Here is a 57,671-nt window from a genome sequence, read left to right as displayed (position 1 = left end):
TTAATAGGGTCCTGCTCCGCAGGTATAAATCCCAATTTTATTTTATCTTCATCCGCAGCTTTTCTTAAATTGTTTTTCGTCTCCTGCTGAGTTGTCAGATCTTCTTCATGCTTCTTAAAGCTTTCAATAAATCTTAAGAATAATAATTTAATTCTGGCAAGAGTTTTTACAATGCTTCCGTCAATCATTAAGAATGCATCAAGCACGAACAAAAAGAAAAATACTACTGATGCCCCTACTCCTCCGAGTATCTTATAAAAAATTGTTGCCCATGTATCACCTGCTCCGCCGGCGTATTGTAAAAATCCTGTATTTGTTCCTGCTAAAATTTTTAATAATCCTGTTGATACACCAAGTATTACCATCATAAAAAATGCAAAAATACTGAACTGAATATATCTTCCCAATGGCTTTTTCCATAGAAGTGGAAAGCCGAGAGCAAATAAAATTACAGGAATAAATATTGAATAATAACCGAAGAAATCTTTTATGAAGAAAGCGGATACATATGCTCCGCCGATGCCGAGCCAGTTAAAGCACTGTTCGGGACTTTTGAAGTTAAATAATTTTCTGAACTCGAATGTATCTATTAATGTGGAATCTTTTGGTGAGAATGTTACAAGCGAAAGAAAAAGTAAAATACTGAGGACAATTAATAAAAATCCCAGCATCTGCTTTTTAGCGTCGGCAGAGATCTCAAAATCCTCTTTTTGAGTTTTAGAGCGTCGGGATTCTTTTGCTTTTATTTTCGCAGTGCGTGCCATAGTGATTATCTTTTATCCGTTCTTTATATCTTCTTAATACTTTTTATGCGACGTCTTTTGCAGTGCCGGCTTCCTCTTTATCGGTAGTCAGACTAAGCTTTTTCATCTGTGCTTTCTGGTTTGATTCACCTTCGAACTGTTCTTTTAATTTTATTATTCCGCCTTTAAGCATCGGAATACTTGGTATGCTGTCTATGGTAGAACAGAATTCTAAATCTTTTTCAAATCCAAGCTCGACTAAATATTTTCCATGCTCTGAAATCTTCATCATGTTCAAAACTTTCGTTGAAGAGATTTTGCTCTTCTCATATGCAAATGATTTAGCTAAAGTTAAAACTGCGTTTTCAGGGTCGCTTAAAAAATAATTTTCTTCGTGCTTATCGATAAGCTTATTTACAATCATTCCTGCGCAGACTGCATCTTCTATACAGAAGTTATTCAGTTTGCCTGAGCAGATTATTACGAAGTCTTCATTAAGTTCTTTCAGATACTCTACAACTGCTTTAAGATTTACAAAGCTTGCAATGATGCAGTTCTTCGAATACTTAGCTTTTGATATTGCAACTGTTCCGTTTGTTGTGGAGAACACAAGCGATTTATCTTTTATAACTTCAGGAGTATATTCCAGAGGAGAATTGCCAAGATTAAATCCTTCAATTATTTTTCCGCCTCGCTCTCCGCATAACAATGCGTTGGCAGAACCCTTTGCAACACGGACTGCAGTAGCTGCATTCTCAGTAGGAATTACTTCCTTCGCGCCGTTTACAAGTGCAGTGGGAATTGTAGAAGTTGCACGAAGCGCATCTATTATAATTACATTTTTACCTTTTAAAGTCAGCTCATCTGTAACCAGTGAATGAGTAAGATATACGGTTATATTTATCATGTACTAAGAACTTTCTGTTTTAATTAATTTAAAAATGGTGTCTTAACGATAGTTGCTTTTATTTTCTTATCGCGTATTAATATTTCTATTGGGGTTCCGATTTTGTTATGGCCTTCATTTATATATGCGAGGCCGATATTTTTTTGAAGCATAGGTGACATGCTTCCGCTTGTTACAACTCCGATTTTTTCATCGCCCGCATAAACTTCTGCTCCGTGCCTTGCAACCATTCTGTCATCAACTATAAATCCTACAAGTTTTTTCTTCAGTCCTTCGGCTTTGCATTTTTGCATAGCTTCGCGTCCATTGAATTCGCCTTTATCAAGTTTGGTAATCCATCCAAGTCCTGCTTCAAGCGGATTGTAATTTTCATCCATATCGTTTCCGTATAATCTGAACGCATATTCAAGTCTGAGTGTATCTCTTGCGCCCAAGCCGATAGGTTTTATATTAAACTCTTCACCGGCTTTGAAAATTTCATTCCATAATTTTTCCGATGTCGGAATATCTGTTTTTGAATAAATCTCAAAACAGATTTTTTCACCTGTATAACCTGTGTGAGAAATTATGCAGTCGATTCCTGCAATCTTTCCGAATTCAAAATTATAATATTCTATCTTTGATAAATCTGTATCTGTTAATTTCTGCAGTGTTGGTAAAGAGTTCTTTCCCTGTATTGCAAGAAGAGAAACTTCATCGGAAACATTTTTCAACTCAACATCTCCGAATGTATTCTTCGACATCCACTCTAGATCTTTTTCAATATTAGATGCATTGATAACGAGCATAAAATAATCTCCGCAGTGATAAACTAGCAGGTCGTCTATTACTCCGCCGTTCTCAAGACACATTGATGAATACTGAACTTTTCCTTTCTCAAGTTTCGATACATCATTGGTAGTTAACTTCTGAACAAACGCAAATGCATCTTTACCTCTTACTTCAACTTCACCCATGTGTGATACGTCGAATACTCCGACTGAATCACGCACTGCCTTATGCTCTGCAATAATACCTTCGTACTGAATCGGCATTTCATATCCTGCAAACTCAACAAGCTTTGCGCCAAGCTTCTTATGAATATTATTGAACGTGGTTTTTTTCAATTATCTATGAATTTAATTTTTATTTTAATTTCCAGGGAGGATTGACTCGATTTTCCCCCGCATAATACAAACAAAGAACATTGCCGTCAGGATCTTTTAAATGTGTCTCTCTCCATAGCCATTGCTTGTTTTCAAGCTCATCAGTGAATTCAAATCCTTTGGATTTTAACTCACTCACTTTTTCATCTAACTTTTCCGAACTATCGCACTCAAAATAAATTACTGTTCCTGAAAAGTGTTCATCTTTTTTGTGAATAGAAAATGTTGCTTCGTTTCCTTCAGCAACAAATCTTGCATAATGTTCGCTCTTTACTATCGGGACTAACCCTAATTTTTTATAAAACTCAAACGAGGCATCAAAATCATTTACTGAAATTGTGACCTGATTTAAATTCATTATAAATTTATTTAGCTGCGTTCAGTTTATCCCAGTCTTTAAGGAAATTTGAAAGCCCGATATCTGTTAAAGGATGTTTTGCAAGCTGTTCGATAACTTTGAACGGCATTGTTGCAATATCTGCACCGAGCATGCATGAATCAACAAAATGCAGCGGATGTCTTACTGATGCAACAAGAATTTTTGTTTGGTAATCATAGTTTCTGTAAATATTTACCATCTGTGCGATCAGTTCCATACCGTTTTGTGAAATGTCGTCTAATCTTCCTACGAAAGGACTAATGATATATGCGCCTGCTTTGGCAGCAAGAACTGCCTGCGAAGCCGAGAAGCACAACGTTACATTTGTTCTGATACCTTCATCAGCAAATGTGCGGACTGCTTTGAGACCTTCTTTTATTAATGGGACTTTAACTACAATATTCGGGTGGATTTTTGCGAGCTCTCTTCCTTCTTTAACAATTGCATCATATTCTGTTGAAACAACTTCAGCGGAAATATCACCGTTTACAATTTTACAGATCGATTCAAGCATCGATTTAAAATCTTTATGCCCTTCTTTTGCTACAAGAGATGGATTTGTGGTTACACCGTCAAGCAAACCCATGTCGTTTGCTTCTTTAATTTCATTTAGGTTTGCTGTATCTATGAAAATCTTCATAATTCGTAAATAATATGTTTAAAATAAATTTAGGAAAAATAGCTAAATTAAAGGTTTAATTAAATGGAAAATAAATGCATAAAATTTAAAATCCCATTCTGCAAAATAAAGATTAGTTTTATTTTCTTCCTGCCATATCAACAACTATCGGCGAGTAGAAAATTGCGTTAGAATCGTAACGATGTTCCAGCCAGTCCTGAAGCATTTCATCTGCTTCACGCGATGAAATCGCTCCCATTTTTGCCATTACATCAAAGTGTACTGAGAAAAACTTATGAGCCCATTCAAAAACGGCGCTTTCCTTATCCCCTGCAAGAACTGTAGGTTTGTAATCAGTCAATTTCAAACCAACTTTTTTATAAAGTTCGGGGATTTTCAAAGCAATATACGGGTCACCACCGCCCTTAAGCCAGTATTTTCTTACTGCTTCGGGGACTTCTTTAAATACTTCCGTCATCGGATGACGTGTAATGCCTTCGTAATTATAATCCTGCAAAGCGATGACTCCGCCGGGTTTCAATGCTTTGTATAATTTCGAGAGAAAAAGTTCCGGGTCAGGTACGAACGAAATAACCCAACGCGCAAAAATGAAATCATAATAATTTTCAGGAAGCTCGGCTTCTTCAACAATTGAATTGATGAACCTTACATTTGTGATTGAATTTTTTGAACAGTAATCTCTGAAATGGTTTAGATAAAGTTCTGAGGGTTCTAATGCAGTAACTTCGCCTTCCGGACCGACGTAGTTTAGTAAATCCATGCTGACAAATCCCGGACCTGAGCCAACATCAAGACACTTCATGCCATTTGACACACCACTGCGTGAAATAAAATCAGTTGTTACATTGCGCCATACTCCGTTCTGGAATTCAAGACGTTTTAATTCTTTAAGATTAACGCCTAAGATATACTCGGCGTTTTTTTCTTCACTCATTTTTTGAATTATAATTTAGAAACAGTGTAGTTAATTTAATGATGACAAAAGAGAAATGAAATAAGAAAAAGTAAAACGAAGAAAAAAAATGAAAACAGAAAAGAAAACCTCCGAAAAATCATCTAATAAATCACTAAAAAAATCATTAAAAAGAGCAGCAAAGAAATCCTGGAAAGAAAAATTAAACGATTCAAAGGACTTACCGCGAGTAATTAACTTAAATGCAGAGGCAGAAAAAAGATGGGGCGGCAAAACAATGGTAATCCCTGCGCCCATTGAAGTAGATGCAGTAATGAAAACTGTTAAGAAGGGAAAAGTTATTACGATAAATGATATACGCAAACAGCTTTCAGAGAAACACTCAACAGAAACTGCCTGCCCGATAACGACAGGAATATTCGCGTGGATTGCATCTCACGCTGCCGAAGAAGAGAGAAAAGGGGGAAAGAAAAAAATTACTCCTTACTGGCGCACGATAAAATCAACCGGTGAACTGAATGAAAAATATCCCGGAGGAATTTTAGCACACAAAAGAGCTCTGCAGGCAGAAGGACATGAGATTGTGAAAAAAGGAAAGAAGTATAAGGTGGTGAAGTGAATAGACTATAATACTTTAATATTAACCCCGCCGTGAATAACGGGGTTAATATTCCACAATTTAATTAATAAAAAAATTACCTAAGGTATAACATCTACAGGCGGCAGTTCTTTCTTTATTTTATTATTCCAGTTTCTGAAAAATGGAATACCTATTAATACCAAAGCAAGTCCGATACCTGCATCTCTTGGATTCTGAATAATTGTTACTATCACAAGTGTAGCGCAGAATAAAATAAATACTGCCGGCACTATGGGATAACCGACTGCTTTAAACGGCCTGTGCGCATCCTTCATTTTCTTTCTTAATACAAATACTCCCAGCGCGCCTGCGCCGTAAAAAATAAATGAAGCAAAGATAAGCATATCTGTAAGCTGGTCGAATGTTCCCGATAGAACAAGCAGACTTGACCACAATCCCTGCATCAATAATGAAGTGTAAGGAGTCCTGAATTTAGGATGTACATTTGCAGCCGATTTAAAGAATAAATTATCCTTTGCCATTGCGAAATAAATTCTTGATGAAGCAAGTATAGTCCCGTTAGTCGTTCCGAATGTAGAGACCATAATCAAAACGGAAATAAATAACGCTCCGTTATTACCCATGAATTTCCTCATAACTTCTACAGCTACAATTGTATTTTCTGTATTGGCAATTCCGAGAAGTTCATTCAAAGGAAGAACATATAAGTAAGCGTAATTTACGAGGAGGTAGATTGTTGTTACAAGTCCCACTCCGATAAATAATGAAAGCGGAATAGTTCTCTTCGGATTTTTAATTTCTCCTCCGAGGTATCCGATATTATTCCAACCGTCATATGCCCAGAATGCGCCAAGCATTGCTGCGAACATAGCACCGAAAAGTCCGAGTGAAGAATTGTATGTCGCTCCGGGAGCGGCAAACATCGGCTGCACATTTGATGCGCTTCCCCCGCTGATTGTCAGAGCAAGAATTATAATTGTAATGATTGCTAAAACTTTGAGAACTGTGAAAACATTATTGATGATACCTCCGAAAATTACTCCTAGATAATTTGCTCCTGTTAAAAATACAATCGTGCCTATTGTTAATAATTTTACTCCGAAGTTATCAAGCGGATTAAAAATCCCGAACAGAGTAAACTTTTCCGCAACATCACTTAAATGGAATAACGGAATTACGGAGTTAACCGACTCGGCAAACACATACGCAATAGAAGCTATCGAAGCAGTCTGAATAACTGAAAAGCATGACCATCCGTACATAAACGCAAAAAACTTTCCGTACATGTGCTTGAAGTAAACATATTGTCCCCCAGGCTCAGCAATGAGTCCCGCAATTTCCGCATTAGTAATTGAACCGAAGAGAGTGATTATACCTGCGATGAGCCATGCAATCAATATTAGACCGCTGGAGTGTAACTCGAGAGACATCGGCGCTGCTTTTTTAAAAACGCCGGAACCTATCATTGAACTTATTACTATTAATATGGCTGTGGTTAAGCCGAGACGCCTGAGTAGACCTGAGTGATGCTGGTCAGCATTATCCGGTAATGTTTCTTTCATTATGAAAGGTGCTTAAATTTTCAAATTAAAACTAACTAATAAAATTCATTTTACAACAAACGCTGTAATATAATAATAATGAATATGAAATATTAATTAATTTTAATTGAAGAACTTAAACGAACTTAAGGACTAATTGCAGAATTAATTAAAAAAGACTTTTGCTTCTTCGTATAATTCAGGTGGGACTGTTTTTAAAACTTTAATTGCATCAGCAATAGGAATATCAACTATCTCGCTTCCTCTTAACGCCGACATTCTTCCGAATTTTTTTTCTGTCACCATTTCAACTGCATGAATACCAAGTCTTGTACCAAGCATTCTGTCGTATGCAGTTGGCACTCCGCCTCTTTGTACATAGCCAAGGATTGTTGCGCGTGTTTCAAATCCGCTTTTCTCTTCGACAACTTCTGCAAGAAGATTACCTATACCGCCTAATCTTTTTCTGCCGAAGTCATCATATTTTATATTGCCTAATCTTTCTTTATCCATAGCAATCATTTCATCTGCTATATAATCTGCGCCTTCTGCAATGACAATAATTGAAAATAATTTTCCGCGGCTGTAACGTTTCATAATTATTTCAATTACTTCATTGATAGACATTTTGAATTCAGGCAGAAGAATAATATCTGCGCCGCCGGCAATTCCCGAGTGCAGCGCAATCCATCCTGCATGCCTTCCCATTACTTCAAGAATCATAATTCTGTGATGCGACTCTGCAGTTGTATGTAGTCTGTCAATTGCTTCTGTTGCAACAGTCACTGCTGTATCAAAGCCGAATGTTACATCTGTTCCTGATATATCGTTGTCGATTGTCTTCGGAACTCCGATAACATTTATACCAAGCTCATATGCCTGCTGAGCGATATGCATTGAGCCCTCACCGCCAATGGCGATGAGAGCATCAAATTCGTCTTTAGCAACTTTATGCAGCAGAGTTTCTTTGCCATGCTGCTGAGTGAAAGGATTAAATCTTGACGTCCCAAGTATCGTTCCGCCTCTGTTTATAATTCCTGCAATTCCTTTTGTATCAAGCTCTCTGTAATGTTCATCGAAGAGACCTTTCCACCCGTTATAAATTCCCATCGTAGTATAGTTATGCAATGAGGCTTTTCTCACGATAGCTCTTATCACTGCATTAAGTCCCGGGCAGTCACCGCCGCTTGTCAAAATTCCTATCTTCAATTTTCTTTCTGTTCTTTTATTGGTGGATCGTTTGTTAAATACTGAAATTTATCTATGAACTCTTCCGTCTTCATGTTTCCAATCAGTGCCAGTCTTGCAATATTTTTTACTTCTTCGAAATCATTATTTTCCATTCTTATCATATACTTTCTGGCAACTTTATATCCGTCAGAATCCACATCAACTTCCCTTGTCTGGATTTTATTATTATCTCCTATGATATCATGGAATTTTATAGGTATTAACTGTCCTTTATCAACAGTTACAATTGCTCCGCTGTTGCCGGATAATAAATAACGGACTGCTGCGTAACCTAAATCCTGAGTGTATTCACAGTCATAAGGAATCGGATCAGCGCATCTTAGTTCATAACCGATATCTTTATTTACAATTGTTGCATCGATGCCACGGGCTTTTAGTCTTCTCCTTACTTCTTCTTTCGTAACTTTACCGATATCTATTTCAGATAATCTTATGTTGCCGTGTGTATCCAGCTCAAGATTTACATAGGGATTTGATTTCAATTCCTCCAAATCAATCTTATGTATAATGCCTTCGGCCAGAATTGCAACGCCGTACGGATGTCCCGAAGCAAGTCTTTTTATAATTGAGACTTCAAGTATATCACAGATCGTGTTAAAGCTGACTTCCTGATTTCTGAATTCTTCTCCTATGATAGTAAGTGTAGCGCCTGCTGCTTTACCGATACCAAGAGCTAAGTGACCAGCTTTTCTTCCCATGGTAACAACGTAATACCAGCGCTTCGTTGTAGCTGCATCCATCATTAAAGACTGAACAATTTTCACTCCGTGATGTCTTGCAGTCTGATATCCGAATGTAGGCATGTTTCCCGGAAGAGGTAAATCGTTATCGATTGTTTTCGGAACGTGCGCAACTTCTATTTGTCCCTTTGTAAGCTCGTCAATTTTATATGCGCTTGTTGCAGTGTCGTCTCCGCCGATTGTTACTAAATAATCTACTGATAATTGTGTGAGCGCCTTGATGGTTGCTTCGAGTTTTTCCTTGCTTGACGCGGGATTTTCACGGGAAGTTCTTAAAATACTTCCGCCTGAAAAGTGAATGCGGGATACATCATCTATTCTTAGTTCTGTTACGTGAGTATGGTCACCTTTTGCAAGCCATTCGAAGCCGTCGTATACTCCTATTACATTAAGTCCTGAATTAATTGCTTCAATAGTAACTGAACGGATAACTCCGTTTATTCCCGGCGCAGGACCGCCGCCGACAACTATTGCTAAGTTCTTTTTGTGATATTGTGCATCTTTCATTGTAGTGTGGTTTAAAGCGTTTTCAATTCATGTTCCTTATTAAACTTTTTGCTTATGAGCATCATTGCCAGAAGATAAATTATTCCCGATAGAATAAACACAAATTTAAAGCCGATAGTCATGGCAAGTATCATTGCGCATACTGTGCCTATGACTGAAAAGAAACCGTTCACTCCCCATGCAAGAGGAATAAATTTTTTCTGCTCATCGTTTATCAATCCCAAGCCCGTGGGAAATGGCATACCCATAAAAAATCCTAATGGAAAAATAAGTATTACTGATATTATAATTCTGATTGACAGGTCATAGCTTGCAAACGCTTTGAATAAAATGGGATTTAATAATCCCAGCGCAACTGCATATACTGCTATAACTATGAAAATTGTTTTTTTGTTTGCGAATAATTTTGTTGAATAAAAACTTCCGATTCCCGAAGCAACTAACATTGTGGATACAACTGTAAGTAGAGTAAATACAGGCTGCCCGAGCAGAAGCGTAAATTTCTGTATCATACATATCTGAAGCATTATATAACCAAAACCAAGACATGCAAAGTAAATTAAAAATTTTCTGTCGAAAGGTTTTTCAGGCTGAATGTTTTTATCTTTAACGTTTACTTTCTTCTTGCTGAAAATTCTGAGCGGTAAAAGTATAAGCACGAACGAAACTAAAACTGTCTGCACTAAAATTGCAAGCAAAGTAGTTTCTGCAACAGGCTTATCTTTTAAAGCAAGGATTGCCTTATCATCCTGTGAAAATGTTTCTTTTATTCCGTCAAATGTTAAATTTGAGAAGCCGATATTTTTATCGAAGAAAGGTTTATCATCGGTTGCGGGAGTAATGTTCAGCTTGGCATTGCTAATCTCGTTATCAATATTGTCTGATTCAATTAACTGCTTATAATAGCCATCCTGTTTTGATACGGGGTCATAGTCTACATCAAGGCTCAGCTTTGCAGCTTCGTTTTTAATTTTTATTACTTCTTCAGGTGTAAATCCGTTCTTCTTGAACAACACACCTGCAAGAAAACTTTTTCCGGTTTCAAAATCATTCGGAGGTCTTCTGAATACAATTATATCGTTCTTACCGTTATCTTTACCGTCCGTAATTCCCGTTATAGATTTTTTCAGAGTGGTAATCAGCTTAGGCATCTGAGTTTCAGGTCTTGAAACATACAACACTCCGCTGTTACTTAAATGATTTATATACTCATCTACTGCTTCTTTGGTTAAAATATAATTTTCAACCATACTCATCGCTCCGCTTGATACAGCGGATGCTGAGATTGTATGTGCAGAAATTATTACGTCAAACTTATCTTTGCTGTTAGTGATTACATTTCTTGCATCATCTGTAATCAGATTCACTTTAGGATTATTTTTTACAAGCGGACCTGTCCAGTAAGACATCTTCTGAGAGATCAAATCGTTCAGTATTCCGTTTATCTCAACTGCCGTAACATTCTTTGCATTATTATATAAGCTCGATAAAATCTCTCCCCCGCCTGCAGAGCCGACTATAAACACATTGTTAACAGTATCCTTTGGAGCAAATGCAAGATTAGATGCATCTGCAGGTTTGCTCTCCAACGGGAATTTCTTAACGTTAGGTATATTAGTAGTTGCATTTCCGTCATCAATAATTGCAAGTGCGATATCATATCCGTCTTCCTGTGCTTCTTCTTCTTTCATTACATCTATTTTGGAAAAAATATTCCATCCAGAGAAAAGATTAAGGTCAGGTCTCTGTTTAATATAATTTCCGTAGATTTTATTTGGAGAAGAGTTAATCGGAAGGCTTGAGTTTACGTTCATTAAAAAAGTAAGGCTCAACGCTCCCAATACAAAAGCAATCATTGATAGTACTTTGTACTCTTTATAACTGAAAACTATTGCATTCACAAAAGCCAGAGCTGATATAATTACAATAGTTCCGTTACCGCCAAACATAGGAACAAAGATAACGAATGCAAAACATGCTGCACCTGCGCCGATTAAATCAAAGAAATATAATTTTGAAATTTGATTCTTAAAGTATGAAAGTAGGATTGAGATTATTAATCCTGAAAAGAAAAACGGAATAGTTATGAGTAAATAATATATCGGTAAATATAAGAACTGAATTTTATCAGTGAGTAAACTGAACGGATCAAACGGAATCTGATTTATAATTGCAAATGAAGCGAGTGTGGAAATACCGAACAGCATTGAAAGCCAGGTAAGCAGCTTATCGGTATTTATTTTTTTTATTTTCTCATTGACGGATAAAAATACTCCGCTTACACCAAAGCCAAGCAGCGCAACACTTATAACCATGAAGGCAAAGTGATACCAGAGCGAGACGGATAATATTCGGGTAAGAGTAAATTCTAATAGAAGAGTACTTAGTGCAGTGAGGAAAATTCCTGTGAAATATATTGATTTAAAACTGTTTTGCTTTGCCAAAAAAATGTATTTAATTCTGTTTGTTTCCGAACCATTTCAAAATCATATTTTTCAAATCTTCTGCTTTAAAAGGTTTTGTCAATACGTCATCCATACCGTCCTTATGAAATCCTTCGGGATTGAGCAATTGAATATTAGCAGTGATTGAAATTAGTACAGGTCGTTGCTCTCCAAACTTTTTATGTATTTCTTTTGCGCATGTTATTCCGTCCATCTCAGGCATCTGTATATCAAGTGTTACAAGCTCATAATTTTTTTTCTCAAGGTGTTCTAATGCAATCACACCGTTATCAGCCACATCAACTTCATATCCCATACTGTTGAAAATCTTCGCAATCAATTTTTGATTAATAAGATTATCTTCTGCAATTAATATATGAAGCGGAATTGAATGTCCTAATTTTGGCTGCTCTGCCGGTTTTTCTTGTTCAGTCATCGGGATTTTATAAGAAAAATGTTAGTTCTATAAAATACCCATTTTACAAAAATCTTTAAAGGGTATTATTAAGCTATTTAAAAGTGAAAACTTACTCCGCTGCCTTATAGATTTTCATCAGTTTCGTCAGTAAATCATCCATTTTATCAAGAGGGAGCATACTTTTAGCATCACTTAATGCTTTTGCAGGATTCGGATGTGTCTCAATAAAAAATCCCGCCACATTAACAGAAGCTGCGCATCTTGCAAGCGGCTCAATAAACTCCGGAAGTCCGCCTGTTACTCCCTTTTCATTGGAGGGCATCTGCACTGAATGCGTTGCATCGAAAATTACAGGATATCCAGTCTTCTTCATTATTACAAGTCCGCGCATATCTACAACTAAATTATTGTATCCGAACGTGCTCCCTCTTTCCGTCAGCATAATTTTATTATTTCCTGTTGCCTTCACCTTCTCTGCCTGATAGATCATATCCTGCGGAGCAAGGAACTGTCCCTTTTTTATATTAACAATTCTTCCCGTCTCTCCCGCCGCTTCAAGAAGCTCAGTCTGCCTGCAAAGGAATGCAGGAATTTGCAGAACGTCGGCTACTTCTGCTGCAATCTCAACATCTATTTCCGAGTGAACGTCGGTAATAATTGGAACGCTGAATTCTTTTTTTACTTCTGCCAGAATGCGAAGTGATTTATCTATTCCTATTGTTCTGAATGATTCAGATGAAGTTCTGTTAGCTTTTATATAGGAGGATTTGAATATAAAAGGAATCTTTAGTTTAGTGGTAATCTCTTTTAGTTTCTCGCAAGTTCTGAAAATATTACTTCTGCTCTCTACAACGCAGGGACCGGAAATTAAAAGAAAATTATTAAGATTTTTTAGCCCTAATTCTTTACTTAGATAATCGGGAAGCATAATTATTTTTTAGTGATTTGTTCAATTTTTTGTAAAATTTGTTCGTGAGTATATTCTTTCCTGTACATGCCTTTCTTCTCACGCTGTCTTAACGCTTCATAGACACAAATTGCGGCGGAGACGGAAACATTCAGCGATTGTATCATTCCATACATAGGAATAACAAAATTTTTATCTGATAATTGCACTGCTTCATCCGATACTCCTGCATGCTCATTGCCTACTACAATTGCACATTTTTCAGTAAGGTCTAAATCATATAATGAGACATTTTCAACTTCTTCAGATAAATGTGTGGTATAAATTTTAAAGCCCTGCTCCCTCAATACTTTAAAACATGCTTCAGCAGTAGAAAATTTCTCTGTTTTTACCCATTTTTTAGCGCTTGCAGAGGAAAATTTCCCGATTCTTGGGAATTTATTTGTATTATAGACTAAGTAAACTTTATCAACTCCGATTGATTCCACACTTCTGAAAATAGCGCTGACATTGTGGGGGTCATGGATATTTTCTAAAACAACCGTCAAATCTTCCTGCCTGTGACTTATTACTTTTGCTAACTTATTATATCTTTTTTCAGTCAATAGAAATTGCTATTTCAAGTTAAAAATTAAACAATTATGTTAGGTATTACAATTGAGTTATTTCCGCATATATAATCTGATGGAATTTTATTCCCAAAAATTCTATTTTCTATTAATATAAAAAATTAAATCATAGATGAAGAAATTAAGTGTTATTTTAGCCCTTGTTCTATTACCCCTATGTTTTACATCAGCAAATGCCTCAGATTCATTAACATCAAAAACAAAAGTTAAACCTAAAGTTGAAAAACCCAATCCCTGGGGACTCTCATTTACTTACTCTGAAAACGGATTCGGACCAACACTAAATCATTATTCAAGTTTAAACAGAAATACTCAGCTCATTGCAGGAATTTCTTTAATGAGCGTTTCTGATACACGTGAGTTTGAGCAGTACGATATTTACGGCCAGAAAAATACTCCAAATAAAGAGAACAGAATATTTTTAATTCCCGTCAACATCGGAATTAAAAAACAAATTTTCGGAGACGATATTGAAGGCAGCATAAGACCAATAGTAAACTTTGGTATTTCACCCTCGTTAGTTTTAACTAATCCATATTCAAGAGAGTACTTCAATGCAATGGGATATTTCCAGGCAGCATTTGCCATGGGCGGATATGCAGGCGCAGGTCTTGAATTCAGCGAGACACAATCCGTTGCATTCTCATTCAATGTAAATTACTCATACGTCACTCCAATAGGAAAAGATGTTAACAGCTTGTATGATAAAAATATAAGCAACCTTACAGGTTTTCAGATGACCTTCGGTGTAAAATTCTAAAATTTTCGGAATGAAAATCATTGCCATTGCAGGCAGTTTCAGGGAGAAATCCTACAACAAAATGGCTTTGAAATTTATGATACAAGGCGCTCGCGATGCGGGCGCTATTGTTGAAGAAATAGATTTGCGTGACTACCCGATGCCAATTTATGATGAAGATATTGATAAAGCGGGCAAACCTGAAAACGTTCTTATACTAAAAGAAAAAATTGCAGAGGCTAAGGGAATTTTAATCTGCACACCTGAATACAATCACTCTCTTCCCGGCGGATTCAAAAATGTTATTGACTGGCTCTCACGTTTTAAAGACCAGCCCTTCAAAGGAAAGTGGATTGCATTAGCGGGAGCTTCAACAAGTTTATGGGGCACAGTCCGTGCGCAGCTTGCATTCCTTCCGGTATTCCGTGTGCTTGCAGCACATGTTTTGCCAACACAGATTTATATTCCGCTTGCTCAGAATATTTTCAATGAAGACGGCAGCTGTAAAGATGAATCCACACAAAATAAACTCATCCTGCTCGGTAAAGAGCTTGCAGAAAAAATAAAACAGTAACCGGATTAATTTATACCTCTTAAATTTTTTCACATAAATAGTGAACTTTTTATTAAATGATTAAAAGAATTGAACTGATTCTTTCACCGAAGGAATCAACCGATGATAAATTCATCGAAGAGCTTGTAAGAAGCAAATTATCTCTAAAAAAAAGTGATACATTACACATTCAAAAAGACCGCAGTTCAATTGATGCGCGTTCAAGATATCCCCGAATAAATCTCCTTGTCAATGTTTATATAAATGAAGTCCCGAAAAAAACTCCTCCCGTTAAATCATCATACAAAAAAACTTCCGATAAAAAGAAAGTAATTATTGTGGGCGCAGGTCCTGCAGGATATTTCGCCGCGCTTGAGTTAATCGAACATGGAATCAAACCTGTTATTTTTGACAGAGGAAAAGATGTAAGGGAACGCAGAAAAGATTTAAGAGCCATACAGCAGTTCAGCATTGTAAATCCCGATTCAAATTATTGCTTTGGTGAAGGCGGCGCAGGAACATATTCCGACGGCAAGCTTTATACCCGCTCACATAAACGCGGAGACATTGATAAGGCGTTACGGATTTTAGTTGAGCATGGCGCAGATAAAAACATTTTAGTTGAGTCACATCCTCATATCGGTTCAAACAAATTGCCGGGAGTTGTGCAGAAGTTAAGAGATACAATTTTGGAATTCGGAGGAGAGATTCATTTTGATTCTAAAGTAACGGACTTCATAATTGATAATGAAGTGATGAAGGGTGTAATTGTAAATGATAAAGAAGAACATACAGCCGATGCAGTTATACTTGCAACGGGTCATTCTGCACGGGACATATTTTTTCTTTTGCAGAAAAGAAATGTATATCTGGAAGCAAAGCCGTATGCAATAGGAGTGAGGGCAGAGCATCCGCAGGAACTGATAGATGAAATTCAATACAAACAAAATCCACGCGATAAATATTTACCTGCATCAAGCTATAAACTTGTTACACAGACAGACGGCAGAGGAGTTTTTTCATTTTGCATGTGTCCGGGCGGACTGATTGTGCCTGCTGCAACAGCACCTAAAGAGTTAGTTGTTAACGGAATGTCCATGTCCCGCAGAGATTCAAAATTTGCGAACTCAGGAATTGTAGTTGCTCTGGAAACAGATGATTACAAAATTATTTTAGATGAGATAAAAAAAGAAAATCCAAACGAAGTGAAAAATTTAAAGGAAGAGTTCAGAGTAAACAATAATCTTGATGTGTTAAGCCCTGATTTTGACGGTTTGCTTATACAATCCTTAATAGAAAAAAGATTTTTTAATGCATCAGGAAAAGAAACTCAGGCTGCCCCCGCACAGAAGATAACAGATTTTGTAAAAGGGATAACATCTTTAGAATTAAATGACACTTCCTATATACCGGGAGTTTACTCTCATGATTTTGATTTATTGCTTCCGGAATTTTTTTCAATAAAATTAAAATCGGCTTTCGTGGATTACGGTAAAAAAATGAAAGGATATTTTTCAAATGAAGGAATGATGGTGGGGATTGAGTCACGTACAAGCTCGCCTGTAAAAATTCCGCGGAACAAAACTGATTATCAGCACATTAAAGTAAGTAGACTTTACCCCTGCGGTGAAGGTGCGGGATATGCCGGAGGAATTATTTCTGCCGCTCTGGACGGGCAGAATGTAGCTAAGGCAATCGCTGCAGCAACTTAAACTTTATTGTAATGAAAATCCTCATTGTTTTGTCTCTATTGTTTTCATTTCTAAGCTGGAATCTTTTCGCACAATCAAGTGCTTCAATCACAGATACATCACTTTCTACAAACACTCTTTACAAATCTAACAAATCAATTAAATCACTCACAAAAGATTCCACAGAACAAACTTCAGACAAAGATTCAGGAATGTTAATAGGTGCTGTGGTCGGCGGATGCAGCGGAATTTTAATAGGAGTTTTAGCAAGCAGTTTTTCATTGGAGCCGCACTCAGATACTAAAATTTCATTCCCTGCAGTACTAGTTGGAGGAGTAGCAGGGGCATTGGTAGGTGCAATTATTGGCGGCATTGCCTCCGAAAAATAAATCAGGCTCCGATATGAAAAAAATAATTTTATGTCTACTTATTATCTTTACTGCAAAAGTATTTTCTCAAACTGACAGTTCATATAAAACCGACAAAATCTTTTATATCTCTTATCTGAATTATAACAAAGAAATTGAAAAATTAGACGATGTGTGCCTTACCGATATTGATTCGATTTCTCTGACTTTTGAACAAATCATTTACGGTCAGAACTCAAACATGAATAAATATGTGAGCAAGAAAATTGTTTTTGACAGGATAGATAAGTTCGGATACAAGATAGGTCCTAGCAAAGGTTCAATTATAGGTACAAGCGCACTAATAGGATTTGGTCTCGGATTCGTTCTGGGCGCAATAGAAGGAAAATTTAATCCTGTAGGAGATGGAAGCAGAAAACCTGATTTTGCTGATCATGTGGGAACAGGATTTCTGTTCGGGACAGCACTTGCAATTCCAACTACTCTTATTGGTATTATAATCAGTATTCCCGTAAAGGAATATGAAACACTTGATATCTCTAAATACAACCGTCAAAAGAAATTTGAAATATTAAAAAGATTAATTCGAAACGGAGTAAAAAGAGAATGAGTGAGATTTTCTGAATTTTAAATATTACGCAATATAAATTTTTCTGTATTATAATTACTTCTTTTTAAAATTATTTTGCATTTACAATTTTACAACTGAATGCCATCTTGCAGCTTATTTAGTTAAAGGTGGCATATTTATTTATATAAAAATTTAGAATACAGATAATGATGAATCCCTTACACACAAAACAAATTGCTAACGAACTTTCCATAACACAGAAACAGGTGCTTGCAGTTGCGCAGTTATTAAACGAAGATGCAACTGTGCCGTTCATTGCACGATACAGAAAAGAAGTTACAGGCAGTCTTGATGAAGTTGTAATCGCAGCTGTAAGAGACAGAATTTCCCAGTTAGAAGAATTAGATAAACGCAGAGCTGCAATACTTAACTCGCTTGAAGAAAGAAAATTACTCACCGACGAATTAAAAGAAAAAATAGAAGCTGCAATAACTCTTACCGAGCTTGAAGATATTTATTTGCCCTACAGACCAAAGAGAAGAACGAAGGCTACGGTTGCAAAAGAAAAAGGACTGGAACCATTGGGTGAATCTATTTTCGCGCAGGGAGATATTGATATAATTGCCGAAGCGGAAAAATATATCGATGCAGAGAAAGGCGTTAACACAATCGAAGAAGCTTTGCAGGGCGCAAGAGATATTATAGCGGAGTGGGTAAGCGAAAATCAGGAAGCGCGCGAAAAGATGCGTGACCTTTATCAGAAAAAAGGCGTTTTCATTTCAAAAGTTGTTTCAGGAAAAGAAGAAGAAGGAATTAAGTATAAAGATTATTACGAATGGCGCGAGCCGATTTCATCAGCTCCTTCTCACAGAGTTCTAGCAATGAGACGCGGAGAGAACGAAGGATTTTTATCATTGAAGGCAGAGCCTGAAACGGAAGAAGCAATTAATTTAATGCAAAGTATTTTTGTAAAAGGAAATAATGATTCTGCTGCTCAGGTAAAGATTGCAATAGATGATTCGTATAAAAGACTGCTCGGTCCTTCAATGGAAACTGAAGCAAGAGTTATCAGCAAAGAGACTGCCGATAAAGAAGCGATTGCAGTATTCGCGGATAATTTACGTCAGCTTTTACTTGCTGCTCCATTGGGAGAAAAAAGAGTTTTGGCGATTGACCCGGGATTCAGAACAGGCTGCAAAGTCGTATGCCTTGATGAGAATGGAAAGCTTTTAAAGAACGATAATATTTATCCGACACAATCCGATGCGATGAAGAAACTTGCTGCGGAAAAATTAATAAAGCTTGCTGAAGAATATAAACCGGACGTAATTGCAATCGGCAACGGAACTGCAAGCAGAGAGACAGAAGCTTTTGTTAAGACAGTGGATTTCGGAAGAGATATTCCTACTATAATGGTAAACGAATCCGGAGCATCTATTTACTCTGCATCGGAAGTTGCGAGAGAGGAATTTCCCGATTACGATGTTACAGTAAGAGGCTCAGTTTCTATAGGAAGAAGACTTATGGACCCGCTTGCTGAGCTTGTGAAAATTGATGCGAAGTCGATCGGCGTAGGACAGTATCAGCATGATGTTGACCAGAAAGCACTGAAAGAAAAACTTGATGATGTTGTAATTAGCTGCGTGAATAAAGTTGGTGTTGAGTTAAACACTGCTAGCAAAGAGTTGTTGACATACGTTTCAGGACTCGGACCCAAGCTTGCAAAAAGTATTATAGATTATAGAAATGATAAAGGTGCGTTCAAATCACGCGATGAAGTTTTAAAAGTACCGAGACTCGGCAACAAAGCATTTGAGCAGGCAGCAGGATTTTTAAGAATCCGCGATGCAAAAAATCCGTTGGATTCATCTGCTGTTCACCCTGAAAGCTACGACATTGTTTATCAGATGGCAAAGGATGTTGGCTGCACTGTAGAAGAATTAATGCATTCAGATGAACTCAGAAAAAAAATTAATATAAATAAATATGTATCGGATACAGTCGGCTTACCAACATTAAATGATATAATGGACGAACTTGCAAAGCCGGGACGCGACCCCCGACAAAAATTCGAGCTGTTCAAATTTGCTGAAGGAATCGAGAAGATGGAAGACTTAAAGCCGGGAATGAAACTGCCGGGCATTGTAACAAACTTAACTGCTTTCGGCGCATTCGTTGATATAGGAGTTCATCAGGACGGGCTTGTTCACATCAGTCAGATAACGGATAGATTTATAAAAAATCCTGCCGAAGTTTTAAAGGTTGCGCAAAAGGTTGACGTTACCGTAGTTGAAGTCGATTTAGCAAGAAAAAGAATTCAATTAAGCATGAAGGAACCCGGAGCGAAACCTGTAGTTAAAAATACTAACACAAAGGTTGACCCGAATGCTTTTAAAGCAAAGCAGCAGAGCAAGATGGAAGAAAAAGAGGATAAGCTAAAAATGTTACTTGAAAAGTTTAAAAAATAGAATTAATATATTAGCAAGACTATGACAAATCCAAATTCAGATACAACAACAGAGGGAATAAGAATAGAGGTGACTCCCGAATTTATTCCCGAGCGCTCAGAGCCCGATAAAAAACTTTTCTTTTTTATCTATAACATCCGTATTACAAATAACAGTGAGGAGAACTTGCAGTTGCTTTCACGTTATTGGTTAATTATCAATGCTGACGGAGATGAAAATGAAGTTAAAGGCGAAGGCGTTGTAGGTCAGTTTCCGTATCTGAAACCCGGGCAAAATTTTGAATACTCAAGCTTTACTCCGCTTGATACTGAATGGGGCACAATGGAAGGCCATTATACTTTTGAAAAAGATAACGGCGAAAAGATTGATGCGAAGATTGGAAGATTTTATTTAACTAGTGATATCTTAGTTTAACTATTCCACATAATATTCCTGCAGGCTTTTTACATTCACTCTGCCTGATTTTAATTCTTTAATTCCCTGTACAACTGAGTCAGCTGCAGAAAGCGTTGTAATAAACGGTATCTTCTGCTGCACTGCTGCCCATCCGATTGCATACTCATCATAACGTGATTCCTTTCCCAATGGAGTATTTATTACAAGTTTTATATCTCCGTTCTTAATTCTGTCAACTACGTTAGGTCTTCCTTCCAGGACTTTAAATACAGGCTCTGCTTTTATTCCGTTTTCGTTCAAGTATTTTGCTGTGCCGATTGTTCCTATAATTCCAAATCCCATGTCAACAAATTCTTTGACGATCTTTAACGACTTAGACTTCTTATCATTGTTGTTAAGGCTCACAAATACATTTCCTTCTGTAGGCAATAAATTTCCTGTCGATGTCTGCGCTTTTAACATAGCTTCTCCGAACGTTGCGCCGATGCCCATAACTTCTCCTGTTGAGCGCATCTCCGGTCCTAAAAACATTTTTACTTTCGGGAATTTCTGGAACGGAAAAACCGATTCCTTCACTCCGATATATTTTATATCGTCAAACTTCTTCAGCCTAAAATCTTTTAATTTCTTTCCTGCAATTACCTGCGCTGCAATAGTTGCAAGCTGAACGCCTGTTGTCTTGCTTACAAACGGAACTGTCCGCGATGCTCTCGGATTCGCTTCGATAACATATACAACGTTGTCCTTAATTGCATATTGAATATTCAGCAGTCCTTTTACTTCAAGAGCAATTGCAAGCTTTTTAGTATAATCTTTTATCTCTTTAAGATTTTTCGCAGATAAAGAAATGGGAGGAAGTATAGACGTGCTATCGCCTGAGTGAATCCCCGCTTCCTCTATATGCTGCATAATTCCTCCTATGTAAACATCTTTCCCGTCGCCGATTGCATCAACGTCAATCTCACGCGCCTCTTCTAAAAATTTGTCAATTAATACAGGATGTTTTCCCGAAAGCTTTGCTGCCTCAAAGAAAAATTCCGTGAGCTGTTCATCATTATAAACTATCTGCATTGCTCTCCCGCCTAATACATACGAAGGTCTCACCAATACAGGGTAACCGATTTTATTTGCAATCTTAATTGCTTCTTTTAAACTTAATGCAGTTCCGTACTCAGGCTTCGGAATTTTTAATTCATCTAACAGTTTACCAAATTTCTTCCTATCCTCTGCTACATCAATATTTTCCGATGACGTTCCTAATACTTTTAATCCGTTTTTCTCTAATTCCTTAGAGAGCTTTAACGGAGTCTGTCCTCCGAAGCTGACAATTATTCCTTTTACATTTTTTTCATATCTTATAATATTCAAAACATCTTCTACTGTCAGCGGTTCAAAATATAATTTATCTGTTATATCGTAATCTGTTGAGACTGTTTCGGGATTACAGTTAATCATTATTACTTCATATCCTTCTGCGCGAAGAGCTTTTACACAGCGAACGCAGCAGTAATCAAATTCAATTCCCTGTCCTATGCGGTTAGGTCCTCCGCCCAAGATAATAATCTTTTCTTTATCTGAGGATTTTACTTCATTATATTTTTCGTAAGTGGAGTAATGATAAGGTGTATTTGCATCAAACTCTGCTGCGCATGTATCAACAGTTTTATACACAGGGTAAATTTTATTTTTATCCCTGTAGTTTCTTATTTTTTCTTCTGTGGCATTTAAAATATGGGCGAGCTGCTTATCTGAAAATCCGAACTTCTTTGCTTTTAAAAAGAGGTCAGGATTTATTTTTTTTGATTTTGGCATTTAGAATTTTATCAGTCTTTTGTGTGTGAATGAGCGTGGCTATGGCTGTGACCGTGATGGTGCTCCATAATCTCATTAAAGCTTGATTCAGAAAATACTAAACTTGGAATTACAATATCACTCAATAAACATGGTACTAAAACTGAGACAAATAAAATGATTATGAGGTAAATTATCTGCACTGTATCGCTTCCTGTAAATCCGAACGTCAGCAGATACACAATTGCTGCCATAGTAGCTGCAAATGTATGAACAAAGTGAGTAACATGTGTAATTTTTTTGAAGAGGCGCGGAAGGAAAATTCCTGCAAATCCCCCTATGAAAATGGCCGACCATGCAAACTGCGGTTCATCTAAAATGCAGATATGCAGAGTCATATTATATCCGAACAAATGACCGCCAATATATGGGAAAACGGAATCACTGACCGTACAGCCGATGGAAGATGATAATATACCTACTCCAATTGCCCTGACTGCATCTTTATTAAAAGCATAATAAATTGCCACGGGAGTAATTGTTGCAAGAAATAGATGCACATAATGAATTTTGCTGAACAAGCCTTCATTCATATAGCCGTGCACATATTTATTAACAATAAGAACTGAAGTGAGACATAAAAGCACAGATATTATAGTGAACTTCAGATGCTCGGAGACTTCTTCTTTAACGATATTTAATCTGTTTTTATCCAGGATTTTTGCCAGAGTTTTATAATATTTTATTCTATTGAAACGCCGTCTATTGAGTAAATTATATCGGAGTACTCATCCTTTACATCCATATTAACTTTAAATCTTCCGCTGATTTTTACGACGCCTGTTTTGAAGTCCGTCTTCACTCCGTTTGTAAGCTTTACGTATATTATTTCATTTATAAAAATCGGTGGCGCGCAATAACAGCTAAGTGGAGGTGCGGAGCACAATAAAAACTCATCCATTTTTTCCAATGCGTTCAGGGGAGTCATGAAGCCGATTATATTTACATTCTTGCCATCCATATCTTTTATTTCCTGCGGAACCGTTTGTCCCGGCACATATGTACGCAACTGTCTGAATGTAATTTTATTAAACGGCTTTGTTGTATCTACAGGTACAAAATCTGTTTTAGGAGCATTTATCTGCTGAGTGCCATCTAGCGAACCTTTTTTGCTTGAGTCACTTTTAGTATTAGCAGTAAAATTAATTTTACTAAGCTCAACTTTTTCACCTTTAGTATTGTACACATAGCTTTTTCCGCTCGTATCTTTATTGGAAAAAATACTTGTGCATACTGCTATTATAAAAACTGCATATCCTAAATAAGGAATATTGTTTGCAAATTTTGATTTTAATTTTTTCATAACTTTAAACTTTATCTGTTAACTGACCGGAGCAAGATTGCTTGCCACATCAGTGTTATATGCCTTTAGTGCAGGAATAATTGTAACTATTAAACCCAGTAAAACTGTTCCTGTGAGGATATAAAACTCGAATACATTAAATACCGTTCCGCTTATCTGAATACCCGCTATGTTTGAAATTGTATCTTTAAAAATAAAAATCAATAAGTGCGAGATTATAATTCCAAGAATTCCTCCTATGAAACTTATGATAAATCCTTCTATAAGAATTATATTCAGAATAGTTTGCTTTCTTGCTCCTAATGAACGCATAATTGCAATATCTCTTTTTCTTTCGTTCATAGAATTGTAAATCGAAACTAATATTGAAATCACTGCAACGAAGACAACTAAGTAAGCAATGATTATTAAAATTGAATTTATATTCCCTATTATATCGAACAATTGCTTTATTTCGAAAACCGGTATTACTGCCTGAGCGTTTATTCCTTCGTATTTATTTTCGTTGATTTGCCTTCTTAGTAAATCAAAATAAACCGGACTTTTTAAACTGACTAAAATTGCAGTTACTGATTTTTCAAATTCGTGATGAGTCGTGTCTTTTCGCTCTGCATATTTTTCTTCTGCTTCATGGTGATGAATTTCCCAGATGGAATTCATCGAAGTAAATATTACTTTATCTATTGGTGTAAATGTCTTTTCTAAAATTCCGACGACAGTAAATTTGAACTCGGCATGTTCAAACATTCCCTCACTGCCTTCGTAATTTTCTACTCCGTGCGAGCCGGAAAATGCATCTCCGATTTTCAGTCCGGTTTTCTGCGCAGTTTCATTTCCTATTACAACTTCAAAATCTTTTGTAAAGAACTTACCTTCTTTTAAACTATATTTTTTATCTTTCTGATAAGAGAAGTCAGAAAAAATTTCGGGAGTTGTGCCGATAAATCTGTGATTTTTAAAATTATCTCCCAGTACATAAGGAATAGCAAGCTTTACTCTCTTATCATTCTTTAATTTATCATAGGTATCATAGGGCATATTTTGTATCGGTACACCTATTTGGTAAATTGTATTGAGTGTTAATTGTAATGAACTACCTTTGGGTCCGACGATTATTTCGTAGCCTGTTGCTGTCTGATTAAACGCATCCTGACTTTCCTGCTTTAAAATTAAAATTGAAACAACGAGGGCTACTCCAAGCATTATAGAGAACATTGTCAGTACTGACGCCAGACTTCTCTGCTTAATATTTTTCCAAACGATTCTGAAGATACTCATATGGTTGCCGTCTTATTTATATCTTCAAAATTAATTTTATTCTCAAACTTATTTATTATATCGGCTTCATGTGAAACAAGCAGCAAAGAGATTTTATTTTCTTCGCAGATATTTTTTATAAGGTCGATGGCAAGCTCGCCATTCTTTGCATCAAGGTTTGCAGTGGGTTCATCTGCTAAAATGAGTTTAGGTGAATTAGCAACTGCGCGGGCAATTGCTACACGCTGCTGCTCGCCGACTGATAACTCAGAGGGCTTATTGTTCATCTTTTTTGCAAGTCCGACTTTATTTAAAAGAACTTCTGCTTTATTTCTGTCGTGATTGTTAGCAAACATCATTCCTAGCATAACATTTTCTATCGCTGTAAATCCCTGCAGTAAGTTGAATGTCTGGAAAATGTATCCGATATTTTTTGAGCGGAAGGCATCGCGCTTTGATTCAGATAGGGAAGAAATTTTTTCATCGTTGAAAAATATCTCGCCATTATCCTGAGAAATTATTCCTGCAATAAGATTTAAAAACGTGCTCTTGCCTGAGCCGCTTTTGCCCGAAACAGCAAGCTGAAAATTTTCCTGTAACGAAAAATCCGGTATGTTAATCACATCAGAAACCTCTGCATCGGCATTTTTAAACGTTTTTCTTAGATTCTGAATCTTCAGCATAAATAAAAATTGTAATGTAATTTATACAAATCATTTGCAAAAAGGAATTCACTAAAATTTACCTATTAGAAGGAATAGGGAGAACTTGTTTGATAAGAAATTATGGAATGAGTATCTTTGAGAATTATGAGTTATGAGTTACAGAAATTAAAATGTGACAATAATGTTACTTTTTTAGGATTCCGAAAAACGTTGAGTTGAGCCACAAATGAAGAATTCGTCAAAAATCCATCATTTGAACAATGTGAAATCAAAATGTGACAATAATGTTACTTTTTTTAAGAATTCCGAAAAACACTGAGTTGAGCGCCGAAAGAAAAATCCGTCAAAAATCCATCATTTGAACAATTTGAAATTAAAATGTGACAATAATGTTGCAATATATAATAGAGTAATTATAACAAAATAAAATCCGACTATTTCCCGACTTTTTTACAAATGAAACAAATTATTAATGAAGAAGTAAAATTTAATATGAAAATTTTTGCAAGTATAATATTATTACTACTAGTAGGTACAAATATTTTTGCGCAGACAGACGGCGTAAATAAAAATTCTTCGCCGTTTAAAATTGCGCGTCTGAAATACTCAGGCGGGGGTGACTGGTATAACGACCCATCTGCAGAAATAAACATGATGGACTATCTGAAAAAGAATACAACAGTAGATGTTGATGAACCTAAGTTCTATTCAGTCGATATTGCCTCCGATGATATCTTTAACTACCCGTTTATTTTAATTACAGGACACGGAAATATTTCCTTTTCTGATAATGAAGCTGCGCGTTTAAGAAAGTATTGTGAGAGCGGCGGATTTTTATATGCAGATGATGACTACGGAATGGACGAGGCGTTCAGGCGAGAGATAAAAAAAGTTTTTTCTAACGAGGAAATGAAAGAGCTTCCTTTCTCTCATCCGATTTACAATTCACAGTTTAAATTCCCTAACGGACTTCCGAAAATCCACGAGCATGACGGCAAGCCTGCGCAGGGATTCGGAATTTATAAAAACGGAAGGCTCTGCATGTACTATACATATGAAACAAATATTTCTGACGGATGGGCAGATACAAAGGAGCATAACGACCCGCCGGAAAAAAAGGAAGAGTCATTTAAGATGGGTACCAACATTATAGTTTATATGCTGAGCAATTAAAATTTATTTGAGCAGACTATCAATTTTGCTTATAAGCCAGTCCATACTTACAGTGGTAGGCAATAAATTGATTTCATGCTTCAGGTATTCCAGTTCAGGTTTATCTTTGAAGTCTTTTAACTTTAACAGCTTAGTTAATGCAGATACAAAGTTATTATGATTTTCTTTCAGCCTTGGTCCTAAAACAACGTTACTCTGTAAAAAACTTTTATAAGAATCCAAAAGCAAAATTAATTCCTCAACCAAGTTCATTTCATAGTATATCATAGCATAAAGATTTTTAATAGCAACTTTATAAAATACATCTTCATTCTGTACTAAAGCAAGAGAGCTTAACGCCTCATTATAATTTTTATTTTTGAAATGAACTTTTGCTAGATTAAAATTAACTGCGCTCTCTCTTCGTTCCGGTGCTATTCGGTCTTTGTACTTTTCGATAAACTCAACAGCTTCATCTGTTTTCCCAAGATAAAGTGATGCAGCTACAATATTCGAGTATAGAACAGGATTAATCGGTTCAGTAGGATTTAAAGCAAGAATGTCATTTTCAATCGCATATTTGTAGATTTCATATTGGGCAACAGGTGCTTCTTCGCCTGTAATATTATTTTTTCGGACACAATAATTTGAAAGAACGCCCATTAAGTTATAGAGTTCAGATTCATCCAGACTGTTTTTTTTATCAAAGAAAATCCTTCTTAACTCTAAAAAGTACTTTTCCTCCATATTGCTTTTATAAAGCATTGCGCGGTTATAATGGAAGTTAAGAATGGGAATTTCTCTCAGATTTGCTTTTTCAAGGTATGTAATCATTTCATCCATGAAATTCAATTCGAGTGAAACATTAAGGCTTCCGGTCTTAGTAAGCAAATAATTATATCTCTTTAAAATAGAAATAAGGAAATAATTTATCAGGCTTTCAGTATCCTTGGTATTTATATCTCCCGGAACATCTTTCTGGGTAAGTGGAATGTAAGACTTACTGTCAATGGAATTGATTAATGTTTCCATTTTGTAAGTGAGGTAAAAATAATCTTCATGTTTAGTATTAAGATTTTCTAACTCAGTTCTGTTCTTTTTAAGATGAATATTGAAAAGGTCAAATATTTTCCTGTCGCATAATTCACTCATTAGAAATTCTTTATATGCAAACTCATTTTCTCTGAGCCGATGCACTGCAAGAAATTCTTCAGCAAGTTTCAAAGCAGCAGCAAGCAGCCCTCTTACGGTGCTGTCGTTATATTTTTCTCCGGGATATATATGTTCGTAAATGTTTTCTTTTACAAGTTTGGGGGAATCAAAATCAGGAAAAGCTTTTGCAATGAGCTCGTATAAAGATATAATATTCGAATTTGAATTGAAGTAAGGTGACTTTACAAATTTTCCAAATTCTTTGAATTCTTTCAGGGAGAGCTTTGAAAGCAGCGAGGCAAGTTTACTGTTTTTCATTTACACATTCATTCTAAAAATGAATTTCAGAGGGATAAAGTTTAATGCTTAAATATAATCGTTTTTTAATTATAATTAAATTAATCTAAATATCTTTTTAAGTATTGAATCGCATAGGTAAACTGAATAATTATCAATTACTAAAACCGATACTTCGGGTTATAATTTTAAAAAATTCCGGGTATAATTGATAAATTTCTTACAGCAGAATAAATAATCCGATTTTATATTTAAGAAAATTAATTTCAAATTATATATGAAAAGATTATCACTCTTTTTATTTTTAATTTTAGGAAACTGTCTCTTTGCTCAATCTCCCGCCTTAGTCGGCTACTGGCAAAACTGGCAAGACGCAGCAAGTCCTTACATTCATTTAACTCAGGTCGATACCACTTACAACGTACTCGAAGTTTCGTTCGCTATTCCTTCAGAAGGCACTACTTATAATATGACTTTTACACCCGATGCCGTACCGCAGGCAACTCTCATTGCGCAGATTGATAGTATGAAAGCCAAAGGTAAAAAAGTTGTTATTTCCATTGGAGGGGCAAATGCGCAGGTAAAACTCAATGATGTAACTCAGATGAATACATTTGTAAGTTCAATGACCACAATCATAAACACATATCATTTCGACGGAATAGATATTGACCTGGAAAACTCTACCGTTCTAACCGGAGGAACTATTTCAAATCCCACAGATGCCTGGGTAATAAATCTTATAAACGGCATTAAACAATTGATGAATAATTACCGCACAACTTATCATAAAAAAATGTATCTGACCTTTGCTCCCGAGACTGCCTATGTGCAGGGAGGAATGTCGGCATACGGTGGAATTTTCGGAGCATATCTTCCTGTTCTGCATGCATTGAGAGATTCGATAGATATTCTTCAAGTTCAATTATACAACAGCGGAAGCATGTTCGGCATTGACGGACATGGGTATTTCCAGGGTACAGCTGATTTTATTGTTGCTATGACTGAAGCCGTTATTCACGGGTTCAATACTGCAGGCGGACAGTTTACAGGATTTAATGCAAATCATGTTGCAGTCGGTTTGCCTGCCTGCGTCGGTGCAGCGGGTGCAGGTTCGTTCATTCATCCCGATACAGTGAAAGCTGCTATTAAATATTTAATGGGAACGGGACCAAAGCCGGGTAATTACACAAGAGTAAGCACTTATCCGAACCTGCGGGGAATGATGACATGGTCAATCAACTGGGATAACACAACAACATGCCATACTACCCGATATGAATTTGCAAAAAACTTTGCAAGAATATTTTCGCCGGGTTCAATAGGAATAAATGAAGTTACATCAAATGTTAAAAATTTCAGATTGGAGCAAAATTATCCTAATCCTTTCAATCCTTCAACAATTATAAATTTTGAAGTTAATAAATCAGGTAATGTTAAAATACAATTGTTCGATAATCTCGGAAAAAAAATTCAAACGCTTATAAATAATTTTTATACTGCAGGAAGCTACCGGATAAATTTCATTGCTGATAACTTATCTGCGGGAACTTACTATTATAAATTAACAGCAGGAGAATTTACCGAGACAAGAAAAATGCTTCTTTTGAAGTAGTTTTTATTATTGCCCATTCAATTTTTTCTTTCAATTAAGAAAGAATACTTGTATAATTGAAGACAATTTAAATGCGGGAACAATAATGGAAACTAAACTTACCATTGGATCTGCTGTTAAGACCTTTCTCTTAATGACAGCTTTTCTAATAATTTTCAATTCAGGAAAAACTTATGCCGAGGCATTAAGCCTGAATCAGGATTTTGATAACACCTCTTTTCCTCCTGCCGGCTGGACACTGGCACACACAGCAGCTTATGACTGGATAAGAACTTCTTACGCAAGCGGTTACGGGCAAGGAACCTCCTGCGCAATGTTTGATTTTTATGATTACGCAAGCGGAAGTTTTGATTTAATTACTCCTACATTGCCCCTGGCAATTACAGGAGACTCTTTGAAGTTTGATCACGCTTACGCTCCTGCAACATCGGAGAACGATCAGCTTCAGATTTCTACTTCCACAGATAACGGAGCGACGTGGACAGTTCTTATAACATTGAACGGCGGTTCTTCAGGTCCTTTAAGAACAGGCGCTCCTACTCAGCATTTATATGTACCGACTGCATCTGAATGGGCAACAAAAACTTATGCTCTTCCTGCAGGAACTAATAAAGTAAAGTTCACTGCTATATCTGCATTCGGAAATAATCTCTATCTTGATAACATCAGAATGGGAACAAGATACACTGCAGATGTCGGGGTTAACAGTGTATTCGATCCTAAGTGGGGAATGACTCCGCAATCAAAAGGGGTAAAAGCAACTGTTAAAAACTTCGGAACTACAGCACAGTCTTTTAATGTAACTTTATCTATTAATCCCGGAGGATTTACCAATACACAATCCGTTACTAACCTTGCACCGGGCACATCTCAGACTGTAACATTCAGTAATTATACTTTTGCAGCTGCAGGTAATTATACAATAAAAGCCTATACAACTGCAGCAGGTGATCTGAACAGAAGCAACGATACAATATCAAATAATCTTGTAGTTACAACAAACTTAAGAAACGCAGTGCTTGAGTTCTGTACAGGTACATGGTGCCAGTGGTGCCCTTGCGGAGATAACGAAGCACATAATCTAAAGGAAGCTTATCCTAATACAGTAATGTTTGCTTATCACGGAGCAAGTACAGACCCCTGGAAAACGTTCAATGGTAACGGAATAATTTCCGCTCTCGGTTTTTCAGGCTATCCGTCAGGATTAGTGGATAGAAGACTTGGTGTTAACAACGGCTGGGGTTCAATGTTTACAGATGGTGAATACAGATATGCACAGAAACCTGCTTCAGATGTTGCAATCGCAGTTACAAACACTACATACAACGCGGGAACAAGACAGCTTACTGTTAATCTGAACGCAACTGCTCTTGCAAATTTAACAGGACAATATAAAGTAAACTATATTATCACAGAAGATAATATGGTATATGCTCAGACCGGAAATTCTTATTGCACAGGAAGCTCTACATGGGTTCACAACTGGACCGTAAGAAATATTGTTAACACTATGGCAGGAGATAACGTAAACTCAGGCGCATGGAGTAACGGGCAGGCAATTCCGTTAACTTTTAATGTTACTTTAGATCCTGCATGGGTAGCAGCTAACTGCAAATTCAATGTTGTGATTTTTAAAGATAGCGGAGTACTAAATACCTCTGAAATGGAACAGGGTATCAGCGCTCCTGTTGTTACAACAGCAATAGGAAATCAGGGAAGTGAAGTACCCGAGAAGTACGAACTTTCACAAAATTTCCCTAATCCTTTTAACCCAACAACAAATATTAATTTTGCAATCCCTAAGGACGGATTCGCAAGCTTAAAGGTTTATAATACGCTCGGACAGTTAGTCGGAACGTATTTAGACGGATATGTAAAAGCAGGATTTTATAATGCTCAGATCGACGGAGCAAGCCTTGCCAGTGGAGTTTATTTTTATACTCTTAAAACAAGCAATTTTGTCGAGACCAAAAAGATGAACTTAGTAAAATAGTTGTCAGCTGAAAGCGTTTCAGTTGATATTAATTAATGCCGTAAGTGAGAATCATTTACGGCATTTTTTTATATTAAACAAAATATGAGCGAACAAAATAATTATAATATTTTACCCGGTGTAAAATTTCAGCATCTGGAAACAATTGATGTATCAAAAATTGTTTCTGAGAATAAAGAGAAATGGATTAACCATACTCTGACAAAAGTAAACAACGGTTTAGTTAGACTTGCAATTATTGAAGGAGAGTTTCACTGGCATAAACATGATAACGAAGACGAGTTTTTCTTTGTGCTTGAAGGACAATTATTAATGGATATAGAAGAGAACGGTGAGAGAAGAACGGTTGAATTAAATCCTATGCAGGGAATTACAATATCAAAAGGTGTTATGCATTGTCCGCGCGCTCCTCAAAAAACTGTAATAATGCTTTTTGAAAATGACGGCATAATCTCAACAGGCGATTGAATTTTATGGAACGTAAAACGGATTCTGAAAGTTAGAAAAGCTAACATATAAAAATACTTATGTCTAATTTTAAAGGCCGTCTCTTAATAGCTGTAGTTGTAGCACTGATAGGAGTTGTAACATACTTCAGTAAAACTGAAACCAATCCAGTAACCGGAGAAAAACAGAGAGTAAACCTAAGCGTTGAACAGGAAATAACTCTGGGTTTGCAGGCTGCACCGCAGATGATTCAGGAAATGGGCGGAGAAGCGAGGGACTCAAAAGCAAATGCCTTTATAGATAAAGTAGGAAATAATGTAGTTACAAAAACTGAAGCGGGAAAGTCACCTTTCAAATTTGAGTTTTATCTGCTTGCAGATTCAAAAACCATCAACGCTTTTGCATTACCTGGAGGACAGATTTTCATTACAACGGGTCTTTATAAATTGTTAAAATCAGAAGACCAGCTGGCAGGAGTTCTAGGTCACGAAATCGGACATGTTATCAATCGTCATGCATCGGAACAAATGGCTAAGCAGGAGCTTACTCAGCAGTTAGTTCAGGCAACCCAGGTTGCAAGCGGAGGTTATAATGCCGGAATGGTTGCTCAGTATGTCGGGCAAATGGCAAATTTAAAATATGGAAGAGACGACGAAACAGAATCAGATAAATACGGAGTAAAATATTTAATACAAAGCGGATATAAACCTGAAGCCATGATAGAAGTAATGGAAATACTGAACGAAGCATCGGGCAAAAACCGTTCACCGGAATTCCTCAGCACGCATCCGAATCCCGAGAACAGGATTCAAAAAATAAAAGAATATATTCAGCAATACAAGAAATAAAGCTTAACGCAATTTTTTTTTATACTCCAAACTGCTGTAAGTGATGGTCCAGATGTTTGTATTGAAGCTGACCCCATTGGTCTTCAGTCATGTTTCCGAAGAATGGATGTACGGTATCCTTTATTGCTCCCCTCTTAAATCTGTTTACAGTTGAAAGTAATTTTTCTTTTTGCTCGTTAAATTCTTTTGGGGAGTCTATCCGGAATTCCTTCGGAGTAAATCCGTTTTTCTTAAATGGCTCGGGACTTAATAACTTTTTCTTCACCATTCCCCCGAAAATCTTTCCCATGAATTGCCTGGCAGGTTTAGGATTTTGCAATGCAAGTTCCATAGGAATTACATTATGAGCAAGCATCTGCGAAACACTCATTTTGCCCCAAAGCTGCTTAGATTCCGGAGTTAATTTATTTATTCTTTCAATTATTTCCTGACGCGGTCCGTCATCAAATAAGTTTTTCATTTTTATATAAATGTTTATTGAAGTGAGTTAAATATCGTAAGAATGATTTTAAGGAGCAAGGAAAGGCGGAAAGGTAAAATGAAATGAATTATTTATGATAAAATTCCCCCTCCTTTTCAAGGAGGGGTGAAGAAGTAATTCGTAATTACTTTATTAAAAGCATCTGTTTAGTCTGGGTAAAATTTTCAGTCTCCAGTCTGTAAATATAAATTCCGCTGGCAAAATCTTTTGCATTCCAGTCAGATTCATATTCCCCAGCTGATAAATTCTGACTAACCAGGTCTGTTATCTTTTGCCCCAGTGAATTATAAACACTTAGTCTTACATATCCGTTTTGAGGAATATCAAATTTTATCTTTGTTTCGGGATTGAAAGGGTTAGGATAATTCTGCTTCAGTTCAATTTTATCGGGCACAATTGAACTAATCTGACTTACTGAAACTCCCGCATAAATTCTGAACTGCGATACGCTCGGCAGGTGATCCGATGCATAGTATAAAGCATCTGCAATCGAATCGGGCACGGCAGTATTTGGCCGCTTATTTATAGAATCATTGTAATGGTTGCCGTCATTACCGTATCCCTTATATGAGTTTGGAATGTAAGTTACAGAACCTGTTCCGTCTGCAATTCCTTTAGAAAACAAAACTAAGTCAAATTTATCATCCATTCCTCCTGTCGAACCCGAATCCGAAAGCTGTCGTGTTCTTGTAGATTGTGTATGGTGAGCCCGATAATTAAAATTATTCCATGTGCCTGTCAGGGGGTCTGGGTCAATAAAATGTCCTGTATTTCCCGGAGTTACAGCAGTAAGTACTTTATATGCAGAATCGGTTGAAGCATACATATTAAAATCGCCGACAATAATATTGTAAGTTCCCGGAGCTTGTGAATTTGTGAAGGTTCTTAATGCCGTTACTTCTCCTGCTCTGCGAGTATAATCAGTTGCTGTAGAGCCGGCTTTTAAGTGGCAGCCAAGAACGTTAAAAGTGACATTCTGTACAATGTCTTTCATTACAAAAAGATTTATATCTCTTCCCTGCGGAGTACTGATTGCATAGTTCAAGATAAATTGCAGCTTTGTAGATTTGAAATACAGCGCATTATCAGTATCAAATCCGTTTATATAAGTAGTTGCAGTATATAATCCCGGAGTGTAATAATTTGCGCAGTTGTTTAAAAATCCTGTAACAGTGCTTTGTCCGTCAATTTCATTTACTACTATAATATCAGGGTTGACAGCTTTGATTACTTTCCGGAAATACTGGTCACGAGAGCTTGGGGCTGCTTTATATCCCAGTAAATTCCAGGCCATTATTTTAATTGTATCCTGAGCAAAAATACTTGCCGATGAAAACAAAAATATCAGTACTGTGAGTGAGAAGAATCTTTTCATGACTTTATAAATTATTTAAGTAGTCTTATTTAAAATTTTCATTAAAGAAAGCCGTTACCAGCGCCCGTGCATCCGCAGTAGCTGCTGCATCATGCTTGGGATTTGAAGGATTTGCAAATCCATGAACTGCATCGTAACTCTTTGTTGTGATTTTTTTTCCGAGTGAATTCATATTAGCTTCAAATTTTTTAACAATATCCTGATTTATATGAGCATCCTGTAAAGCAAATATTCCGTAAACAGGAGCAGTCAGTTTTGCAAGCCTGTCTAAATTTTCTTCAGGCATTCCGTAATACATTACGCAAGCTTTGCATCTGTCTCCCAGTAATATTGCTGCCTGACATGACCAGCCGCCGCCGAAACACCAGCCTATAGTTCCGAAGATTGCATCAGCAGGAGCATAATCTCTTGCGCCTGCAATAACATTTAATCCTCTTTCTGTTTCAACACTCTGAACATATTGTGATGCCTCCTGATTATTCTTTGCAACTTTGCCGTCGTATAAATCTACTCCTATTACATTAACACCAAGATCTGCTGCCCATGATTCGCACTCCTGTTTTATATAATCGTTTAGTCCGTACCATTCATGAAATACTAAAAGATATTTATTGGTTGGTGTGCTTGCTTTAACTTCGTAGCCGTTTCCTGTTTTTCCATCGGGAGTGTTAAATGTTATCATTGTTCCGGCGGGATTTGTTAATTTAAATCCGCCGGGTTCATTATGCACAGCAACAAAGTTTTTGTCATTTCCAAGTCTTGAGAACTTTGTTACTGCATCTTCATCGCAGCAGGAGTGGTTTTCCTGTGCGTTAATAAAAATCATTGGCAGAATTGAGAAGAGCACGATAAGAAATGTTTTCATGTATCTATTTAGTTTACGGTTGAAAATAATATTTTTGAACTTCTATATTCAAGTCTATTTTGTGATTAATTCTAAACTGCCTTCTTCATATTTATTTTCAGCAACTCTTCAAATATTCCCGGCTGGTTAACGCGTATCCATTTTTCAAAAGATTTTATCATAGATGAAAACTCATTCACGTTCAATATTTCCGAAGTAAAATATAGGAAAGAATATTCGTTACTCAGGTTGTAGTTTTTCTCTTTACTCTGCAGTTTATTGAAAATAATCTTTAGCTCTGGTAAATACTTTATAAATACATCTTCAGATTTCCTATACAAACTTTCTTCCGTAATTTTAAGACATAGCCTAAGCAATTCAGGCATATCCGTATTGGAATATGAACTGATTTTTTTTCCTATTCGTTTCAGCTTTTCTATATAGTAACCGGCGTTCTCAAAGTTACAGTTTTTCCCTTTCCAGAACTCTAGCTCAACCTGAGTAACATATAAGAATGCAAGCTGGTCGTAACTATAAAACTTTCCAAACTGAAGTAAAGCGCTGTAGTTAAAGTTTTCAAACGAATTATGAACGTGTTCAACAATCTTAACTTTTATATCTCCGTCTTTTTCATACCAGTAATACATATCTTCAATGTACTTATCTGCTTCAAGCGCATACCACCTGAATACTGCGTCTGCTTTTCTTGAATAAAGAAATAACCTGTTCACAAGTTCTTCACCAAGCGCTTTAAATTTTTCTCCGTATCCGCAGAATGATGTAAAACGCAAATCATGAAAAAGTATATGCATAGTGTAATCTACATCATAAGGATTTTTTAAAACTTCCTTATAATATTTCTCGGTAAGAACCATATAATCGTTAGCTTTGCTGTTATCTTTTAAAAAATCCAGAAGCATCAGCTTAGTATGAAAAATATTTTTTTCGCTTTTTAAGTTTTTAATAACAGAAAAATTATAAGCTTCACTGAAAGTTTTATAAGCCTGCTCAACTTTTCCCGTTTCATGCTGAATATTTCCGGCATAAAAGAGCATTTTCAGATAATATTTATCTTTGTTTATTTTTTTCGCAAGCCGTGACGCTTTCAGATAATTCTGAAGAGCAATCTGATTACTTTTATCGGAGCGCACTAAAAATATTTCTGAAAATGCTTCAGCAATATTTTTTCTTATTGCGATTAAAGTTTTCTGCTCATCAGTGAGTTTTAGTTCTTTATATAATAATTGATTTAGTTTTTTAAAAACAATGTTGAAACGCGCCTTATTTCTTTGTCTGTGATAATAGACAAGAAGATATTCGTAAACTTCGGAAAGAATTACTATATCGTCGGCTGATTTCGATTCTTTTTTCAAAATATGGTATTCACATCTATAGAGTAAAGATTTTGCTTCACGTATCATTCCTTTTGAAATCAGCTTTCTTACTTTAGATATTATTTCATATGATTTGTGGTTGGTTTCGAAATTACTATTAAAATTGAAATAATATTCTCTGACTGATTTCAACAAACGTGATTTTAAACAAAAATAGGAAGCTTTATTAATCCTGAGTTTCTTTATTATTTCATCATTATTCCAGGTTGGTTTAATTTTTATTGAAATATATCTTTCTAGAATCTCTATAAACTTTAATCTCTTTTCCGATTTCTTTGCATTTTTCCATTTCAGCTCATAATAATACTTTTTCCTTATTTCTTCAGGAATCGCTTTATATTGCAGAATAAAGTTAAAATCCGCTACTGAATAACTATTATTATATTGTTTAATCAAATTATATAAAATTTACATGCAAGAAAAATAATTTATTTGACTTAGATATGCAAGTGTAATGCATATAACTTTGTAACAACTAAATAAAATTAAGGGGCCAAATGATTTTCGAACAATTAACAAATCAATCACTGCAGGATTACAGAATTTTCACCTCCCATGGAAATCTGCATCAATCAAATCACCAAAGAAAGTTTGTACCGGGCGGCACAACAACGGATACGCACAGGGCACGGCTCCGCACTGGCGGCATCTTAATTCCCCGCCGCCCGGGGCATCTTAAACTGAAATCATAGAAATTTTCGGATTTATTTTTAACCCGAATGGCTTTGGGTAATGCTAAAACAAAAATAATTTGAAAACTTTCTAACTAAGGAGCAACAACAAAATGAAAATAACACTTACAAAAGGATTTCTGGCGATTCTATTAGCACTGATTGCGAACTCGTTCTCATTCGCACAACTTTCAACACCTGAAGTTCAAAGCATATACGGCGGAAGAATTAATTGTATTTCCTCATATGCCAAAACGACAGATACAACACGCGTATTTATTTCCACAGAAAGCGCAAACTCTGTATTCTACGCTGATGTTTACAGCGGAAGCGGAACTACAACTTTCGGAAATTTCACAGTAATGCCCGGTCTCAATTCCACAGCAAACTATGGAAGCGATATTCAAAAAATTGCCGCAGATAGCGCCTCAGGATATTTATTCTTTATTCATCAGACCGGTTTGCTTTCTTCGCACCCTTCTTCTTCAACTGTTAATACTATCTCATCGGGAAACATTAACTGTTTACTTGTTTATAGGTCATATATGTTTTTTATAAAGAACTCAACACAATTCCATTATGGAACAATCAGTTCAGCAGGGGTTTATACAGAAAGCGGTTCAGTAACAATTACACCTCTTTCAAATCCGACAATTGCAATAAACAAAACCAATAACAGAATTTATGTTTTTGGTGAAGGCACTACTCCGGGATTAGTAAAATCATCAACTGATTATAATGCATTTACCGGAGCAACAACATTTTCAACAATATCTTTAGCAACGTTATCAGCCTCCCTTACCTGGAAAGCTTTTGGGATAGGTCCGGATGGAAAACTATTTGTAGGGGGGGCTTCCTCCGGTAAAAGTGTAGCCAATTCAACTAATGACGGAACTACATGGACTACAGTAAGTACAGGAATCACAGGTACATTTGGTCCTAATATTGTATGCGCAGGAACTTCATCAAGCTACTATGTTTACTTTGCCTCATGCTACAGTGCAAACATGGGTACTACATGGGTAAACTTCGGAAACACCGGACTGGAAACTCACTCAAATGACGGAACTAACTTAGTTGACCCGAACAAATCATCTTTAATTTATTTAACATCTGATCAGGGAATTGCTGCATCCACAAATTCAGGCGCAACAATTTTTGAAATAGATAACGGAGTTGAAGCGGTTCAGGTAAATGATTTAGACATGAATGTTTCAAAAACAAATGCATGGATAGCATGCAAATCGGGAGTAAGAAAAGTATATAACTACCAGACAACTCCTGTTTGGTCCAGTGCAATGTTCCCTAACGGCGACGGCTCACCTTATTACTCTGCCGATATGAACATCAATGATACAAGTACTGCATATGTGGGCAATGTAAGAGTTTATAAAACAACGAATAACGGAAGCGCATGGAACAGAGTATTTACTGCAGAAGATGCACCGTATAATTTCACAAGTTCAAGTTCAGTTGAAGCAATTGAAGTATGTCCTTATGATTCAAAAATTGTATTTGCTGGATATACACAGACATCTACAAGCAAAGGCGGATTATTTTATACAACAAATTCAGGTTCAAACTGGAACCAGATATTACTTGAAGCGGCTTCTACAGGTCAGGACGTTGATGTAAACGATATAGTTTTTTCTATCGAAGGAACTGATACAGTCGCATACGTCGGCGTATCCTATGACCTGTCTTCACCTCAGGGAGTCGCTTTATACAGACTTACAAAATCAGGAAATAACTGGACTGCCGCTCAAAATATGGACGGCACACATACAACAGTCGGATATCAGATAGTAGCCACTATAATTGACGTAGCGGTTAGTGTTACAGGTGATACTGTTTATGCATGCGGTACAGATGCCGGAGCAAATCATCCTATTGCATACTACAAAATTATTTCCGGTACAAATAAATGGTCAGCTTTTTCCGTAACAGGTTTCCCGATTACTCCCGGTATGGAAGGCAAATCTATTACTGTGGGACCTGATACTGTTTTTGTTGCAGCGGACAACATAGTATACTATTTAACAGGAAACTACTCTTCTGCTACGTGGCATACCGGATATACATTTCCAACAGGAACGGAAATAAATGTATTATACTATGATGAGTTAATTATAGGACTGGAAACAGGGCTATATGCTATCTCTTCAGAATTTGTTTTACCTGTTGAACTGGCTTCATTTACCTCTGCAGTTTCAGAAACAAATGTAGAGCTTAACTGGAGAACACAAGGTGAACAAAACAATGAAGGCTACGACATAGAAAGAAAATCGGCTTCAAACGACTGGAATAAAATTGGATTTGTAAAAGGCAGCGGAACAGCGAACCATGAAATAACTTATACATATTCCGATAATAATCTTGCAACAGGAAGATACTCTTACAGATTAAAACAAAAAGATTACAACGGAAACTTTAAATATTATTATCTCACAAATGAAGTTATAATCGGAGTGCCGGGTAAATTTAATCTTGCGCAAAATTACCCAAATCCGTTCAATCCGGTTACAAAAATTAACTTTGAACTGCCGTTGAATACAAATGTTAAGCTTGCTGTGTATGATGTTACAGGAAGAATGGTATCGGAATTAATTTCAGATAAGTTCTATAACGCAGGATATTACACAGTAGAATTCAACGCATCAGCGCTTTCATCCGGAGTTTATTTTTATAAATTGACAACTAACGAAAACAACGCCATCAGGAAAATGGTATTGATAAAATAATTCAACAGCCCTCTCACGGTTATCTCCTCCGTGAGAGGTATTTTAAAAATTATCCTCTAAATTTTAAAAATAAGTTATGTCAAAGATATTAAATGAAACTCAGGTTTACCCCGGATGGGAAATGCCAAAAGCCCCGACAGTAGAAGAAAAAGCTCTGCTGATAACAGTAAGGCAAAACTTCATTTTCTCCTATGTAAAGACCGGCGCAGTGCTGGGAATAATCGTAGGTGCGTATAATTTATTTGTAAAGTATGATATCAGGGAAGAGAACTTTAACCTTTCTGCAATTCTTACTCTCATTGCATTTCATGTTTTTGCAGCAGGTCTGATTGGTTATTTGCTTGGTATAATTTTCGCAAAGATTTACAAAAAATAGATTCCTTTCTCCATGGCGGCTATTACAAGGGAGCAGTAACAATAGCCGCTATTCAAAATAGCTCATTATTTTTTTAAGCTGCTCCGTTTTTTGAGTATCGCCTGAGCGGGTATAAATATTAACAAGATTATTCAGTGACCTTTTAATAATATCTTTATCATCAGCAATCTTCAAAAATGAGATACTATCAAAATCTTCTTTTGTTAATCCAATTCTGCTTAAAAATTTTACTGCCTCACTTTTCGAGATCACTATACCATTATTGTAGGGATCTATATAAAACTCGTCTCGCTCGTCGACATATTTTATAATAAAATGTGCGGGCAGATTTACTCCGTAAGTCGGCAGGTTTAACCTTTTGCATACAAGAAGATAAAGAATAGATAAGCTGATAGGAATTCCCTTCTTCCTGTCCATTACATCATTAAAGAACGTGTTCTCCGGTTCATAAAAATTCTCAGTATTGCCTTTATATCCCTGCTGATAAAATAAAAAATGATTTATTATTTTTATAATCTGAAGCGGGTCATCATGCGGTATCAGCGGATTTGTTTTCATTTTATCAATTGATAAGTTCAGCTTGGTGCTCATTTCATCAAGCTCGTTCTTATATTTATTCATATCCATTTCAGGATAGCCATAGTTTGCAATGAGAAAAACAGCTTCCTCCAAAATATTTTCTTTTTTCTCTGAAAGCGCTTTAAACTTAGCATCTACTTCAGAAAAATAAATCTCATCTATTATGTTCTTTATTCTTTCATTTAATAACGGATTATCATTCGTAAGACTCATCAATAATGCAGGGAGCGCATCATTGCCCAGTTCCATCAGCTTGCCTCTTACATGTTGATAAACATACTCGTCGTTATCATCTAAAAGCTTTATAAGATTCTCTGTGTCTTTTATTTCTGTCATCTTTTTAAATTGTTACAATTTTATTTTCTACTTTAACCTTCCTTATCAGTAACATTCCGAGAAGGAAAAAAAATCCAACTGAAAGAACTGCCATTTTTTGCGAGCCTGAAAGCCATGATACCAGCCCGAATGTTAAAGGTCCGAGCAGGGTTGAAGACTTCTCCAGTAATGCATAAAGCCCGAAGAAAGTTGTCTTTAAATTATCCGGTGTCAGCTTTGCCATCATAGTTCGTGAAAGGCTTTGTGTTGCTCCAAGAAATGTTCCTGCAAAGGCACCGATTATAAAAAATGAATTTTTGTCATCAGTTACAAATACAGCCCCTGTGATAAGTATCCACATTACAATAGTAAATACTAATGATTTTTTTATTCCGATTTTATCTCCGATAAAACCAAACAGCAACGAGCCCAGCAGCGCAGTTATTTGAACTAAAAGAAAAAATATTGCGAGCTCAGTAACAGTGAACTCCAGTGTTTTCTTTGCATAAATACCCGAGAAAAATATTATTGTGTTTACTGCATCAATGAAAAAGAAATACGAAATTAAAAAATATTTCAGGTTACTGTATCTTCCGACTTCAATAAGCGCAGCTTTTGTTTTTGAAAAGCCGTAGGTAAAATAATTTATTTCTTTCTCTTCTCTTACAGGTCTTTTTTCTTTCAGAAATAAAAATAACGGGAGCGAAAAAACAAAAAACATTATCGCGCAGACAAGGAATAACAAATTCGGATTATCTTTCAGAGGAAAAACCAATGCAACTGAAAGCAGCGACCCTGCATATCCTACTGCATATCCTATGCCCGAAACTTTGTTGTAATACTTTTCTTCTGTTATTTCTTTTATGAAGGCATCATAAAATGTAAGTCCTGTTTGAAATCCTATATTTGAGAAAATCAGAAGCACCAATGCGAAAACAATTGTGCCCGGACCTGTGAAGTACATTAAAGCAGTCGGAACAACTGCAAGGATAGTGAAAAACAATAAAAACTTTTTTTTGCTGTTTGAGTAATCTGCCAGCGCGCCGCATACAGGATTCAGCACTGCAGAAATTATCATCGCAATATTTATTCCCAGCGACCAGTAGAAATCGCCAATGGGCTTTCCTTCTGCAATAGTACTGGTAAAATAAATTGCAAACACGAATGCAAGAACAATAACCGCATAAGTCGAATTTGCAAAATCAAATAGCGACCAGTAGAAAATCTGTTTTTTATTTTTCATAGCTATGGATGAGGTGATAAAAAATAAAATTACTTCTTAAAAACTCCAAATCAACATCTGAACAGTGCTGCGATATATTAAATTTATATCCGCCATGGCGGATTGATTTTTTTGATTCTTTTTGTATCAAGACAAAAAGAACAATTCGCTGAAAGCGAAAAAAAATATTACTAACTATTTCCCAAGCTCAAGCTTGGTAAATGTATCCTTACAAAGCTGGAGCTTTGTAAGGAGAACCTGAAACTTTATTACTTCTTACCTCCGCCCTTCTTCTCAAGATTTAATAATCCCCTGCCTGTCTTGTTCAGCTTGTCTTCTTTTTTAAGATCTTCAAGTATTGCATCAAGCACTCCGTTCACAAATTTCCCGCTGCTTTTGGAAGAAAAATCCTTTGCAATTTCAATCGCTTCATTGATAGTTACTTTCGGAGGGATTTCAGGAAAATTTAACAGCTCGGCCACACCGATTTTCAAAATCACCTTATCCAGATAAGCCATTCTTTCCGCTTCCCAGTTCTCAACTTTTTTATCAACTATTTCTTCAATCGTTTTCAGATTATCAAGAATGTAGTGAATAAGGTCCTCTGCAAATTGTTTGTTCTCCTTGTCCTCTACATCGGATAATAAATCTTTCATCACCATCTCAATCGGGTCACCGTTCATAGATTGCGCGTATAAAATCTGCATCACTTTAATTCTGATATGTCTTCGGGTTTGCGGCATTTTTTTGTTTTGTATTAAGTATTTATATTATGAGTTATATTATTTTTTTAACCTATTCCGAAAAACCAGAACTCAACAAGAGCAAAACTTTCTTTAATGCAGAAAGTAACTCCTCCTTCAGTTGAGAGCGGTGTATCGGATGAAATTGCATCAGCGCTTATATTATTAAACGAACATATCTGTTTGCACCGGAACAAATGATAGTTATCGGATATCAGTATAATTTTTTTCCAGTTCATAGTCTTGTAAAGAAAATCTCTTACGAACTGAAGCTGCTCCATAGTGGAGTTTGAATTATTCTCTACAATTAAATTCTTCGGGTCAACTCCGTACTTTATAAGCTCATTTTTTGCAACGTCACCTTCAGTCATTTCATTTGGTGAGCCGCCTCCTGTAAGCACAAGCTTTCTTACATTCTTCCTGTCATAAATTTCAAACCCTTTGTTTATTCTTTCACGAAGCACGGGTGAAGGTCTGTTTCCTCCCCATACTGCCGCGCCGAGAATTACTCCTGCATCAGCCTTCTTCTCTCCGTCTGCATATTCTCCCGCATCATCTTTGAAAGTATAAACTTTGAAGAAGACGACAAGCAGAAGAATCGGTATCAGAAAAAGATTGAACCAAATCGTTCTGAACACATACAACTTTTTTAATCGCGATGTTATTATTACTATTGAACCTGATGTGACGATAAAATTAAGAAGAAGAGCGAAAGAGTATAAAAGAATTTTTAAATCTTTCTGATAAAAATAAAATGCAGTTACAACAAAAACATTGGAAAGGATAGAAAGAAAAAATAAAACGAATAACGCTCCGTTATTCAGAGGGTATTTTTTGAAGAATAAAACTAATTGTATGAGGATAGGTACACCAAAAAAGAACAACGAAATCATATTGCCCGTTTTCGTTAAATCAAAGCTGCGAACAGGCAGGTCCTGATTCTTATATCTGAGATATGTTAAGAGAACGGCCGTAACAATTTCACTTATTATCAGTGCGGCTAATATGAGTCTTTTGGATTTAATACGCTCAGTTTAATTAAAGAACTTTAACAAATATATAACTTTTAGATTAAATTAAAGTAAACAAAATTGTGGCTTTACAGTTCACTTTATTTCCGAATTAATCCTTGTTTTATCTCTCATTTTACCTCTCAATTGAGCTTTCTTTCGCTGCTTTTACTTCCTGCTTTTCCAGTCCCAAAATTTCTCTCGCTCTATTCAATGCATCGTCAATATTTCCGCAGCAGTTATCTATTCCTATTTTTTCAATCAGTCCTGCTTTTTCAGCGGCAAATAATGGCTGTGCGTGAATTCCGGAAAGCAGTAAAATTATTTTATTCTTTTTGCAGTCTTCATAAAAATCTTCAATTGTAGATATACCCGTAGAATCGATTGCCGGCACATTTCTCAACCGCATTATAAATATTTTCACTCTGCCTTCAATTACTCTTGCAGCTTCCTTGAATTTACTTGCTGCACCGAAGAAGAACGGTCCGTTTACTTCGTATATCAGAACATATTTCGGAATATCTTTTCCTGCAATGGAATTATCTCCTGTTTCTTCTGCGCCTTCTTCATCAAATTCTCTTGTTACGATCCCCATATTAGTTACGCTTGCCATTCGTCTCATAAATAAAAATGCCGAAAGCACCATTCCTATTTCAATTGCCACTGTTAAATCAAACACAACGGTCAGGAAAAAAGTTGTCAGCAAAACCACCACATCGCTCTTGGGCATTTTAAGCTGCGCTTTGAACTCACGCCACTCACTCATATTATATGCAACAACAGCAAGTATAGAACCAAGCACACAAAGCGGAATCATTCCTGCGTACTTTCCGAAGAAAAGCATAATCATTAATAGCACAACTGCATGAATTAATCCTGCAACGGGAGTCTTACCGCCGTTCTTTATATTCGTAACAGTTCTTGCAATTGCGCCTGTAGCGGGAATTCCCCCAAACAGCGGAGTAATAATATTCGCAGTTCCCTGCGCAATCAGTTCCATGTTTGAACGGTGTCTGTTTCCCGTCATACCATCTGCAACAACTGCTGATAGTAATGATTCAATTGCGCCGAGCATAGCAATTGTAAAAGCCGGGGAAATTAATCCCGCAACTTTTTCATAGGTGATAACAGGAAATGTAAGCGGAGGAATGCTGCTTGAGATAACTCCGAACTTTGTGCTGATTGTTTCAACGTTCAGATTGAAAAAATATACAACCAGAGTTCCGACAATCAGAGCAACAAACGTTCCCGGAATTTTTCTTGTATAACGGGGAATGATGATTATTATAAATAACGATAACGCTGAAACAAAAACCGTACTTGGATTAAGTAAATTCAGATTTCCGAAGAGCACAGGGATTTTTTCGACGAAGTCTGCAGGGATTTTATCTATCTGAAGACCGAAGAGATCCTTTATCTGAGTAGTAAAAATTATTAATGCTATGCCTGAGGTAAAACCTGTAATGATTGGAAGCGGAATAAATTGTATCAGAGTGCCGAGTTTGAAAAATCCCATCAATACCAGAAAAATACCTGCCATGATTGTAGCAATCATAAGGCCGTCCATACCGTACTTCTGAATTATTCCGTAAACGATAATTATAAATGCGCCCGTGGGTCCGCCAATCTGCACTCTGCTTCCGCCAAGGAATGAAATTATAAATCCGGCAATGACTGCTGTGATTAATCCTTTTTCAGGTGAGACACCCGATGCGATTGCAAATGCTATAGCGAGAGGAAGAGCTACTATTCCGACAATCACGCCCGAGATTGCATCGGAAACAAATAACTTTTTGTTGTAGCTTTTTAGTGTAGTAAAGAGCTTAGGAACGAACATGATTTTTTAAAATCGTCATTTTGAGTTCTATTAACAATTCAGATAGTTTTCTTAATTTCAGTCCTAAGCGCAATATATTGCTGTTAAATTCGGACTTATTCCCACTTTATTGCCTTTAAATTCGTTTGAAATTTGGGTAATTTATAACTATATGATGCTAGAAACCGCAAAGGAACTTGAGAAAACTGTTCTTGTATGTTATTCAAATAAAAGCGACAAAGAAAATTACCATTCAGAAGATTCACTTATCGAATTAAAATTTCTTGCTGAAACTGCAGGCGCAGTTGTTATGAAAATGTATTATCAGTCGAATAATACGTATGACTCGCGCTATATGATAGGTAAAGGAAAAGTAAACGAGATTGCCGAGTATGTTAACGATAACAAAATCGCTCTCGTAATTTTTGAGAATGAGCTTGCCTTCACGCAGATAAGAAATCTTGAACAAAAAATAAAATGCAAGATAATGGATAAGTCAAATCTTATCCTTGATATCTTTGCATCTAACGCAAGAACTTCACAGGCAAAATTGCAGGTGGAGCTTGCACAGCTTGAATATTTATTGCCGAGACTGACACGCCAATGGACTCACTTATCTAAGCAGTTCGGCGGTATAGGAGCAAGAGGTCCCGGTGAAACACAGATTGAAACGGATAGACGTCTTATCGGTACACGCATTGCCATGCTTAAAGAGAAACTTGTAAAAATTGACAGGCAGCAGCAGACACAATCTCAGGAAAGAAAAAATTTCTATAGAATTTCACTGGTAGGATATACGAACGTAGGAAAATCAACCTTACTGAACTTACTCACAGATTCAGATGTTCTGGTTGAAAACAAATTATTTGCTACGCTTGATACTTCTACGCGAGTTTTAAGTTTTAACTCAGTAAATAAAAAAGAATCCGTTCCGAAAATTCCGAAGAAGGTTTTAATTTCCGATACAGTAGGATTTATAAAAAATCTGCCGCACGGACTGATTGAATCGTTCAAATCTACATTGGCTGAAGTAATTGAATCAGACATCCTTCTTCACGTGATAGATATTTCAAATCCAAATTTCGAAGAGCAGATTGATGTAGTAGAAGAAACGCTGAAAGAAATAGGAGCAGAAAATAAAATTATTGTGCACGTATTTAATAAAGTCGATGCGCTTGAAAACAAAGATATGATGGCAGCCGTAAAAGATAAGTATGAGCATTCAGTATTCATCTCTGCTGAAAAAGGGATGAATATAAAGTATCTGATGGAGAAGATTCTTGATTTGCTTTCGCATAATAACAAAGAAACGCTTGTAAGATTAAAAGCAGGAGATTATAAAGGTCTTAGCGAACTATACAATCTCGGCGAAGTGAAAAAAGTTGAATACCTTAAGACAATGATAAAAGTAAAAATGAACACAACTGAAAAGAATTTTGATAAAATAGAAAAAATGTACTCGTAAAAATGATTAGTAAAGATTTTTTAATGCGTCAGCTGGAAACACTGACTGAAGTAATAGCAAAGATTCTTTTTAAAAAAGATATAGGTGTAAAAGATGAGATAAGAAAAGAAATTGCCAACGGATGCAAGACTTTAATTGGGCTCGATTATAATTTTATAAATAATCTTCCCGTTCAGCAGTTAGTAAGTTTCTTCAGTATTTCAGGAAAGCTTGATGTAGTAAAAACTTTAATAGCAGCAAAGTTATTCAATCTTGCTTCTGATGCAGAAGATAAAGAAGAGAAAGTGAAACTGAAAATAAAAGCATCTTATTTGTATGATGCAATTCTTTCCGATACAAATGATGATGAGTATCACGATCTGAAAAAAGAAATAGAAGCGGAGTATGAAAAAATAGATAAAGAGCTAGATGCTCTCGAAGCAGAAAATCAAAATTAAAATTTAATCCTTAACTTAATTAATATACAACTATGGCAGCAGAAAATTACAAGGGCGTTGATTACTATCTCATAGATGACCTGTTAACCGATGAAGAAAAATCTATAAGAGATACAGTTCGTGATTTTGTTAGTAACGAAGTAATTCCAATAATTGAAAAATACAATCAGGATATGAAATTCCCCTCTAAGCTTGTGCCTAAAATGGCTGAGCTGGGAATTTTCGGACCAACTCTCCCCGTAGAATACGGCGGAATGGGTGTAAATAATGTTGCATACGGACTTATAATGCAGGAGCTTGAACGCGGCGATAGCGGCGTGAGAAGCTTTGCATCGGTTCAGTCTTCACTCGTAATGTATCCCATATATTCATTCGGAAGTGAAGAGCAGAAGAAAAACTGGCTGCCAAGACTTGCAAACGGTTCAGCTATCGGATGCTTCGGATTAACGGAGCCTGACTTCGGAAGCAATCCCGGTGGAATGATAACTAAAGCAGAAAAAGTTGACGGCGGATATTTATTGAACGGCGCAAAGATGTGGATTACAAACGGAACAGTTTCAGATGTTGCAGTTGTATGGGCTAAGCTCGACGGCAAAGTAAGAGGCTTCTTAGTTGAAAAAGGAACTAAAGGATTCTCCGCACCTGAAATGAAGGGTAAACTTTCACTCAGAGCATCAGTAACTTCTGAGTTGGTATTTGAAGACTGTTTGATTCCCGAAGAAAATATTTTACCAAACTCAGGCGGATTGAAATCACCTCTTAGCTGTTTAACACAGGCAAGATATGGTATTGCTTGGGGCGTAACGGGTATGGCAATGGGTTGCTATGATACAGTATTGAACTATACAAAGAGCAGAATTATGTTCGGCAAGCCTCTTGCTGCATTCCAGCTTACACAGGATAAGCTTGCTTACATGCTTACAGAAATTACAAAAGCTCAGTTATTGAACTGGAGACTTGCAAAAATAAAAGATGAAAATAAATTAAGACCTCAACATGTTTCTTTAGCTAAGAGAAACAACTGTGAGATTGCAAAAAACATCGCAAGCATGGCTCGCGAAATGATGGGAGCAAACGGAATACTTGATGAATATCCGATTATGAGGCATCTTAATAATATTGAATCCGTAAAAACATATGAAGGCACACATGAAATGCATTCGTTGATTCTCGGTGAAGACGTTACAGGTTTTGCAGCATTTGAATAAAAAGTTTTACAAATTAATTTGTTAACTTAATGACCCATTCTCATGAAAACGAAAATACTTTTATTGTTAGCTTTATTACTTAGTTCTACAAATTTATTTGCGCATCCTTTACTCGGAACGCAATCAGGATTTTCAAACGGTTTTTTCCACCCGCTTTCCGGGCTTGACCACATTCTTGCAATGCTGGCCGTCGGTATCTGGGCAGCACAGATGGGCGGAAAAGCAAAATGGATTATACCACTCTCCTTCGTCGGGCTTATGTCTATCGGCGGAGTGCTTGGAATGAATAACATAAGTCTTCCTTTCGCTGAAATTGGAATTCTTGTTTCAGTTGTCGTGTTAGGAGTATTAATACTTGCCGGTGTAAGATTACCAATATTAGTTTCTTCAATACTTGTCGGTGTTTTTGCCTTATGCCACGGACATACTCACGGAACTGAACTTCCTGCAGCAGCTAGCGGAGTTATGTATGCAGCCGGTTTTGTTTTGACTACTATCGTTCTGCATTTATCAGGCATTGGTTTTGGCACGGCAGTAAATAAAATTGCAAACGAGAAGATTGTTAAATTCTCAGGAGCGATGATTGCACTAGCCGGATTATTTTTATCCTATAATTATTTTATACAATAAATTTTTTATTAATAATTTCTATTGAAGACATTCGAGATACCTATATTCTACCGGAGCCCGGTTATATCCAAAATTAAAAACGCGCGCAAAGTTTCTGATCCACGGAAAAAAGATTATTCTCCGACGGTTTTGGATTTTGGGCCTGTGCAGTTTTTAATTGCGAGGCATTTCGGTTTCTGTTACGGAGTTGAGAATGCAATAGAAATTTCCTACAAGGCAGTTGAAGAAAATCCCGATAAAAGAATTTTTCTTCTTTCTGAAATGATTCACAATCCCGAAGTAAATAATGACCTCATCCGCCGCGGAGTTAAGTTCATAATGGAAACTAACGGGCGGCAGATTATTCCATGGGAAGAATTATCTCCCAACGACATTGTTATTATTCCTGCCTTTGGTACTACACTTGAAATCGAAGATAAGCTTTCATCGCTGGGCATTGATCCATTAAGATATAATTCAACCTGTCCCTTTGTGGAGAAAGTCTGGAACAGAGCAGAGACGCTCGGTATGCAGGACTATACTATCGTCGTTCACGGAAAATACAAACACGAAGAGACTAAGGCAACTTTTTCCCACAGCAAAGAAAATGCCCCGACAATGATTGTACGTGATATGGAAGAGACGAAGATACTCGGCGATTATATTCTTGGTAAAATCTCTCTGGATGAATTTAATAAATACTTCGAAGGAAGGTTATCTAAGAATTTTGATCCGCTCACCGATTTTATAAAAATAGGAGTTGTGAACCAGACTACTATGCTTGCAACAGAGACTCAGGCAATCGCGGATTATCTTAAAAATATTATGATTCAGAAACACGGCGAAGCGCATTTAAAAAATCACTTCGCCGATACCCGCGACACGCTGTGTTATGCAACTCACGATAACCAAAGGGCAACGTTAGGTCTACTTGAAGAGCAGGCTGATATAGCTGTAGTTGTTGGAGGATATAACAGCTCGAACACATCACATATAGTAGAGCTCTGTGAAGAAAAGCTGCCCACTTATTTTATTTCATCTGCCGATAAAATTATTTCGGATGAAATAATTTCACATTTCAATTATCACACTCATGAAGAGCTGGTAACAAAAGATTATTTACCACGTAAACATCCATCAAGGATAATTCTCACAAGCGGAGCTTCCTGTCCCGATGCAATAGTAGATGATGTTTTGCAAAAACTGTTATCATACTATCCGGGAGCAAAGACCATTGATGAGATAATCCAAAACTTCAATTAAAAATTATGTCTTTGTGGAGAGTTATACTTGCGATTATTCTCCCGCCTTTAGCAGTTTTTGATAAAGGCTGCGGCTCTATTGTAATAGTACTTATTCTTACTGTTGCAGGCTGGGTGCCCGGAGTAATAGCAGCATTAATTATTTTAAATAAAAACGATTAATGGATTTTACTAATTTCACTTTGCCGACTGAGCGACTTGTGCTTGTTCCTTTATCAATGAAGTACAAGCATGATGTATTCCGCGAGTTCAATACATCTATAACTCAATACATGTTTCCTAAACCTCCGGTAATAATCGAAGAGACTGAAGAGTTTATCCGTTCAGGCGAAGAAGGAATTAAATCCGGTAATGACTTGCGGGTTGTTATGACTTTGAAAAATACCAATGAATTTATTGGGCTGGCCAGATTAAACGATGTGAAAACTGATATTCCGGTTCTTGGCTTATGGGTAAAAAAATCAGCGCAGGGAAATGCATACGGGAAAGAAGCAATCACGGCATTGTATAACTGGGCAAAAGAAAATCTGAATTACAAATATATAAAGTATAATGTGGATAAAGATAATATCCCAAGCATAAAAATCCCTGAATCACTCGGTGGGAAAATTGGCGGAGAGAAAATTATGAAATCTCTCGCAGGACATACTCTGAATATTTTAGAGTATCACATCTATTAACGGTTAGTTTGTTTTCTTAACCAGTTCTAAAACTTCAAATCAGTCAATACCATCTTTATTATATTTACCTATTAGTAGGTATAGGTTACATCTTCTTTACTTGTTAAAATATAATTGTTAATTTATGCTTAAGGATTTTTGGCAAAATGAAGATGAATAGATTTGAATAATAACTCTGGAATTGCGATATCCGGAATTCATTTGAATAAGAAATAGGACTTTTTTCCAACTTTTATAAATATTGAATGGTTTAGAAAAAATGTTACTTTTTTGTTACAATTTGAAATCTAAAATCTGAAATTAAAAGAATCCGACTTTTTGTAAAATTTAAATTGAATAGACTGAGGATTTAAAAATGTTACAATTATGTTACTTTTATTTTTGTGTTTTAGAGTTTTTGTGGCGGATTTAAAAATGTCTGCCTTATTTTGCAGAAATCCATCAAAAACCCATCAAATTTAAGAAAATAAAAATTATCGATATTGAAAAAACAATACCGGATTACAAAATGTAACAATAATGTGACAATTAATGTTGAATTTAATGTAAAAAGAATCCGACTTTTTCCTGACTTTTTACAATTTTAAATTTGAGTGGTATTAGCTGTGGTTTTCCCCCTTGAAATTCTCACTCACAATGAGTACCTTATTTATACTTCGTATAGATAACGATGTAAAACTATTAAAAACAAGGATTAACAATATCATGAAAAAGAACTTTCATCCGCAATACAGACCCGTTGTATTTAAAGATATCACATCTGATTTTGCATTTTTGAGCAGATCAACTGCTGATTCCAAAGAAACTATCAAATGGGAAGACGGAAATGAATATCCGCTTTTCAAAGTAGAAATTTCAAGCGGCTCGCATCCTTTCTTCACAGGCAAAAAAGTGCTGATGGATACTGCAGGACGCGTTGAGAAATTCAACAAGAAATTCGGAAAGAAGAAAGCAGAAGCAACAGCTTAATGTTTTATTCTTTATTGATTTTATAAATGCCTGATGGATTTTTCTGTCAGGCTTTTTGTTTTTATTATAAAAATATGTCTCAAACCAATTCGGATTCAAAGATAAAATTTCTAAAAGCAGTCGTCATTAGCAAAGAGAAAATCGCAGGGCATACATATCATCTTAAAGTGCGGGGCGATGATATAAAGAGTATAGATTACACTCCGGGTATGCATATGAAAGTCGCAGTGCAATGGTCGGATGATTCACTGCAGGATGTTAAGCTGCGTTCGTATTCTATATGGGATTTTGATTCCGATAAAGGAACGATTGATATAGCAGTTTGTACTCATTCAAATGGACTGGGCTCAAAATGGATTGAAGAAGTAGAGGCAGGAGATGATTTTTATTTCTTTTTAAAGAAGACACTTGTTGCAGACAACTCTGCTGGGAACTATTTTTTCATAGGAGATATTTCAACTCTCGGGCATTTTTATAAAGTAAGGCGTGCTCTTTCTCCTGATAAAAAAGTATTCAGTTTTGTGTCTGGAAACGAGACTGATTTTTTTTCTGATTTAGATGGCAGCAAGCCGTTTGATTTTTACATGCTTCCTTCGGATAAGCACTTGCCGGCACCAATAGAATTCCTTAAAGAAAAGATTACTGAGACGTTAAATACACTTCATCAAAAATCTGCTGAGAATACAAACAGTTTGAGGAACGAAAGTTTTATAGCTTACATTGGGGGAGATGCAAGAGTTTGTGCAGAGCTTACTGCTTTCTTCACAAGAAAGCTTGGCTGGCATCCAAGCCAGATAAAGATGAAGTCGTTCTGGAATCCGGATAAGGTAAGGGAAGAGTGAACATTCTTCAAATGTATACTGAATAAAAAACCCTTGAAATCTCATGACTTCAAGGGTTATGTGCCCGGGATCGGAATCGAACCGATACTGCTTTTACAGGCAATCCCGCTTTAGCGGGACGCGTCTGTCTATATAAAATAAAAAACCCTTAAAATCTTGCAACTTTAAGGGTTCTTTGTGCCCGGGATCGGAATCGAACCGATACTGCCTTTACAGGCAACAGGATTTTAAGTCCTGCGCGTCTACCAGTTCCGCCACCCGGGCTACAAATTTGGTAGAATATTAAAATTATCAAAAATCCCTCAAAAATAAAAGGCATATTTCAGATTTTTTTAATGAAAATAACTCTATTTCCAATTTTTATCCTTGCTTAAATAATTATACCAATATAATTTAAGGGTATGATAAGCTCTCAATTTTTTATACCGCGTGAAGGTGAAAAACATGCCGAAAACTTCCGGCGCGTAAGGATTTTACCTCAGTATTCCTTCCCGCATATTAAGGAGTTTGATTTAAATCTCAGAGACAATAGCAGAAAAGTATTTTACCATCTGGATTTAGATGCCTTCTTTGCACAGGTTGAACAAAGAGATAATCCCGAGCTTAAAGGAAAACCGGTTTCCGTCGGCGGATGGGAAGATTCAAATGCCGGAATTGTTATGACCTCTTCCTACGAAGCAAGAAAGCGCGGAGTCAAAACCGGAATGTCTGTTATCGATGCAAAAAAAGTCTGCCCCGAGCTTATCTCACTTCCATGTAACGGACCGAAGTACGAACGAACTCTTCTGGATGTAATTACAATTTTAAAAGAACATTTCCCGCCTGACTGCGTTGAGCAATATAGTATTGATGAGTGCTTTATGGACGGCTCGGATATAGTAAGAAATTTTCAGGAAGGTGAAAAATTAGGAAGATTAGTCAAAGAGGAAATCCGGAAAAGACTAGGTCTTTTCATTTCACTGGGAGTTTCATTCAATAAATCTTATGCAAAGGCTGCAAGCAAGCTTGATAAACCTGACGGGTTTACTCCTATAGAATTCAACAAGACTGAAAGAATTTTAAATCTCTCCGCTGAAAAACTTTGGGGAATTGGCCGGAGAATTTACAGGAGACTTTTAGCTATGGGAATTGCGACTATCGGAGAACTTGCCCAATCCAATGAAGTAAGAATGCGCAAGGAGTTCGGCATCAACGGCATCGTTTTCCGCAAATGTGCCAGAGGAGAAGATACCTCAGGTATCTTCGTTAAAACCGAAAAGGAAAAATGCCTGGGTCATAACCATACTGTACTTAACCCTGTAACCAATTCCAAAGATGCTGAGCGGGAGATAAGATACCTTGCCGAGTACATCTGCAGGAAAATGAGAAGCAAGAAGCTGGTGGCTTCAAACATTCATTTTTCAATCAGGTACGATGACTTACGATATACGGGCGGCGAGTATAGATTTCCGGCTTTTACAAACCGGGATAATGAAGTCTATGAAGCAGCAAAATGGATTTTTTATACGCTTCCTCAGCCTTCGGATTATTACCGGATAAGGACGTTTGGAATCTTCGTTTCTGATTTGCATTCAGATACTTTTGAACGGAATTTAGACCTTTTTAAAAAAGATGTGAAATTCCCTTATTATGAGCTGGATAAGCTGAAATCGCGGTATGGGGAGAAGATCATCCGAATAGGTATAAATACTTGATTTTTTATAGAGTGAAACTTACGCCCCCTCGTAAGTTTTGGGGTAAATCATTGCTTTTTCATATGGTTACCATTTCACTTTCCGAAAAAATTATTGATAAATTAAGTATTTATCTTTTTAGATATACATAAACAGAGTTATAAAAAACCTGACAGGATTAATTCTCCTGTCAGGTTATTTGAATATTACTTCTTAAATATTATTGCTTAAATATTATTTCACAAGTACCATTCGTTTCGTATCAACAAATTCCCCTGTTTGTATGCGGTAAAAATATATTCCGCTTGCCATCATATATTTGCTTGCGTTAAAGTCTATTGTATATCTGCCTGCTTCCTTTGTTTCATTTACAAGCTCTGCTATTTCTCTTCCAAGAAGATCATACACCTTCATCGTTACAAACCCTGCATTCTTCAACTCATAATTTATCTTAGTCGTCGGATTGAACGGGTTCGGATAATTCTGGTTAAGCTTATAATTATAAGCAATCACAGGTGAAGTCTTTTGCTGAGGCAGATCAGCCGGATGACTGTCCAAAGCAAGTATTTTCTTTAAATCACTCTGCATCATGTTTACCTGCTCATCTATACTATTTATCTTCTCTGCCTTTATCAGCTGTTTTAATAACATCATCTTTTTGTATTCTACTGTCTCACTTTGATTTGCCTGGTTGTTCAGTACTTTCTCTTCAAGTGATTTGAGTCTCGTCTTTTCTCTCTGCCCGTTTATCTCAAGTGAGTTTACAATGTTATTTGTAATCACCTTCCTGTCTTCCTTTGTAAATTTCTTCCCGCTGTTTTTATCTTTACCGTCTTTTGGACCACCCTTAGGACCGTCATTATTTTCAATATTATCTTCTATCATACTCATTAATTTTTCATGTTGCTGCAGTTCACTTAATTGTTCTATCTCATCTGTATTTTCACTTTCTCCACCGCCTTTGCCTGTTCCTTTGGCAGAAATTTGCAGCTGAAGATTTACATACTCCCACTTTGCTCCCAGACCTGCCGTTGAGCTCGGATTTTTTTCCATTATTGCTTTATATCCGCTTAAAGCAGACTCATATTCTCCAAGAATTACTTTGCATTTCTGTATGTAATAGAACATCTCGTTTATTATCAGCTTATTCTCAGGATGAGTCTGTATGTATGATTCATAATATGTCTTTAAGTCATACATGCTACTTACAGTATTACCTGCCAATGTTTTGCTTACTTCTCTGATAGTTTTGTTTTCCTGTTTAGTTACCCTCCCGTTCATTACTTTTGAGTCGGATTGAACACTACTTGTCTTTGTAATTGTCTGCCCGGTATTTACAAGTTTACCTTTAGACTTTGCTAGACAATGAAGTAACTTTCTCACTGCATCAGTTGAATACATGTTCTCTACACCAAGCTCAAGAATGCTTTTACATTTATCTGCTGCCGATGAGTAATCATTCTTCTTTAATGCTGTCTTCATTTCTGCATAAAGCTCTGAAGATCTTAACTCTTTATCATCTGCCGATACTGTACCGGTCATTGACACATTTTCTGTTTTTACAGGGACAGTTTGTTTCTTATCTTTTGCATCTGCTTTATCCTCCTGACTGTTATTTTTAACCAGCATAAATGAGCCGGGGCAGTTAAAATCAAGCAGTGTGTAGTAAACGTGTGTTGTATAATTACTGAGTGTGACATTATACTTTACATGAAAGCTGTCCATGTTTGATCCAAAATTATTAGTTGTAAAACAATTACCATGTCCGTCTTCCAGTGTAGTTATTCTGGAGCTCGGATAATTACCTGCAAAAAAATAATTAGTGCTT

At 36.4% G+C, this 57,671-nt stretch carries 55 protein-coding genes and 1 tRNA gene (1 of these 56 running past the window's edge); 26 read left to right on the top strand and 30 right to left on the bottom strand.

Annotated features, from left to right (window positions below; translation table 11 throughout):
- From JST55_11310 to JST55_11285, 6 genes are all read right to left on the bottom strand, one after another.
- Positions 1-671, bottom strand: partial view of a DNA translocase FtsK gene (locus JST55_11310; protein ID MBS1494094.1) — the 5' portion only. The gene continues 1,855 nt to the left of window position 1, outside the view; only the first 671 of its 2,526 coding nucleotides appear in the window; it begins with the start codon at positions 669-671; its stop codon lies beyond the left edge, outside the window.
- Positions 672-807: 136 nt separating this feature from the next.
- Complete coding sequence (locus JST55_11305; GenBank protein ID MBS1494093.1) at positions 808-1,650, bottom strand: 2-phosphosulfolactate phosphatase; 843 nt, start codon at positions 1,648-1,650, stop codon at positions 808-810.
- Positions 1,651-1,673: 23 nt separating this feature from the next.
- Positions 1,674-2,756: a glycine cleavage system aminomethyltransferase GcvT gene (gene gcvT / locus JST55_11300; GenBank protein ID MBS1494092.1), complete on the bottom strand. Its 1,083-nt coding sequence runs from the start codon at positions 2,754-2,756 to the stop codon at positions 1,674-1,676.
- 19 nt (positions 2,757-2,775) lie between these two features.
- Positions 2,776-3,153, bottom strand: coding sequence for a VOC family protein (locus JST55_11295; GenBank protein MBS1494091.1), 378 nt, complete (start codon positions 3,151-3,153; stop codon positions 2,776-2,778).
- Between the two features lie 7 nt (positions 3,154-3,160).
- Positions 3,161-3,814 carry a fructose-6-phosphate aldolase gene (gene fsa / locus JST55_11290; GenBank protein ID MBS1494090.1) on the bottom strand — a complete coding sequence of 218 codons (654 nt, stop codon included), beginning with the start codon at positions 3,812-3,814 and terminating at the stop codon, positions 3,161-3,163.
- 118 nt (positions 3,815-3,932) lie between these two features.
- The gene (locus JST55_11285) at positions 3,933-4,748 is read right to left on the bottom strand and encodes a methyltransferase domain-containing protein (GenBank protein MBS1494089.1); all 816 of its coding nucleotides are present in this window, start codon (positions 4,746-4,748) and stop codon (positions 3,933-3,935) included.
- Positions 4,749-4,836: 88 nt separating this feature from the next.
- Between JST55_11285 and JST55_11280 the strand changes: the two genes are divergently transcribed.
- Complete coding sequence (locus JST55_11280) at positions 4,837-5,346, top strand: MGMT family protein (protein MBS1494088.1); 510 nt, start codon at positions 4,837-4,839, stop codon at positions 5,344-5,346.
- 80 nt (positions 5,347-5,426) lie between these two features.
- Here the strand turns inward: JST55_11280 and JST55_11275 are convergent, their stop codons facing one another.
- The 7 genes from JST55_11275 to JST55_11245 form a co-directional block, all read right to left on the bottom strand.
- Positions 5,427-6,890 carry an amino acid permease gene (locus JST55_11275; protein MBS1494087.1) on the bottom strand — a complete coding sequence of 488 codons (1,464 nt, stop codon included), beginning with the start codon at positions 6,888-6,890 and terminating at the stop codon, positions 5,427-5,429.
- A gap of 144 nt (positions 6,891-7,034) precedes the next feature.
- Positions 7,035-8,078, bottom strand: coding sequence for a 6-phosphofructokinase (locus tag JST55_11270; protein ID MBS1494086.1), 1,044 nt, complete (start codon positions 8,076-8,078; stop codon positions 7,035-7,037).
- Entirely contained in the window at positions 8,075-9,367 is a 1,293-nt protein-coding gene (locus JST55_11265) for a 6-phosphofructokinase (protein ID MBS1494085.1), read from the bottom strand. Before JST55_11265 ends, JST55_11270 begins: the two co-directional genes overlap by 4 nt.
- Before the next feature lie 11 nt (positions 9,368-9,378).
- Positions 9,379-11,811, bottom strand: coding sequence for a hypothetical protein (locus JST55_11260; protein MBS1494084.1), 2,433 nt, complete (start codon positions 11,809-11,811; stop codon positions 9,379-9,381).
- Positions 11,812-11,821: 10 nt separating this feature from the next.
- The gene (locus JST55_11255) at positions 11,822-12,247 is read right to left on the bottom strand and encodes a response regulator (protein ID MBS1494083.1); all 426 of its coding nucleotides are present in this window, start codon (positions 12,245-12,247) and stop codon (positions 11,822-11,824) included.
- Between the two features lie 91 nt (positions 12,248-12,338).
- Positions 12,339-13,157 carry a 3-deoxy-8-phosphooctulonate synthase gene (kdsA, locus tag JST55_11250; protein MBS1494082.1) on the bottom strand — a complete coding sequence of 273 codons (819 nt, stop codon included), beginning with the start codon at positions 13,155-13,157 and terminating at the stop codon, positions 12,339-12,341.
- Positions 13,158-13,159: 2 nt separating this feature from the next.
- On the bottom strand, positions 13,160-13,741 hold the full coding sequence (locus tag JST55_11245; protein ID MBS1494081.1) for an RNA methyltransferase: 582 nt from the start codon (positions 13,739-13,741) through the stop codon (positions 13,160-13,162).
- 136 nt (positions 13,742-13,877) lie between these two features.
- Between JST55_11245 and JST55_11240 the strand changes: the two genes are divergently transcribed.
- The 7 genes from JST55_11240 (at position 13,878) to apaG (ending at position 20,569) form a co-directional block, all read left to right on the top strand.
- Complete coding sequence (locus tag JST55_11240) at positions 13,878-14,525, top strand: hypothetical protein (GenBank protein MBS1494080.1); 648 nt, start codon at positions 13,878-13,880, stop codon at positions 14,523-14,525.
- A gap of 10 nt (positions 14,526-14,535) precedes the next feature.
- Positions 14,536-15,078 carry an NAD(P)H-dependent oxidoreductase gene (locus tag JST55_11235; protein ID MBS1494079.1) on the top strand — a complete coding sequence of 181 codons (543 nt, stop codon included), beginning with the start codon at positions 14,536-14,538 and terminating at the stop codon, positions 15,076-15,078.
- Positions 15,079-15,134: 56 nt separating this feature from the next.
- Entirely contained in the window at positions 15,135-16,769 is a 1,635-nt protein-coding gene (locus JST55_11230; protein ID MBS1494078.1) for an FAD-dependent oxidoreductase, read from the top strand.
- A gap of 11 nt (positions 16,770-16,780) precedes the next feature.
- Complete coding sequence (locus JST55_11225; GenBank protein ID MBS1494077.1) at positions 16,781-17,137, top strand: hypothetical protein; 357 nt, start codon at positions 16,781-16,783, stop codon at positions 17,135-17,137.
- A gap of 13 nt (positions 17,138-17,150) precedes the next feature.
- Complete coding sequence (locus tag JST55_11220) at positions 17,151-17,726, top strand: hypothetical protein (GenBank protein MBS1494076.1); 576 nt, start codon at positions 17,151-17,153, stop codon at positions 17,724-17,726.
- Positions 17,727-17,896: 170 nt separating this feature from the next.
- Positions 17,897-20,155, top strand: coding sequence for an RNA-binding transcriptional accessory protein (locus JST55_11215; GenBank protein ID MBS1494075.1), 2,259 nt, complete (start codon positions 17,897-17,899; stop codon positions 20,153-20,155).
- A 21-nt stretch (positions 20,156-20,176) separates the two neighbouring features.
- Complete coding sequence (gene apaG, locus JST55_11210; protein ID MBS1494074.1) at positions 20,177-20,569, top strand: Co2+/Mg2+ efflux protein ApaG; 393 nt, start codon at positions 20,177-20,179, stop codon at positions 20,567-20,569.
- Here apaG and carB read toward each other — a convergent pair whose 3' ends face one another.
- The 5 genes from carB to JST55_11185 all read right to left on the bottom strand — a co-directional run bounded on the left by carB (position 20,570) and on the right by JST55_11185 (position 25,645).
- On the bottom strand, positions 20,570-22,363 hold the full coding sequence (carB, locus tag JST55_11205; GenBank protein MBS1494073.1) for a carbamoyl-phosphate synthase large subunit: 1,794 nt from the start codon (positions 22,361-22,363) through the stop codon (positions 20,570-20,572).
- Between the two features lie 11 nt (positions 22,364-22,374).
- Complete coding sequence (locus tag JST55_11200; protein MBS1494072.1) at positions 22,375-22,989, bottom strand: hypothetical protein; 615 nt, start codon at positions 22,987-22,989, stop codon at positions 22,375-22,377.
- A gap of 95 nt (positions 22,990-23,084) precedes the next feature.
- Positions 23,085-23,705, bottom strand: coding sequence for a DUF3299 domain-containing protein (locus JST55_11195; protein MBS1494071.1), 621 nt, complete (start codon positions 23,703-23,705; stop codon positions 23,085-23,087).
- An 18-nt stretch (positions 23,706-23,723) separates the two neighbouring features.
- Positions 23,724-24,983, bottom strand: coding sequence for an ABC transporter permease (locus JST55_11190; protein ID MBS1494070.1), 1,260 nt, complete (start codon positions 24,981-24,983; stop codon positions 23,724-23,726).
- Positions 24,980-25,645, bottom strand: a complete 666-nt coding sequence (locus tag JST55_11185) for an ABC transporter ATP-binding protein (protein MBS1494069.1) — start codon at positions 25,643-25,645, stop codon at positions 24,980-24,982. The genes JST55_11190 and JST55_11185 overlap by 4 nt, the downstream gene beginning before the upstream one ends.
- Before the next feature lie 474 nt (positions 25,646-26,119).
- Between JST55_11185 and JST55_11180 the strand changes: the two genes are divergently transcribed.
- Entirely contained in the window at positions 26,120-26,800 is a 681-nt protein-coding gene (locus JST55_11180; GenBank protein ID MBS1494068.1) for a DUF4159 domain-containing protein, read from the top strand.
- A 3-nt stretch (positions 26,801-26,803) separates the two neighbouring features.
- Here the strand turns inward: JST55_11180 and JST55_11175 are convergent, their stop codons facing one another.
- On the bottom strand, positions 26,804-28,249 hold the full coding sequence (locus JST55_11175) for a hypothetical protein (GenBank protein ID MBS1494067.1): 1,446 nt from the start codon (positions 28,247-28,249) through the stop codon (positions 26,804-26,806).
- Between the two features lie 256 nt (positions 28,250-28,505).
- Between JST55_11175 and JST55_11170 the strand changes: the two genes are divergently transcribed.
- The 4 genes from JST55_11170 (at position 28,506) to JST55_11155 (ending at position 33,131) form a co-directional block, all read left to right on the top strand.
- Positions 28,506-29,843 carry a T9SS type A sorting domain-containing protein gene (locus tag JST55_11170; GenBank protein ID MBS1494066.1) on the top strand — a complete coding sequence of 446 codons (1,338 nt, stop codon included), beginning with the start codon at positions 28,506-28,508 and terminating at the stop codon, positions 29,841-29,843.
- A gap of 85 nt (positions 29,844-29,928) precedes the next feature.
- The gene (locus JST55_11165) at positions 29,929-31,836 is read left to right on the top strand and encodes an Omp28-related outer membrane protein (GenBank protein ID MBS1494065.1); all 1,908 of its coding nucleotides are present in this window, start codon (positions 29,929-29,931) and stop codon (positions 31,834-31,836) included.
- 84 nt (positions 31,837-31,920) lie between these two features.
- A complete protein-coding gene (locus tag JST55_11160; GenBank protein MBS1494064.1) occupies positions 31,921-32,304 on the top strand; it encodes a cupin domain-containing protein in 384 nt (127 codons plus the stop codon).
- Positions 32,305-32,363: 59 nt separating this feature from the next.
- Positions 32,364-33,131, top strand: coding sequence for a M48 family metalloprotease (locus JST55_11155; protein MBS1494063.1), 768 nt, complete (start codon positions 32,364-32,366; stop codon positions 33,129-33,131).
- A gap of 19 nt (positions 33,132-33,150) precedes the next feature.
- Here the strand turns inward: JST55_11155 and JST55_11150 are convergent, their stop codons facing one another.
- The 4 genes from JST55_11150 to JST55_11135 form a co-directional block, all read right to left on the bottom strand.
- On the bottom strand, positions 33,151-33,591 hold the full coding sequence (locus JST55_11150) for a DUF1569 domain-containing protein (protein ID MBS1494062.1): 441 nt from the start codon (positions 33,589-33,591) through the stop codon (positions 33,151-33,153).
- Positions 33,592-33,736: 145 nt separating this feature from the next.
- A complete protein-coding gene (locus JST55_11145) occupies positions 33,737-34,987 on the bottom strand; it encodes a T9SS type A sorting domain-containing protein (GenBank protein ID MBS1494061.1) in 1,251 nt (416 codons plus the stop codon).
- A 25-nt stretch (positions 34,988-35,012) separates the two neighbouring features.
- Positions 35,013-35,852 carry a dienelactone hydrolase family protein gene (locus JST55_11140; GenBank protein MBS1494060.1) on the bottom strand — a complete coding sequence of 280 codons (840 nt, stop codon included), beginning with the start codon at positions 35,850-35,852 and terminating at the stop codon, positions 35,013-35,015.
- Positions 35,853-35,923: 71 nt separating this feature from the next.
- The gene (locus tag JST55_11135; protein ID MBS1494059.1) at positions 35,924-37,621 is read right to left on the bottom strand and encodes a hypothetical protein; all 1,698 of its coding nucleotides are present in this window, start codon (positions 37,619-37,621) and stop codon (positions 35,924-35,926) included.
- Between the two features lie 101 nt (positions 37,622-37,722).
- Here JST55_11135 and JST55_11130 point away from each other — a divergent pair, with 101 nt between their 5' ends.
- The 3 genes from JST55_11130 (at position 37,723) to JST55_11120 (ending at position 41,013) form a co-directional block, all read left to right on the top strand.
- Entirely contained in the window at positions 37,723-37,917 is a 195-nt protein-coding gene (locus JST55_11130; GenBank protein MBS1494058.1) for a hypothetical protein, read from the top strand.
- Between the two features lie 92 nt (positions 37,918-38,009).
- Positions 38,010-40,637 (top strand): T9SS type A sorting domain-containing protein, encoded by a 2,628-nt coding sequence (locus tag JST55_11125; protein ID MBS1494057.1) that lies wholly within the window; start codon positions 38,010-38,012, stop codon positions 40,635-40,637.
- Positions 40,638-40,713: 76 nt separating this feature from the next.
- Positions 40,714-41,013, top strand: coding sequence for a hypothetical protein (locus JST55_11120; protein ID MBS1494056.1), 300 nt, complete (start codon positions 40,714-40,716; stop codon positions 41,011-41,013).
- Between the two features lie 48 nt (positions 41,014-41,061).
- Here JST55_11120 and JST55_11115 read toward each other — a convergent pair whose 3' ends face one another.
- The 5 genes from JST55_11115 to JST55_11095 all read right to left on the bottom strand — a co-directional run bounded on the left by JST55_11115 (position 41,062) and on the right by JST55_11095 (position 46,719).
- Positions 41,062-41,928 carry a transglutaminase family protein gene (locus JST55_11115; protein ID MBS1494055.1) on the bottom strand — a complete coding sequence of 289 codons (867 nt, stop codon included), beginning with the start codon at positions 41,926-41,928 and terminating at the stop codon, positions 41,062-41,064.
- Positions 41,929-41,932: 4 nt separating this feature from the next.
- Positions 41,933-43,150 (bottom strand): MFS transporter, encoded by a 1,218-nt coding sequence (locus JST55_11110; GenBank protein ID MBS1494054.1) that lies wholly within the window; start codon positions 43,148-43,150, stop codon positions 41,933-41,935.
- Between the two features lie 248 nt (positions 43,151-43,398).
- Positions 43,399-43,872 (bottom strand): transcription antitermination factor NusB, encoded by a 474-nt coding sequence (gene nusB / locus JST55_11105; GenBank protein MBS1494053.1) that lies wholly within the window; start codon positions 43,870-43,872, stop codon positions 43,399-43,401.
- 47 nt (positions 43,873-43,919) lie between these two features.
- Entirely contained in the window at positions 43,920-44,765 is an 846-nt protein-coding gene (locus JST55_11100; GenBank protein MBS1494052.1) for a YdcF family protein, read from the bottom strand.
- A 253-nt stretch (positions 44,766-45,018) separates the two neighbouring features.
- Positions 45,019-46,719 (bottom strand): STAS domain-containing protein, encoded by a 1,701-nt coding sequence (locus JST55_11095; protein MBS1494051.1) that lies wholly within the window; start codon positions 46,717-46,719, stop codon positions 45,019-45,021.
- A gap of 151 nt (positions 46,720-46,870) precedes the next feature.
- Here JST55_11095 and hflX point away from each other — a divergent pair, with 151 nt between their 5' ends.
- The 9 genes from hflX to JST55_11050 all read left to right on the top strand — a co-directional run bounded on the left by hflX (position 46,871) and on the right by JST55_11050 (position 54,170).
- A complete protein-coding gene (hflX, locus tag JST55_11090) occupies positions 46,871-48,163 on the top strand; it encodes a GTPase HflX (GenBank protein MBS1494050.1) in 1,293 nt (430 codons plus the stop codon).
- Positions 48,164-48,165: 2 nt separating this feature from the next.
- The gene (locus JST55_11085) at positions 48,166-48,600 is read left to right on the top strand and encodes a hypothetical protein (protein ID MBS1494049.1); all 435 of its coding nucleotides are present in this window, start codon (positions 48,166-48,168) and stop codon (positions 48,598-48,600) included.
- Between the two features lie 32 nt (positions 48,601-48,632).
- Positions 48,633-49,808: an acyl-CoA dehydrogenase family protein gene (locus JST55_11080; GenBank protein ID MBS1494048.1), complete on the top strand. Its 1,176-nt coding sequence runs from the start codon at positions 48,633-48,635 to the stop codon at positions 49,806-49,808.
- A 42-nt stretch (positions 49,809-49,850) separates the two neighbouring features.
- Entirely contained in the window at positions 49,851-50,438 is a 588-nt protein-coding gene (locus JST55_11075) for a HupE/UreJ family protein (GenBank protein ID MBS1494047.1), read from the top strand.
- A gap of 21 nt (positions 50,439-50,459) precedes the next feature.
- Complete coding sequence (locus JST55_11070) at positions 50,460-51,680, top strand: 4-hydroxy-3-methylbut-2-enyl diphosphate reductase (GenBank protein ID MBS1494046.1); 1,221 nt, start codon at positions 50,460-50,462, stop codon at positions 51,678-51,680.
- A 5-nt stretch (positions 51,681-51,685) separates the two neighbouring features.
- Positions 51,686-51,841, top strand: coding sequence for a YqaE/Pmp3 family membrane protein (locus JST55_11065; protein ID MBS1494045.1), 156 nt, complete (start codon positions 51,686-51,688; stop codon positions 51,839-51,841).
- On the top strand, positions 51,841-52,359 hold the full coding sequence (locus JST55_11060) for a GNAT family N-acetyltransferase (protein ID MBS1494044.1): 519 nt from the start codon (positions 51,841-51,843) through the stop codon (positions 52,357-52,359). Before JST55_11065 ends, JST55_11060 begins: the two co-directional genes overlap by 1 nt.
- Before the next feature lie 705 nt (positions 52,360-53,064).
- Entirely contained in the window at positions 53,065-53,328 is a 264-nt protein-coding gene (locus JST55_11055; GenBank protein ID MBS1494043.1) for a type B 50S ribosomal protein L31, read from the top strand.
- 74 nt (positions 53,329-53,402) lie between these two features.
- Positions 53,403-54,170 carry an SIP domain-containing protein gene (locus JST55_11050; GenBank protein MBS1494042.1) on the top strand — a complete coding sequence of 256 codons (768 nt, stop codon included), beginning with the start codon at positions 53,403-53,405 and terminating at the stop codon, positions 54,168-54,170.
- Positions 54,171-54,348: 178 nt separating this feature from the next.
- Here the strand turns inward: JST55_11050 and JST55_11045 are convergent.
- Positions 54,349-54,434 (bottom strand) — tRNA-Leu (locus tag JST55_11045).
- A gap of 137 nt (positions 54,435-54,571) precedes the next feature.
- Here JST55_11045 and JST55_11040 point away from each other — a divergent pair.
- Positions 54,572-55,864 (top strand): DNA polymerase IV, encoded by a 1,293-nt coding sequence (locus JST55_11040; GenBank protein MBS1494041.1) that lies wholly within the window; start codon positions 54,572-54,574, stop codon positions 55,862-55,864.
- 213 nt (positions 55,865-56,077) lie between these two features.
- Here JST55_11040 and JST55_11035 read toward each other — a convergent pair whose 3' ends face one another.
- Entirely contained in the window at positions 56,078-56,497 is a 420-nt protein-coding gene (locus JST55_11035; protein ID MBS1494040.1) for a T9SS type A sorting domain-containing protein, read from the bottom strand.
- Positions 56,498-57,671 lie beyond the last annotated feature (1,174 nt).

This window comes from Bacteroidota bacterium, assembly GCA_018266835.1.
Lineage (GTDB): Bacteria > Bacteroidota > Ignavibacteria > Tepidaquicellales > Tepidaquicellaceae > JAFDZO01.
Note: the sequence above shows the minus strand (reverse complement) of the source record. Positions and strands in the feature narration are given on the sequence as shown.

What these genes read in the sequence shown, in the direction of transcription:
- JST55_11305 (MBS1494093.1), bottom strand. Translation starts at nt 1,650, where the DNA reads ATGATAAATATAACCGTATATCTTACTCATTCACTGGTTACAGATGAG.
- JST55_11080 (MBS1494048.1), top strand. Translation starts at nt 48,633, where the DNA reads ATGGCAGCAGAAAATTACAAGGGCGTTGATTACTATCTCATAGATGAC.
- JST55_11180 (MBS1494068.1), top strand. Translation starts at nt 26,120, where the DNA reads ATGAAAATTTTTGCAAGTATAATATTATTACTACTAGTAGGTACAAAT.
- JST55_11125 (MBS1494057.1), top strand. Translation starts at nt 38,010, where the DNA reads ATGAAAATAACACTTACAAAAGGATTTCTGGCGATTCTATTAGCACTG.
- JST55_11275 (MBS1494087.1), bottom strand. Translation starts at nt 6,890, where the DNA reads ATGAAAGAAACATTACCGGATAATGCTGACCAGCATCACTCAGGTCTA.
- JST55_11100 (MBS1494052.1), bottom strand. Translation starts at nt 44,765, where the DNA reads ATGATTTCGTTGTTCTTTTTTGGTGTACCTATCCTCATACAATTAGTT.
- JST55_11285 (MBS1494089.1), bottom strand. Translation starts at nt 4,748, where the DNA reads ATGAGTGAAGAAAAAAACGCCGAGTATATCTTAGGCGTTAATCTTAAA.
- JST55_11235 (MBS1494079.1), top strand. Translation starts at nt 14,536, where the DNA reads ATGAAAATCATTGCCATTGCAGGCAGTTTCAGGGAGAAATCCTACAAC.
- JST55_11140 (MBS1494060.1), bottom strand. Translation starts at nt 35,852, where the DNA reads ATGAAAACATTTCTTATCGTGCTCTTCTCAATTCTGCCAATGATTTTT.
- hflX (MBS1494050.1), top strand. Translation starts at nt 46,871, where the DNA reads ATGATGCTAGAAACCGCAAAGGAACTTGAGAAAACTGTTCTTGTATGT.
- JST55_11155 (MBS1494063.1), top strand. Translation starts at nt 32,364, where the DNA reads ATGTCTAATTTTAAAGGCCGTCTCTTAATAGCTGTAGTTGTAGCACTG.
- JST55_11170 (MBS1494066.1), top strand. Translation starts at nt 28,506, where the DNA reads ATGAAAAGATTATCACTCTTTTTATTTTTAATTTTAGGAAACTGTCTC.
- JST55_11055 (MBS1494043.1), top strand. Translation starts at nt 53,065, where the DNA reads ATGAAAAAGAACTTTCATCCGCAATACAGACCCGTTGTATTTAAAGAT.
- JST55_11185 (MBS1494069.1), bottom strand. Translation starts at nt 25,645, where the DNA reads ATGCTGAAGATTCAGAATCTAAGAAAAACGTTTAAAAATGCCGATGCA.
- JST55_11195 (MBS1494071.1), bottom strand. Translation starts at nt 23,705, where the DNA reads ATGAAAAAATTAAAATCAAAATTTGCAAACAATATTCCTTATTTAGGA.
- JST55_11085 (MBS1494049.1), top strand. Translation starts at nt 48,166, where the DNA reads ATGATTAGTAAAGATTTTTTAATGCGTCAGCTGGAAACACTGACTGAA.
- JST55_11240 (MBS1494080.1), top strand. Translation starts at nt 13,878, where the DNA reads ATGAAGAAATTAAGTGTTATTTTAGCCCTTGTTCTATTACCCCTATGT.
- JST55_11220 (MBS1494076.1), top strand. Translation starts at nt 17,151, where the DNA reads ATGAAAAAAATAATTTTATGTCTACTTATTATCTTTACTGCAAAAGTA.
- apaG (MBS1494074.1), top strand. Translation starts at nt 20,177, where the DNA reads ATGACAAATCCAAATTCAGATACAACAACAGAGGGAATAAGAATAGAG.
- JST55_11215 (MBS1494075.1), top strand. Translation starts at nt 17,897, where the DNA reads ATGAATCCCTTACACACAAAACAAATTGCTAACGAACTTTCCATAACA.
- JST55_11065 (MBS1494045.1), top strand. Translation starts at nt 51,686, where the DNA reads ATGTCTTTGTGGAGAGTTATACTTGCGATTATTCTCCCGCCTTTAGCA.
- JST55_11230 (MBS1494078.1), top strand. Translation starts at nt 15,135, where the DNA reads ATGATTAAAAGAATTGAACTGATTCTTTCACCGAAGGAATCAACCGAT.
- JST55_11060 (MBS1494044.1), top strand. Translation starts at nt 51,841, where the DNA reads ATGGATTTTACTAATTTCACTTTGCCGACTGAGCGACTTGTGCTTGTT.
- fsa (MBS1494090.1), bottom strand. Translation starts at nt 3,814, where the DNA reads ATGAAGATTTTCATAGATACAGCAAACCTAAATGAAATTAAAGAAGCA.
- JST55_11225 (MBS1494077.1), top strand. Translation starts at nt 16,781, where the DNA reads ATGAAAATCCTCATTGTTTTGTCTCTATTGTTTTCATTTCTAAGCTGG.
- JST55_11295 (MBS1494091.1), bottom strand. Translation starts at nt 3,153, where the DNA reads ATGAATTTAAATCAGGTCACAATTTCAGTAAATGATTTTGATGCCTCG.
- JST55_11160 (MBS1494064.1), top strand. Translation starts at nt 31,921, where the DNA reads ATGAGCGAACAAAATAATTATAATATTTTACCCGGTGTAAAATTTCAG.
- JST55_11150 (MBS1494062.1), bottom strand. Translation starts at nt 33,591, where the DNA reads ATGAAAAACTTATTTGATGACGGACCGCGTCAGGAAATAATTGAAAGA.
- JST55_11075 (MBS1494047.1), top strand. Translation starts at nt 49,851, where the DNA reads ATGAAAACGAAAATACTTTTATTGTTAGCTTTATTACTTAGTTCTACA.
- JST55_11035 (MBS1494040.1), bottom strand. Translation starts at nt 56,497, where the DNA reads ATGATGTTATTAAAACAGCTGATAAAGGCAGAGAAGATAAATAGTATA.
- JST55_11280 (MBS1494088.1), top strand. Translation starts at nt 4,837, where the DNA reads ATGAAAACAGAAAAGAAAACCTCCGAAAAATCATCTAATAAATCACTA.
- JST55_11255 (MBS1494083.1), bottom strand. Translation starts at nt 12,247, where the DNA reads ATGACTGAACAAGAAAAACCGGCAGAGCAGCCAAAATTAGGACATTCA.
- JST55_11040 (MBS1494041.1), top strand. Translation starts at nt 54,572, where the DNA reads ATGATAAGCTCTCAATTTTTTATACCGCGTGAAGGTGAAAAACATGCC.
- JST55_11190 (MBS1494070.1), bottom strand. Translation starts at nt 24,983, where the DNA reads ATGAGTATCTTCAGAATCGTTTGGAAAAATATTAAGCAGAGAAGTCTG.
- JST55_11095 (MBS1494051.1), bottom strand. Translation starts at nt 46,719, where the DNA reads ATGTTCGTTCCTAAGCTCTTTACTACACTAAAAAGCTACAACAAAAAG.
- JST55_11130 (MBS1494058.1), top strand. Translation starts at nt 37,723, where the DNA reads ATGATTTTCGAACAATTAACAAATCAATCACTGCAGGATTACAGAATT.
- carB (MBS1494073.1), bottom strand. Translation starts at nt 22,363, where the DNA reads ATGCCAAAATCAAAAAAAATAAATCCTGACCTCTTTTTAAAAGCAAAG.
- JST55_11110 (MBS1494054.1), bottom strand. Translation starts at nt 43,150, where the DNA reads ATGAAAAATAAAAAACAGATTTTCTACTGGTCGCTATTTGATTTTGCA.
- JST55_11175 (MBS1494067.1), bottom strand. Translation starts at nt 28,249, where the DNA reads ATGAAAAACAGTAAACTTGCCTCGCTGCTTTCAAAGCTCTCCCTGAAA.
- nusB (MBS1494053.1), bottom strand. Translation starts at nt 43,872, where the DNA reads ATGCCGCAAACCCGAAGACATATCAGAATTAAAGTGATGCAGATTTTA.
- JST55_11050 (MBS1494042.1), top strand. Translation starts at nt 53,403, where the DNA reads ATGTCTCAAACCAATTCGGATTCAAAGATAAAATTTCTAAAAGCAGTC.
- JST55_11165 (MBS1494065.1), top strand. Translation starts at nt 29,929, where the DNA reads ATGGAAACTAAACTTACCATTGGATCTGCTGTTAAGACCTTTCTCTTA.
- JST55_11115 (MBS1494055.1), bottom strand. Translation starts at nt 41,928, where the DNA reads ATGACAGAAATAAAAGACACAGAGAATCTTATAAAGCTTTTAGATGAT.
- JST55_11120 (MBS1494056.1), top strand. Translation starts at nt 40,714, where the DNA reads ATGTCAAAGATATTAAATGAAACTCAGGTTTACCCCGGATGGGAAATG.
- JST55_11265 (MBS1494085.1), bottom strand. Translation starts at nt 9,367, where the DNA reads ATGAAAGATGCACAATATCACAAAAAGAACTTAGCAATAGTTGTCGGC.
- JST55_11145 (MBS1494061.1), bottom strand. Translation starts at nt 34,987, where the DNA reads ATGAAAAGATTCTTCTCACTCACAGTACTGATATTTTTGTTTTCATCG.
- kdsA (MBS1494082.1), bottom strand. Translation starts at nt 13,157, where the DNA reads ATGCTTCCCGATTATCTAAGTAAAGAATTAGGGCTAAAAAATCTTAAT.